Origin of the sequence: Bradyrhizobium jicamae, assembly GCF_018130215.1 — a bacterium.
GTDB classification, from domain to species: domain Bacteria; phylum Pseudomonadota; class Alphaproteobacteria; order Rhizobiales; family Xanthobacteraceae; genus Bradyrhizobium; species Bradyrhizobium jicamae_A.
In genome coordinates, this window is sequence record NZ_JAFCKQ010000062.1 from 1 (window position 1) to 41035 (window position 41035).

Annotated in this window: 34 protein-coding genes; 18 read left to right on the top strand and 16 right to left on the bottom strand. The window is 61.1% G+C overall.

Going from position 1 to position 41035, the window contains the following annotated elements; all coding sequences use genetic code 11:
* Positions 1-217: 217 nt before the first annotated feature.
* A complete protein-coding gene (locus tag JQ586_RS36355) occupies positions 218-1084 on the bottom strand; it encodes a FadR/GntR family transcriptional regulator (protein ID WP_212399458.1) in 867 nt (288 codons plus the stop codon).
* Positions 1085-1165: 81 nt separating this feature from the next.
* On the opposite strand from JQ586_RS36355, the gene JQ586_RS36360 reads away from it, so the two are divergent.
* Positions 1166-2305, top strand: coding sequence for an acyl-CoA dehydrogenase family protein (locus tag JQ586_RS36360; protein WP_212399459.1), 1140 nt, complete (start codon positions 1166-1168; stop codon positions 2303-2305).
* Complete coding sequence (locus JQ586_RS36365) at positions 2302-3552, top strand: ABC transporter substrate-binding protein (RefSeq protein WP_212399460.1); 1251 nt, start codon at positions 2302-2304, stop codon at positions 3550-3552. The genes JQ586_RS36360 and JQ586_RS36365 overlap by 4 nt, the downstream gene beginning before the upstream one ends.
* A gap of 93 nt (positions 3553-3645) precedes the next feature.
* Here JQ586_RS36365 and JQ586_RS36370 read toward each other — a convergent pair whose 3' ends face one another.
* Together JQ586_RS36370 and JQ586_RS36375 are read right to left on the bottom strand one after the other, a co-directional pair.
* Positions 3646-4539 (bottom strand): alpha/beta fold hydrolase, encoded by an 894-nt coding sequence (locus tag JQ586_RS36370; protein WP_212399461.1) that lies wholly within the window; start codon positions 4537-4539, stop codon positions 3646-3648.
* A 91-nt stretch (positions 4540-4630) separates the two neighbouring features.
* Positions 4631-5803: a phosphotransferase family protein gene (locus JQ586_RS36375; protein ID WP_212399462.1), complete on the bottom strand. Its 1173-nt coding sequence runs from the start codon at positions 5801-5803 to the stop codon at positions 4631-4633.
* A 253-nt stretch (positions 5804-6056) separates the two neighbouring features.
* Between JQ586_RS36375 and JQ586_RS36380 the strand changes: the two genes are divergently transcribed.
* On the top strand, positions 6057-7244 hold the full coding sequence (locus tag JQ586_RS36380; protein ID WP_212399463.1) for an ABC transporter substrate-binding protein: 1188 nt from the start codon (positions 6057-6059) through the stop codon (positions 7242-7244).
* 92 nt (positions 7245-7336) lie between these two features.
* Here JQ586_RS36380 and JQ586_RS36385 read toward each other — a convergent pair whose 3' ends face one another.
* Both JQ586_RS36385 and JQ586_RS36390 read right to left on the bottom strand, forming a co-directional pair.
* Positions 7337-8527 (bottom strand): CaiB/BaiF CoA-transferase family protein, encoded by a 1191-nt coding sequence (locus tag JQ586_RS36385; RefSeq protein WP_212399464.1) that lies wholly within the window; start codon positions 8525-8527, stop codon positions 7337-7339.
* A 25-nt stretch (positions 8528-8552) separates the two neighbouring features.
* Positions 8553-9851: an enoyl-CoA hydratase-related protein gene (locus tag JQ586_RS36390; protein ID WP_212399465.1), complete on the bottom strand. Its 1299-nt coding sequence runs from the start codon at positions 9849-9851 to the stop codon at positions 8553-8555.
* A 131-nt stretch (positions 9852-9982) separates the two neighbouring features.
* Between JQ586_RS36390 and JQ586_RS36395 the strand changes: the two genes are divergently transcribed.
* The 4 genes from JQ586_RS36395 to JQ586_RS36410 all read left to right on the top strand — a co-directional run bounded on the left by JQ586_RS36395 (position 9983) and on the right by JQ586_RS36410 (position 13977).
* The gene (locus JQ586_RS36395) at positions 9983-11164 is read left to right on the top strand and encodes an acyl-CoA dehydrogenase family protein (protein ID WP_212399466.1); all 1182 of its coding nucleotides are present in this window, start codon (positions 9983-9985) and stop codon (positions 11162-11164) included.
* Positions 11165-11238: 74 nt separating this feature from the next.
* A complete protein-coding gene (locus JQ586_RS36400) occupies positions 11239-11997 on the top strand; it encodes an SDR family oxidoreductase (RefSeq protein WP_212399467.1) in 759 nt (252 codons plus the stop codon).
* A gap of 18 nt (positions 11998-12015) precedes the next feature.
* Positions 12016-12810, top strand: coding sequence for an enoyl-CoA hydratase-related protein (locus tag JQ586_RS36405; RefSeq protein ID WP_212399468.1), 795 nt, complete (start codon positions 12016-12018; stop codon positions 12808-12810).
* Positions 12811-12813: 3 nt separating this feature from the next.
* Positions 12814-13977, top strand: coding sequence for an acyl-CoA dehydrogenase family protein (locus tag JQ586_RS36410; RefSeq protein WP_249148599.1), 1164 nt, complete (start codon positions 12814-12816; stop codon positions 13975-13977).
* Between the two features lie 97 nt (positions 13978-14074).
* On the opposite strand, the gene JQ586_RS36415 is transcribed toward JQ586_RS36410, so the two are convergent.
* Genes JQ586_RS36415 through JQ586_RS36425 form a run of 3 tightly spaced genes read right to left on the bottom strand, consistent with a single transcriptional unit; the run spans position 14075 to position 16581 of the window.
* Positions 14075-15259: an acyl-CoA dehydrogenase family protein gene (locus JQ586_RS36415; RefSeq protein WP_212399469.1), complete on the bottom strand. Its 1185-nt coding sequence runs from the start codon at positions 15257-15259 to the stop codon at positions 14075-14077.
* Positions 15260-16132: a CoA ester lyase gene (locus tag JQ586_RS36420; protein WP_212399470.1), complete on the bottom strand. Its 873-nt coding sequence runs from the start codon at positions 16130-16132 to the stop codon at positions 15260-15262.
* Complete coding sequence (locus tag JQ586_RS36425) at positions 16129-16581, bottom strand: MaoC family dehydratase (protein ID WP_212399489.1); 453 nt, start codon at positions 16579-16581, stop codon at positions 16129-16131. The genes JQ586_RS36420 and JQ586_RS36425 overlap by 4 nt, the downstream gene beginning before the upstream one ends.
* A gap of 12 nt (positions 16582-16593) precedes the next feature.
* Between JQ586_RS36425 and JQ586_RS36430 the strand changes: the two genes are divergently transcribed.
* Complete coding sequence (locus JQ586_RS36430; protein WP_212399471.1) at positions 16594-17712, top strand: NADP-dependent oxidoreductase; 1119 nt, start codon at positions 16594-16596, stop codon at positions 17710-17712.
* Positions 17713-17723: 11 nt separating this feature from the next.
* Here JQ586_RS36430 and JQ586_RS36435 read toward each other — a convergent pair whose 3' ends face one another.
* Entirely contained in the window at positions 17724-18599 is an 876-nt protein-coding gene (locus JQ586_RS36435) for an SDR family oxidoreductase (RefSeq protein WP_212399472.1), read from the bottom strand.
* 107 nt (positions 18600-18706) lie between these two features.
* Between JQ586_RS36435 and JQ586_RS36440 the strand changes: the two genes are divergently transcribed.
* Complete coding sequence (locus JQ586_RS36440; protein WP_212399473.1) at positions 18707-19510, top strand: enoyl-CoA hydratase/isomerase family protein; 804 nt, start codon at positions 18707-18709, stop codon at positions 19508-19510.
* Between the two features lies 1 nt (position 19511).
* Here the strand turns inward: JQ586_RS36440 and JQ586_RS36445 are convergent, their stop codons facing one another.
* The 3 genes from JQ586_RS36445 to JQ586_RS36450 all read right to left on the bottom strand — a co-directional run bounded on the left by JQ586_RS36445 (position 19512) and on the right by JQ586_RS36450 (position 22988).
* Positions 19512-21134: an AMP-binding protein gene (locus JQ586_RS36445; RefSeq protein WP_212399474.1), complete on the bottom strand. Its 1623-nt coding sequence runs from the start codon at positions 21132-21134 to the stop codon at positions 19512-19514.
* A 122-nt stretch (positions 21135-21256) separates the two neighbouring features.
* Complete coding sequence (locus JQ586_RS40885; protein WP_249148601.1) at positions 21257-22057, bottom strand: enoyl-CoA hydratase/isomerase family protein; 801 nt, start codon at positions 22055-22057, stop codon at positions 21257-21259.
* 49 nt (positions 22058-22106) lie between these two features.
* Positions 22107-22988 (bottom strand): SDR family oxidoreductase, encoded by an 882-nt coding sequence (locus tag JQ586_RS36450; protein ID WP_212399475.1) that lies wholly within the window; start codon positions 22986-22988, stop codon positions 22107-22109.
* Between the two features lie 219 nt (positions 22989-23207).
* On the opposite strand from JQ586_RS36450, the gene JQ586_RS36455 reads away from it, so the two are divergent.
* The 6 genes from JQ586_RS36455 to JQ586_RS36480 all read left to right on the top strand — a co-directional run bounded on the left by JQ586_RS36455 (position 23208) and on the right by JQ586_RS36480 (position 33699).
* On the top strand, positions 23208-23732 hold the full coding sequence (locus tag JQ586_RS36455) for a MarR family winged helix-turn-helix transcriptional regulator (protein WP_212399476.1): 525 nt from the start codon (positions 23208-23210) through the stop codon (positions 23730-23732).
* Between the two features lie 102 nt (positions 23733-23834).
* Positions 23835-24968, top strand: a complete 1134-nt coding sequence (locus JQ586_RS36460) for a hypothetical protein (protein ID WP_212399477.1) — start codon at positions 23835-23837, stop codon at positions 24966-24968.
* 495 nt (positions 24969-25463) lie between these two features.
* On the top strand, positions 25464-26780 hold the full coding sequence (locus JQ586_RS36465) for an ATP-grasp domain-containing protein (protein WP_312017064.1): 1317 nt from the start codon (positions 25464-25466) through the stop codon (positions 26778-26780).
* Positions 26777-28027 carry an NAD(P)-binding domain-containing protein gene (locus tag JQ586_RS36470; protein WP_212399478.1) on the top strand — a complete coding sequence of 417 codons (1251 nt, stop codon included), beginning with the start codon at positions 26777-26779 and terminating at the stop codon, positions 28025-28027. The genes JQ586_RS36465 and JQ586_RS36470 overlap by 4 nt, the downstream gene beginning before the upstream one ends.
* A gap of 1531 nt (positions 28028-29558) precedes the next feature.
* Complete coding sequence (locus tag JQ586_RS36475; protein ID WP_212399479.1) at positions 29559-29768, top strand: hypothetical protein; 210 nt, start codon at positions 29559-29561, stop codon at positions 29766-29768.
* A 247-nt stretch (positions 29769-30015) separates the two neighbouring features.
* The gene (locus JQ586_RS36480; RefSeq protein WP_212399480.1) at positions 30016-33699 is read left to right on the top strand and encodes a response regulator; all 3684 of its coding nucleotides are present in this window, start codon (positions 30016-30018) and stop codon (positions 33697-33699) included.
* 1241 nt (positions 33700-34940) lie between these two features.
* Here the strand turns inward: JQ586_RS36480 and JQ586_RS36485 are convergent.
* A complete protein-coding gene (locus tag JQ586_RS36485) occupies positions 34941-35603 on the bottom strand; it encodes a hypothetical protein (protein WP_212399481.1) in 663 nt (220 codons plus the stop codon).
* A 275-nt stretch (positions 35604-35878) separates the two neighbouring features.
* The gene (locus JQ586_RS36490; RefSeq protein WP_212399482.1) at positions 35879-36247 is read right to left on the bottom strand and encodes a helix-turn-helix domain-containing protein; all 369 of its coding nucleotides are present in this window, start codon (positions 36245-36247) and stop codon (positions 35879-35881) included.
* 717 nt (positions 36248-36964) lie between these two features.
* Between JQ586_RS36490 and JQ586_RS36495 the strand changes: the two genes are divergently transcribed.
* The 3 genes from JQ586_RS36495 to terL all read left to right on the top strand — a co-directional run bounded on the left by JQ586_RS36495 (position 36965) and on the right by terL (position 39920).
* Positions 36965-37789 carry a hypothetical protein gene (locus tag JQ586_RS36495; protein ID WP_212399483.1) on the top strand — a complete coding sequence of 275 codons (825 nt, stop codon included), beginning with the start codon at positions 36965-36967 and terminating at the stop codon, positions 37787-37789.
* Positions 37790-37930: 141 nt separating this feature from the next.
* A complete protein-coding gene (locus tag JQ586_RS36500) occupies positions 37931-38473 on the top strand; it encodes a DUF5681 domain-containing protein (protein WP_249148604.1) in 543 nt (180 codons plus the stop codon).
* Complete coding sequence (gene terL, locus JQ586_RS36505) at positions 38448-39920, top strand: phage terminase large subunit (protein ID WP_212399485.1); 1473 nt, start codon at positions 38448-38450, stop codon at positions 39918-39920. The genes JQ586_RS36500 and terL overlap by 26 nt, the downstream gene beginning before the upstream one ends.
* Before the next feature lie 225 nt (positions 39921-40145).
* Here the strand turns inward: terL and JQ586_RS36510 are convergent, their stop codons facing one another.
* Positions 40146-40529 (bottom strand): TadE/TadG family type IV pilus assembly protein, encoded by a 384-nt coding sequence (locus tag JQ586_RS36510; protein WP_212399486.1) that lies wholly within the window; start codon positions 40527-40529, stop codon positions 40146-40148.
* On the bottom strand, positions 40526-40975 hold the full coding sequence (locus tag JQ586_RS36515) for a TadE/TadG family type IV pilus assembly protein (protein ID WP_212399487.1): 450 nt from the start codon (positions 40973-40975) through the stop codon (positions 40526-40528). Before JQ586_RS36515 ends, JQ586_RS36510 begins: the two co-directional genes overlap by 4 nt.
* Between the last annotated feature and the right edge of the window lie 60 nt (positions 40976-41035).

Sequence of the window (41035 nt, forward strand, 5' to 3'; positions counted from 1 at the left end):
ACCACGACATTGACGGCGTGATCGTCGGCAAGGTCGTCCCAGATCGTGCGCAACTCGCGGATCAGCTTCTGATTGATTGCGTTGCGTGCCTGAGGACGATTCAGCGTCACGGTCGCAACCTTGTCGGCGACCTCGACCTTCAGACATTCATATTTGGCGTAATTGGACACGTTTGCCTCCACTTTTTTGCTGGTTCGGTTTTGACTGCGCGTCGCCGCTAGCGCCGCATCCCGGGCTGCACATCCGCCAATGCGACGTGAAGCGACATCGACCCCGGATCCTGCTCGAGCATTCGCTGGACGGATTCCAGATGTGACCGCAACAACCGGCTCGCCAATGCGGCGTCTCTCTCGCTCAGTGCCGACAGGAACTGCCGCCGTTTTTCCGCCAATCGCGCCATCGCCACGCCGCTCGACGCCACCTTGGCGTACACGAAGCGCATGTGGATCTCGGTGACGGAATCCACGATCATCGCGATCACCTTGTTCCCCGTCGCGGCCGCGAGCAGCTTGTAGAATTCGCGCGAGCACTCGACCCGATCGAGCAACCGTCCTTCCTTCGTGGCCAGCTCCGTCCGCTCGATATTGGCCTCGAGCGCATCCAGATCGGCCCGCCTCGCATGTGCGCAGGCCAACTGCACCACGAGGTCGAGCACGTGGACGCGCGCCTCGGACAATTCTCGCACCGAGATCGTTCCCAGGCTCAGCATGTCCCGCATGACCTCGTTCATGCGGCGCGTGTCGCCCTCCTGGATGAAGGCTCCGCCCTTGACGCCCTTTTGCAGCCGCAACACGCCTGCCATCTCGAGGCTGCGCAACGCCTCCCGCAGCACGTTGCGGCTTACGCCGAGTTGCTGCGCTAGGTCGCGTTCGGGAGGCAGCTTGTCACCCGGCTTGAGGATGCCGAGCGCCAATTGCTCGCGTATCCGCTCGCAAATCTCCTCGAACGTTCGCCTGGTGTGAATCGGCTTGAACGTCGGCGCTGCCGTTACGCCGACTGCGCGGTGCTCGGTAACCCGCTCGCGCCGGTTCGGCGAAGCGTTCCGGAGGCGCAAGGGCGCCCGAGGGCTTGACTTGGTGCTCATGAGGTGGATTATTAAATGGATCACCCATTCAATGGAAGTCCTTTTTTGGCTTCCGGCAAAGAAAACGACCAGGGAGCCTGCATGAGTTTCACCGAGGAGCAGGTCGCGTTCCGCGACAACGTGCGAAGAATGGCCACAAGGCACGTGGCGCCGATTGCAGCCGAGGTCGACGAGACGGACCGGTTTCCGCTCGAACTCGTGAAGCTGTTCGGCGAGATGGGTTTGATGCAGCTCTGGGTGCCGGAACAATATGGCGGCCCCAACGGCAACCTGACCATGGCCTGCATCGCGCGCGAGGAAATCTCGAGGATTTCGCCGGCCTGCGCGTCGATTGCCTGCCTCAACACCATGTTCATCATGCCCCTCCTCCATTTCGGGTCGGAGGAGCAGCGCAGGAAATACCTGCCTGTGATCGCCAAGGGCGGCGTCGTGACCGCGATCGCGATCTCCGAGCCGCAGGCCGGCTCCGACGTCACCGCCATCAACACCCGCGCCAAAAAGGACGGAAACAGCTACGTCCTGAACGGCCGCAAGCAATGGTGCAGCTACGGCGTCGTGGCGGACTATATCGTCGTGATGGCACGCACGAGCGACAGCGCGGGCGCGGATGGCATCAGCGCCTTCATCGTCGAGCCGAAGACGATGCCGGGAATCACGTTCGGGCGGCATGAGCGAAAGATGGGCTTCCGTGGCGCGCCCAACACGCCGATCTTCTTCGACAACGTCCGGGTACCGGCCGAAAACCTCGTCGGAGAGGAAGGCAAGGGCTTTCGGGCGTCGATGCGCACGCTCGATCTCAATCGCCCCACCATCGGTGCGCAATCAGTCGGGCTGGCCCAGGGCGCGCTCGATGCCTGCGTCGCCTATGCAAAGGAACGCAAGCAGTTCAAGAAATCGATCTCGGAGTTCCAGGGCGTCCAGTTCATGCTTGCCGACATGGCCATGCAGATCGAAGCCGCGCGCGCTCTCGTCTATGAGTGCGCGCGCGCGGGTGATGCCGGCGATTGGAAGCGCCTGAATGTGCTGGCCAGCATGGCCAAATGCGTCGGCAGCGACATGGCGATGAAGGTCACGACCGACGCGGTCCAGATCTTCGGCGGCTACGGCTACACCATGGACTACCCCGTCGAACGCATGATGCGCGACGCCAAGCTGACGCAGATCTTCGAGGGCACCAACCAGATCCAGCGCATGGTTATTGCCCGAGAGCTGCTGCGATGAAGATCACAGGACAAATAACGGGAGGAAGCACTTTGGTCGGGATCATCGTTCGAATTGCGGGCGCGCTCGCCCTGTCGGTCGCTTTTGCGGCAGCGCCGGCCTGGGCGCAGAAAGACTACAGTCCGGGAGCAAGCGACACCGAGATCAAGCTCGGGCAGTCGACGCCGCTCAGCGGACCGGCGTCGGCCTTCGGCGCCGGAGCCGGTCGCGCCGTTGTCGGCTTCTTCGACATGCTCAATGAGCAAGGCGGCATCAACGGGCGCAAGATCAACTTCACCCAGCTCGACAACGCCTACAGTGCGCCGAAGGCGGTAGAGCAATCGCGCAAGCTGATCGAGGATGTCGGCGTGCTTGCCGAGGTCGGCACCATCGGCACCGTTCCAAACGTCGCCATCCAGAAATATCTCAACTCCAAGCAGGTGCCCCAGCTCTTCATCACCGCAGGCGGGCGCCGCTTCAATGATCCGAAGACGTTTCCGTGGACCGTGCCGCTCTACCCCGACTTCGAGACCGAAGGCCGGGTGATCGCAAAATATATCCTGGCCAAGCGGCCGGATGCGAAGATCGGGATCCTGTTCCAGAACGACGATTTCGGACGCGACTACGTCAAGGGCCTGAAGGCCGGCCTCGGGCCGAAAGCCTCGCAGATCATCGCCGAGGCCTCCTACGAACTGACCGACCCGACGATCGATTCCCAGATCGTCCAGCTCAAGGCGGCAGGCGTCGACACGCTGATCGAGCAGTCCTCCGCAAAGGCTGCCGCGCAATCGATCCGCAAGGTCCACGAGCTCGACTGGAGCCCCCTCCACGTCATCGGCGGTTCGACCGCGTCGGTGGACACCGTCCTGAAGCCGGCGGGCCTCGAGGCCTCGAAGGGATTGGTCACCACCCAGTTCCTCAAGCAGCCAGGCGATCCCGCCTGGGCAAACGACGAGGAAATCAGGACCTACAAGGCCTTCCTGAAGAAGTACGCGCCGTCAGCCAATCCCGACGATTACTCGGTCCTCGTCGCCTATATGAATGTCAACGCGGTGGCGGCTCTGCTCAAGCAATGTGGGGACGAGCTAACGCGGGAAAATCTCGTCCATCAGGCAACCCTGCTTCACGGCACGCGGATGCCCCTGATGCTCCCCGGCATTTCGATCAGCACGGCGCCCGGCGACTACACGCCATTCAAGAGCCTTCGCATTGCCAAGTTTGACGGAACGAGCTGGGCCCTGTCTGGCGATCCCATCTCGGCGGAATAATGCGGTCGTCGTGGCGGATGCAGTGCATCCGTCACGACGAGGCTTCGCCCCGGCTGCGAACCCGACGCGTGCAAACGAGCTGGCAGTCCCGTCTCACCCGCCTGTAGGCCTGGAGGAGCCCGCGACGCGATCGATCCAGGCCTGCAGGACCGCGAATACCTCGGATCGGTTGGTCTCATTCAGGACTTCGTGGTGCGCGCCGCCAAAAATGTGAGAAGAAACATCCCGCAGACCGGCTTCACGATAGCGTTCGATGAGGGGATGGAACCACGCGAGATTCGAGTTCACGGGATCGCGGTCGCCGGCAAACAGAAAGACCGGGAGTTCCTTGCGGATACGGTCGAGCTCGAGCAAGCTGGCGAGCCTCGGGACGATCGAGAAGAGCGACGCATAGGACCCTTCGCTGACGTTAAAGCCGCAAAGAGGGTCTGAAATATAGGCGTCGACCTCCGACGCGTCGCGGCTCAGCCAGTCAAATGGAGTACGGGCCGGCTCGAAAGCGGCGTTGAGGTCCTGCAACTTCCAACGCCCGGTGGCGGCTGCCGCACCGAGCAAATCCAGCGCCGCCGAACCGGAGAGCGCAACACCGTCGAGCAGATTGCTGTTGTCGAGGATGTAGAGTTGAGCGGCGAAAGATCCCATGCTGTGTCCGAGCAAGATGAGCGGTGCGCCGGTTACCTCGGCGCGCGCGGCCCTGCTCACCTGGACCATGTCCTCAACGACAGCAGGGAAACCACCGGTACCGAATTCCCCGAGTTCGCCGGCATCCGCAGCAGATTGCCCGTGACCGCGATGATCGTTGGCATATACGACGAAGCCCTTCCTGGCCAAAGTGTCGGCGATTGCCCGATATCTGAGTGGATGCTCGCCCATGCCGTGAGCGATCTGAACGATTCCTCGTACCGGCAGATCTCCGTTCCATCGATACAGATTGATCGACTTGCCGTCGAATGTCGGTATTCGACGATTTGATTCGGTTACCGCCATTTTCCCTCACCTCGCTAGTCACAGGACACCGTGCTGTGGTTTCAGCTTAAAGGGCTTCGATGTGCACTCGGGGCCCGTGCCGGCCGGACGATCAGCTGCGGAGCGTGTCCAGATCGGCCATTGCCGTCGAGATGCGTTCCATCATTGCCAGCGTCGTCTCCTCAGGCTGCATGGCCGGCAACAGCGGTGAGTGGCACAAGGTGATCGTCCACATCAGGAGTGCGTGCACCATCTGCTGCCGGTAATGCAAAAAACTCCTGTCAAAGTCCGGCTTCGTCCCCGTCAATCCGGCGAACCGATCGAGATAGCGACGGAGCAGATCCTTCTCCCAGTTGCGGCGGTCATCCGGAGTCAGGGCCGCCGTTACAGCATAGGAAAAGTCCCGCGACCAGTGACCACGGGCAAGGCATTGCCAATCGCACAAGCCCATCTTGCCCGCGCCTGTGCGATACCAATTGCCGATATGCACGTCGGAATGGATTAAACCCTGTGGCTCGCTGTCGTGGACGACAAGGGCCTGCATGGCAGCGGGCCAGACCGCCTCACGCTGCGCCAGCACACTCCTGGGAATGATATGCCCTGCTGCGTCGAAAGCCTTCCGGGTATAGTGTTCGAGGCTCATCTTTTCCGCGCCGATGGTGAACCAGCGCGGATAGCTGGCGACCCAGGGATAACGTTCTGCAAGCTCTCCATTGTCGTAGAAGCGCGCGTGCAACGCAGCCAGAACATCGACCATGTCCTCCGCTGTCTCGCGCGACACATAAGTCTTGTAGTTACAAAACGTCGCCGACTTCGTCGCGACCATGTCTTCGAGCAGGAGGATCGCGGCGTAGGTCTGGCGATCCGACGCGGCGTGATAACCGATCGGCGCCTCGATCCCGAGCTGCGGCCGCAATTGCATGTAGAAGCGGCCTTCGACCCGCGCCGTGCCGTTGAAGCCGCCGATCATGCGCGTGACGACGCTGGGCAGTGACTTCGTGAACATCGATTGCGGGAGGCCCGCACGCTGTCCGGCCTCGTTGTAGCGAACGATCAACTGATGACGCTCATGAGTGCCCGCGCTCGCAGGCTTCACCACAACGCTGGTCACGACCGCGCCTGGAGTCCTTTGGCAGAGTACGGCGGTCAACCATTCCGGCGTAATGGCATCGGGCGAGCACGGGACATCTTCCGCGCGGCGGGCCTTCGGCCGCACCAGGCGCTCGAACGCCACGCGTCCGCCAATCCTGAGCGCAGCCAGCGCCGTTGCACCCGAGGCAGCCATGGACCCTCCCTCTCACCGCCCGATGATCGGCGGCGCAATTAGTACGCTTATGTACTATCTTTAGCACAATCCGGACCGTGTTCAAGGCATGGCGATGCCGCATCGCGTGACTGCGAGCCCGAGTTTTCGCGCCGCAACGCAGCACTCAGGAAGAAATTCGGTCATGACGTGCCCGCAGATATTTTCGTTTGATAATATATGGTATGCTCGTGTACTTCTTATAAGAGCATGACTTGAACGACAGGGAGAGACCATGAGGATTCCGGTACTGATCGGCGTTTCCGCTCTCATTCTCAGCGGTGCGACCGCCGCCGCCGAAAAGCAATATGGGCCAGGCGTCACCGACACCGAGATCAAGATCGGCCAGACCGTCCCCTATAGCGGACCGGCGTCCGCCTTCTCGAGCTACGGCCGCGTCATGGCCGGCTATTTCCAGATGCTGAACGAAGGCGGCGGGATCAATGGAAGAAAGGTCAACCTGATCTCGCTGGACAATGCGTTCAGTCCACCGAAAGCCATCGAACAAACCCGCAAGCTCGTTGACGATGACGGCGTGCTGGCCGAAGTCGGGACGGTCGGCACCGTGCCCAACGTCGCCGTGCAAAAATATCTCAACCAGAACAAGGTACCTCAGGTCTTCATCTCTGCGGGCGGACGCCGCTTCAATGATCCGCAGAATTTTCCCTGGACCGTCCCGTTCTATCCGCCCTTCGAGATGGAGGGAGCGACATTCGGCAAGTTCATTGTCCAGAAAATGCCCAACGCGAAGATCGCCGTGCTCTACCAGAACGACGACTACGGCAAGGACTACCTCACCGGCCTCAAGGCGGGCCTGGGCCCCGAGAACACAGCGAAGATCGTGGCGGAAGCAAGCTATGAGCTCAGCTCCCCCACGGTTGACTCCGAGGTGCTCAAGCTCAAGGCGTCAGGCGCCGACACGTTGATCTACTTCGCGACACCGAAATTTGCCGCTCAGGCGATCAAGAAGGCCAACGAGCTCAACTGGAAACCGGTCCAGTTCCTGGCCAGTCCGGTCAATTCGATCCAGGGCGTGTTGACGCCGGCGGGGCTCGAAAACGTCCAGGGCGCCTACACGACCCAGTTCGCCAAGCAGGCCAGCGATCCAGCCTGGGCCGATGACCCCGAGGTGAAGGATTACGTCGCCTTCATGAAGAAATGGGCGCCGAACGACAGCCCGAACGATTTCATCGCCTTGTCCGGCTACATCAACGCCCAGGCCATTGCGAAGGGCTTGCGGCGATGTGGCGACAACCTGACGCGCGAGAATCTGCTGGCTCAGGCGACGAGCTTCAACAAGGAGCGGGTCGGCATGCTGCTTCCGGGAATCGAGCTGACGAATTCGAAGGAGAACTATTCCCCCTATCGCCGCTTGCGGATGGCGATCTTCGAGAAGACGTCCTGGAAGCTGCTCGAAGAGTAGCGCTCAAATCGCACCCGTATTTGTCGAGCCTCGGCTCGGCAGGCCAGAACGACAGCTCGGTCCGACGTGGGGCCACCGGATCGTTCCGCCGATCAGCCAACGATCTCCTCGCGACGCAATTCGGCGATGCTCGCGGCAGACAGGCCCATTTCCATCAGGACATCGTCGGTATGTTCCCCCAGCATCGGCGGCGGCAAGCCCGGGTCGCGCTCTTCGCCGACAAACGTGACGGGGTGGCCGACACAATTCAGACGACCAGCCGAGAGATGATCGTACTGCATGATGAGCTGGTCCGCCCTGGTGTGCGGGTGATCGAGCAGCTGGGCGAGCGTATTGATCGGCGAGCAGGGAATGCCGACCTCGTTCAGCACTGCATTCCAGTGCGCGACGGTATTGGCTGCGATCACGGCTTGCACATGGCACAGCGTTTCGTCGCGGTGCCTAACCCGATCTGCATTGGTCCGAAACCTTGGGTCGTCCATGACCTCACCAAGGCCTGCGACGCCACAGAACTTGCGCCAGAGATTGTCATTCGCAACCCCGATCATGATCGGCCCATCCGCGGCTTCGAAGGCCTGGTAAGGGCATAACGATTCATGACTGGAGCCGCATTTGGCCGGTTGCGTTCCCCGCTCCCAGAAGGTCTGGAGGTTGTAGCCCAAGAGCCCGAGCGCGGTGTCGAACAGCGACACCTGGATCGCCGTGCCCTTGCCCGATCTCTCGCGCGCCAGCAGGCCGGCAAGTATGCCGCTGAAAGCGTGCACGCCGGTCATCTGATCGATCGGAGAGATCGGGCTGCGGATATAGCCGCCGCCTTCGTCCCCCGTCATCGACATGATGCCGCTGAAAGCCTGCAGGATCACGTCATAGCCCGGCGAATTCCTGAGAGGTCCGGTCCGGCCGAAGCCCGAGATGCTGCAATGGACCAAGCGGTCGTTGAGTGCGCAAAGGCTCGCAGCGTCGATGCCGAGCCGCTCGGCGACGCCCGTGCCGAAGCTCTCGATCGCGACATCGGCGGATTTCGCGAGCTCTTGCACCAGCCTGCGTCCCTTTTCGGACTTCAGGTTGATCGCGATGCTGCGCTTGTTGCGATTGGCGCTGAGAAACACCGTGCCGAGACCCGGCGCAGGAAACGGCGGCCATCCCCGTGTCTCATCCCCCTGCCCCACCGCTTCGACCTTGATGACCTCGGCGCCAAGATCACCGAGATATTGCGCGCAGAGCGGACCGGCGAGCACCTTCGAAAGATCGAGAACCTTGATACCGTCAAGAGGTTTTGCCACGACTTCTCTCCTATTGCTCCGTCGATCAGGTCAGTCCTGCGGCGAATAGGCCGCCGAGATAGGCGGGAAACCCTGCCTGCGTGACCAGGAGATAGTCCGCGGCCCGACGCTCCGGCTCGTCGAGTTGCGATCGCCAGACAGCGGCCGCGGCATCCGCATTCGCAAGCCGCGCCCGCAGCAGCTCCTTGCCCCAGCTCGTCGGCTCGTCATCAATCCAGTAGACTGCGCCCGCGACATGACCGTCGAACTCGGCTCGAGACGCGGCGTCGACGCGAAACCCTGCCCGGCAAAACGCATCGGAAAGTTCCTTGCCCCGCTCGGATTGGACGCCGAGCGCGTTCGAGACAGCGCCGACGGCTTCCGTGACCTTTGGATTCATTCCGTTCCTTTTCAGCCGCTCGTGGTCGAGCCGGCCGAGAAACAACGTTCTGATCATGTTGCGAGGCTCTCGCCTCTGGATCAGTTTCGCAAAGATCTGCATCTCGGTCCGGATTGCGGTATCGAAGTCCTGCGAAAATCCCTGCTCGACGCAATCAAGAATGGCTGATGGTGCCGGGTAATGCCCTAGTGTCTCGGCGAGCATCTTGCTTCGGCTCTCTGCAACGACGGCGGCGACGTGCGGTGCCTCGCCGGCTTGCCAATCCGGGCGATCCCAGGGCTGCACAGCCTGCGCACGCGACAACACCCAGCGCTCGGCGGCGTCAATCTCTTCGCCTGGCGGCACCAGTTCGTGTGCAAGACCGATTGTTGTCGCGGCCTGCCCCCCGATCCGCGCGCCCTCCAGCAGCACCGGCAGCGCGGCCTGGATTCCGATCAGGCGCGGCAGCCGCTGTGTTCCACCGCCGCCCGGCAACAATCCGACGAGCGATTCCGGTAGACCGAACGTCGCCTGCCGGTGATCCGCGAGGACCCTGTGATGCGCCGCAAGCGCAAACTCGCAACCACCCCCCAAGGCCAGGCCCGCGATCGCCACCGCGATCGGTTTGCCGGCCGTCTCGAGCCTGCGCAAGCCATGGCTCAGTCGAAAGAAATGCTCGAAGGCCAGGCGATCGCGGTCGACGGCCGGCGCCGCCATGATCATGTCGTAGGCCGTCTCCAGCTCGGCCAGGTCGGCCCCCGCGCAAAAGGCCGACGATTTGCCGGATCGGATCACGACGCCGGCCATATCGCTCGCCTTGAGCCAATCCGCAAACCGGCCAATTTCCTCGATCGCGGCGTTGGAAAACACGTTCACCGATCGGCCAGGCATGTCGAAGATGAGGTGCACGACGCCGTTTCCCGATACTTCGATCCGAAATTGCTTCAGCTCCGGTCCGATCGCCATGGTTCCCTCCCTCGCGCCCATAACAGTGCGCTTGTGTACTATTATCGCTTGCCTTGATATCGTCTCGAGTTGTATACGCAAATAGAATACGGTACACTAGCGAACTAAATCAGACGGGGCGCGTTTTGACAATGATCGAGCGCACGATCTTTCGCGAGGAACATCAGATTTTCCGGGAAACGGTCCGGCGCTTTGTCGAGCGCGAGATCGTGCCATTCCACGCCAAGTGGGAGGAGGACGGCATCGTCCCCCGGGAGCTGTGGCTGAAGGCCGGGTCCGCCGGCCTGCTGTGCTGCACCGTGCCCGAGGAGTATGGCGGCATGGGGCTGGATTACCTATTTGACGTCGTCGTCTTCGAGGAACTCTGGCGGTCGGGCGCCAGCGGACCAGGCTTTTTGATTCATACCGACCTGGTTGCGACCTATATCTTGTCCTTCGGCACCGAGGAGCAGAAGCGCAAATGGCTCCCCCGGATGGTTTCCGGCGAAGCGATCGGCTCGCTCGGCATGACCGAACCCCACGCCGGCAGCGACCTCAAGGCGATCCGGACGCGCGCCGTGCGCGACGGTGACGAGTTCGTCGTGAACGGCCAGAAGGTCTTTATCTCCAACGGTCAGCTCTGCGATTTCATCGTTCTGGCGACCAAGACCGACAGCCATGCCGGCGCCAAGGGCGTGACGCTGTTCATCGTCGAAAGCGATCGCCCCGGTTTCAAGCGTGGTCGAAATCTGGAAAAGCTCGGCATGAAGGCGCAAGACACTTCGGAGCTGTTCTTCGACAATGTCAGGATTCCCGCGGGCAATTTGCTGGGTAAGGAGGGCAAGGGATTTGCCCAGATGATGACCAAACTGTCCCAGGAACGGCTGGCGCAGGCGATCCGGTCTGCAACTGTCGCCGAGACCGTCATCGACTGGACGCTCCAGTATACCTCCGAGCGAAGCGCGTTCGGCCAAAAGCTTGCCAATTTTCAGAATACCCAGTTCAAGCTGGCTGATCTCAAGACCAAAGCGACCGTCGCCCGCGTCTTTACCGACAAGTGCATCGCACTCTTCATGGAAGGCAAGCTCGATCCAGTCGACGCGGCGATGGCCAAGATGTTTACCTCCGAGCTGCACTGCGAAACGGTCGACGAATGCCTGCAACTGTTCGGCGGCTGGGGCTACATGTGGGAATATCCGATCGCGCGGGCCTATGCGGATGCGCGGATCGTCAAGATCGCCGGCGGCTCGATCGAGATCATGAAGACGATCATTGCACGACAGATGTACTCGCAGCGCGGATTTGACATCCAGAAGAACGGCGCGGCCTCATAGACGTCCGTCCGCATTCGAGACATCGAGGGTCGGCGGAAAAGCCAAGGAACGACCAACGACAAGGGAGATCAGCGTTGAAGGGCCTATCGGGAAGAGTTGCCGTCGTGACCGGCGGCGGACAAGGCATTGGCCGCGGATTGACGCTCCGTCTGGCAGAAGAAGGCTGCAAGGTCGCCATCTTCGACATCAACCCGCAAGGCGGCGAAGAGACCGCCAGACTCGCGCCGCAGGCGGTGATCAAGACCTATGCGGTCGATGTCGGAGACGCCGCCTCCGTCGGCGAGGCCGTTGCCAGGGTCGAAGCCGAGCTCGGTCCGATCTGGCTCCTCGTCAACAACGCCGGCTGGGATCGCCCGATGCCATTCCTGAAGACCGACAGGGAACTCTGGGACAAGATCATCCGCATCAATCTCTACGGGCCGCTCAATACTCACAGGGCGATCGCGCCGTTGATGGCCGAGCGCGGCGGCGGCCGCATCGTCAACATCGCCTCCGACGCCGCACGCGTCGGTACCAGCGACGAGGCCGTCTACTCTGCCTGCAAGGGAGGGTTGATCTCGTTCACCAAATCGCTGGCGCGAGAGCTGGCCCGCAAGAACGTACTGCTCAACGCCGTCTGCCCCGGCCCGACCAACACACCGATGATGGCGGCGGTCCTTGGCGAAGGCGAGCACGCCGTGAAGTGGAAGGACGCGATGGTCAGGGGCATCCCGCTCAAGCGCATGGGCGAGCCGGATGACTACGGCGGGATCGTCGCAATGCTTGCCTCCGACGACGGAAAATTCATCACCGGACAAACCATTTCCGTCTCCGGCGGAATGAACATGATCTAACTCGCGCGAGGAAACGCCATGACCGATCCGAAACAGTTCACCGACGTCGTCTACGAAGTGCGCGACCGCGCCGCCTGGATCATCATCAACCGGCCCAAGGTCTACAATGCCTTCCGTGGACAGACGCTCGAGGAACTCATCCAGGCCTTCCAGCTCGCCGGCAACGATCGCAACGTCGCGAGCATCGTGCTGACCGGCGCTGGCGACAAGGCCTTCTGCACTGGCGGCGATCAATCCGCGCATGAGGGTCAGTATGACGGCCGCGGCGTGGTGGGCCTGCCGATCGACGAGATCCAGGGCCTGATCCGCGACGTCCCGAAACCAGTGATCGCCCGGGTCAACGGTTTTGCCATCGGCGGCGGCAATGTGCTCGCTACGCTGTGCGACCTGACCATTGCGGCCGATACCGCGCAATTCGGCCAGGTTGGCCCCAAGGTCGGGTCAGTTGACGCCGGGTGGGGCACGGCGTTCCTGGCACGTCACGTCGGTGACAAGAAGGCGCGCGAGATCTGGTTCCTCAACGAACGCTATACCGCCGAACAGGCGCGCGAGATGGGCCTCGTCAACAAGGTCGTCCCTGCCGCACAGCTCGATGCCGCGGTGAAGGACTGGACCGACAAGCTCGCGCTGCGCTCACCGACCGCCATCGCGCTCGCCAAGCGGTCGTTCAACGCCGATTCCGACAATATTCGCGGCATCAGCAATTTTGCACTCCATGCCGTCAAGCTGTTCTACGATACTCCGGAGTCCAAGGAAGGCGTCGCTGCATTCAATGAGAAACGTGATCCCGACTTCCACAAGTTCACGCGATGACACTTGAACGGCCCGACAGACATGCTGCCCAACCGACCCGTATTCGACGAAGAGCACGCGCTCCTGCGCGACAGCGTCCGCCGTTTTGCCGCTGCGAAAATCGCACCGCATTTCCAGGACTGGGAGAAGGCCGGAATAATCGATCGCGCGTTGTGGCCGGCGGCCGGCCAGGCCGGTCTGCTCTGCCCGCAGGTGCCGGAGCAGTACGGCGGCATCGGCGGAGACTTCCGGCATAACGCCGTCATCATCGAGGAGCTTGCTTATTCGGGCTTCGCGGGTCCAGCGACCGACTTCTCTGTCCACAATGATGTCTGCTGCGGTTATCTGCTGAGCTACGGCACGGAGGAGCAGAAGAAAAAATGGCTACCGCGTTTGGTCTCAGGCCAGACCGTCTGCGCGATCGCCATGACCGAGCCGGGGACCGGCAGCGATCTCCAGGGTATCCGCACCCGTGCGGTCCGCCAAGGCGACGAGTACGTCATCTCCGGCCAGAAGACCTTCATCTCGAACGGCCAGACGTGCGACCTCGTCATCGCGGTGACCCGCACCAATCCGGATGGCGGTTCACGCGGCATGAGCCTGATCCTCGTCGAGGCCGACCGCGCGGGCTTCCGTCACGGCCGCAACCTCGACAAGCTCGGCCATCTCTCATCCGACACGTCGGAATTGTTCTTCGATCAGGTCCGCGTTCCCGTCAGCAATCTGCTTGGCCCGGAAGGCGGCGCAATGGCGGCGCTGATGAGCGAGCTGCCGCAGGAGCGATTGACCATCGCGCTCCACTCGATTGCGTCAGCACAGAAGGCATTCGACATCACCAAGGCCTACGTCCAGGAGCGCAAGGCCTTCGGACAGCCGATCGGAACCTTTCAGAACACGCGGTTCAGGCTGGCTGATCTCAAGTCTGACCTCGCCGTCGGCTGGGCCTTTGTCGACCAGTGCCTGAGCCAGCATGTCCGCGGCGAGCTGACGACCTATGCCGCCTCGACGGCAAAGCTCTGGGTCACCGAGATGCACGGGCGGCTCGTCGATCAATGTCTGCAATTCTTCGGGGGCTACGGCTTCATGCGCGAATACGAGATCTGCCGCCTGTTTGCCGACGCGAGGGTGCTGCGCATCTATGGCGGCACATCGGAGATCATGCGAGAATTGATTTCGCGCAGCCTCTAGAGCGCCTTCGAGCGAAGTGCGCACCGGTTCGCGTGAAGAGAACGCGTCAAGACAACGCGTCAAGACAACAATCCACCGTCGCGGCTGACGATCTGGATCAGTAGCTCTTCGGCAGATCGAGCACTTTCTCGGCAATGAAGCTCAGGATCAATTGCTCGGTGATCGGCGCGAGCCGGGTGATCGAGACTTCGCGGAACAGCCGCTCGACGTGGTACTCCTTGGCATAGCCGAAACCGCCATGGGTCATGATGGCCTGCCAGGCAGCGTCGTGGCCGGCACGGGCGCCGAGCAGCTTGGCGCTGTTGGCTTCGGCGCCGCAGGGCTTTCCACTGTCGTAGAGCCAGGCTGCGCGCATGGCCATCAGCCACGCCGCCTCCAGATACATCCATTTTTCAGCCAGAGGATGCTGGATCGCCTGGTTCTGGCCGATCGGGCGGTCGAAGACGACGCGTTCCCTGGCGTAGCGCGTGGCCCGGCGCAGGGCGTCCTGTCCGATTCCGATGGCTTCCACCGCGATCAGGATCCGCTCCGGGTTGAGGCTGTGAAGGATGTACGAGAAGCCCTTCCCTTCCTCACCGATTCGATCCTCGTCGGGAATGAACAGACCGTCGATGAAGATGGCGTTGGAATCCACCGCCTTGCGGCCCATCTTCGGGATCCGGTGCACCTCGATCTTCGAGCGATCGAGGTCGGTGTAGAAGATGGTAATGCCGTCTGTCGGCCGCTTGCAGTCCTCGAACTTCGTGGTCCGCGTCAGCAGCATGATCTTGTTGGCGACCTGCGCCGTCGAGGTCCAGACCTTCTGCCCGTGGACGCGATAGCCGCCCGGCACCTTCGCAGCGAAGGTCTTGATGCGCGTGGTGTTCAGCCCGGCATCGGGCTCTGTGAAGCCGAAGCAGCATTGATCATCGCCCGACACCAGTCGCGGCACCCAGCGCCGCTTCTGGTCGTCGGTTCCCTTCACCACGATCGGATGCGGCCCGAACAGGTTGATATGCACCGCGGACGCGGAGGTCATGCCGCCGCCGTGGCTTGCAACCTCATGCATCATGATCGCGGCCTCGGCGACCCCCAGGCCTGCGCCGCCATATTCTTCCGGCATCGTGATGCCGAGCCAGCCGGCATCCGCCATTGCACGGTGGAACTCGCGGGGGAAGACACCATCCTCGTCCCGCTCCAGCCAATATTCATCGTCAAAGCGCGTCACGACTGCACGAACGCCTTCGCGGATCGCGGCGTGGTCTTCCGGAACGTCGACCTGGTTTGCGAACGATCTGTCCATTCAAACGACCTCCCCGACTGACGCCAAGGTCCTCCTTGCAGCCACCAGATGCGGAATGTCGTACATCTTCCCGTCGATCCCGACCGTGCCGACATCCGGCGTGGCAGCGAAGGTCGCCACGATCCGACGCGCATGCGCAAGATCGGCATCCGACGGCGTGAAGCAGGCGTTGATGGTGGCGACCTGATCCGGATGGATCGCAATCTTTCCGACAAAGCCGTCCCGGCGCGCGATCCGGCAGCTTTCGGCGAGGCCATCCTGGTCCCTGAAATCGGCGTAAAGCGTGTCCAGCGCCGCGGCGCCGGCGGCTCCGGCCGCGAACAGGCATTGCGCGCGCGCCACCTGATAGGGGAACGTCCAGGCGCCGTCCGGCTCCTTGTTGGTCAGCGCGCCCAACGCCGCGCCCAGGTCTTCTGCGCCCCAGGTCAGCGCCACCAGCCGCTTGTTCCCGCGGTTGTAGCCGTTAAGGCCGATCATGGCCGCTGGCGTCTCCGTTGCGACGACCAGGAGCTTGACGTGCCCCGGCGAAACGCCCGCGGCAACTTCCAGTGCGTCGACGTAGTGCGAGACGAGATCGACATCGTCGATCCCGTTGACCTTCGGGATCAGGATGCCGTCGAGACCCGGACGAACGATCGCTGCCAGATCTTCCAGCGTCAGCCCTGTGCCAAAAGGGTTGATCCGGACCAGGAACGCCCAGTTCCTCGGACCGCCGCCAAGCAGATTCTTCACGGCACCGCGAGCAAAGTCCTTCCGACCGGGCGCAACCGAGTCCTCGAGATCAAGGATCAGCGCGTCGGCCCCGATCCGGTCGGCCTTGGCGAACTTGCGTTCGCTGTCGGCCGGCACAAAGAGGAGCGATCGCAATCTCATGTTAGCCTCCGCATCATCAGCCCGTTCCTGCGACAGTAGACTACCTCCTCGTCACGCTGATTGAAGCCGCGATGCTCGAACGTCACGATGCCCTGCGTCGGACGCGATTTGCTTTCCCTGACAGCGAGAACCTTGGTCTCGGCCCGCAGCGTGTCGCCGGCAAAAACCGGGCGCGGGAATCGCGTGTCCTCCATGCCCAGATTGCCGACGGTGGTCCCCAGCGTCGTGTCCTGAACCGACAGCCCAATGATCAGTCCGAGCGTGAAGATCGAGTTCATCAACGGTTTTCCGAATTCGGTCCCTTTGGCATATTCGTGGTCGATATGGACCGCCGCCGGATTGTAAGTCAGCGACGAGAACAGGATGTTGTCCATGTCTGTTACGGTGCGCCTGATCTCGTGGATGAATGTCTGCCCAACCGAAAATTGCTCGAAGAAGAGCCCGGCCATTTTGTGCGCCTCTTGTTTGATTTCTGGCGGCCCGAGCCGCCACAACGTCCTTGTCTCCCAACCACTTTCTATCGTACCGTGCAATCGTACACAAGTGTACTATTTATGGAGATCGTCATGACCTTTCGTGAGAACCGGCAGGTCCGGCTCGTGGCCAGGCCGCGGGGGATCCCGCAAGCGGAGCACTTTTCGCTGGTGACGGAACCGGTCGCCGCGCCCGGCAAGGGCGAGATCCTGATCGCAAATCGGTACCTCTCGGTTGATCCGGCACAACGCGGATGGGCTAACGATGAAGGGAATTACAGCGCGCCCGTCCCGCTCGACACGCCCATGCGCGCGCTTGCGGTCGGCGAGATTCTCGAGAGCAACGTGCCGGAATTCAGGCCCGGCGAGCACGTCTACGGATGGTTTGGCTGGCAGCGCTATTGCGTCACGGCTCCGCAATCGGTCCTCCGCCGCGTCGCTGCATCGCCTCTCCCGCTGAGCGCCAATCTGAGCGTGCTCGGAATGAATGGCATCACGGCTTACCTTGCCTTTCACGGCCTGGGCGACCCGAAAGCGGGCGAGCATGTGCTGGTGTCGACGGCAGCCGGCAGCGTGGGAAGCTTTGTCGGCCAGCTCGCAAGGATCGCGGGCTGCCGCGCCGTCGGGTTGACAAGTTCTGCCGACAAGGTTGCGCTGGCGAAAGCCCGCTATGGCTATCAGGACATGATCAACTACCGGGAGGCCTCCGACCTTGCTGGAGCCATCCGCGCTGCGTGCCCGGACGGCAATGACATCTTCTTCGATAACACGGGCGGTCCGATCGCCGATGCCGCCATTCGAACGATGCGCTTGGGTGGCCGGGTGATTCAGTGCGGCACGGCGGCGAACACATCCTGGTCTCCGGTTCCGACCGGTCCGCGCCCCGAGCGCGAAATTCTCACTCGGCGCCTGCGCTGGTCCGGCTTCATCATCTTCGATCATCTCGCCGAGTTCGAAACGGCGGCAGCGCGCCTCGCCGAGCTCGCGCTCGCCGGCAAGATCGTCCATGACGAGGAGATCCTGCCGGGCCTGGAGCACGCCCCCGGCGCCATCGCCCAGCTCTACCGTGGCGAGAACCGCGGCAAGCTGATGATCGCAGTGGATTGAGCGACGGCCTGTTACGCGCTGGCCTTGCGCTTCATCACCTCCGGAACCTTGGCGCGATGGAAGCCTTCGTACGGCGTGCTGCGGCTGTGCGGCTCGAGCTTCCAGGTGGTGCGGGCATTCGGCGTTCCGCCATCGACACGCAGGCAGGAGCCGGTGATATAGGCCGCCGCCGGTGAAAGAAGATAGGTGATGGCGGCCGATATCTCTGCCTCGGTCCCGAAGCGTTGCAGCGGCACGCGCTCGGTGAAGTCATGGAGCTTCTTCTGCATCTCCGGAGTATACGTATCAAAGCCGCTCGATACGATGCCGCCGGGAGCGACCGCATTGACCCGGACGCCCGACGCCGACCATTCGCAGGCAGCCGTCTCCGTCAATGTCAGCATGCCGCCGCGGGCAGCGGCCGAGTGGCCAAATTCAGGCCAACCGTGCCAGATGTCGGCGATGATATTGACGATGGCACCGCCATTCGCCTCCATCCAGCGGTTATAGACCTCGCGCATGAAGATGAAGCCGCCAGTCAGATTGTTGCGCACCACGGCCTCGAACCCCCTGGTCGAGATGGCCTTCAGCGGCGCACGAAACTGGCCACCGGCATTGTTCACCAATCCATCGATACGGCCAAATCTTGCCAACACCGCATCAACGGCGCCAACAACCATCGTCTCGTCACGGATGTCGCAGACATGGCTCATTGCCTGACCGCCGTCCTCCTCGATCTCCCGCTGCACTTCGGCAAGCTTGTCGATGGTTCTGCCCAGGATCGCGACGTTCGCGCCGAGTGCGGCGAGTTCGTGAGCCGTGCAGCGCCCGATCCCGCTGCCGCCGCCGGTTACGATGACGGTCCGGCCCCTGAACAGATCCGGCCTGAACACGGTCTGATATGGCATCTCCTGGCTCCCTGAAGTCCTGGCGGCTGTCGCTGCAGGCATTGCGCTCAATTATCGTACACTATATTACTATTTCCATCAACCGCAACAACGGATGGAAGCGCACCATGACCGAACCAGGCACCATCTCGATCGAGACCCGCGGTGCGATCGATATCTTGACCCTGAACCGTCCCGCGCAACTCAACGCGGTCTCACCTGACATGATCGCAGAACTGACCGCGTATTTCACGGGGCTCAATGATCGGCCGGCAACGCGGGTCGTGATCCTGCGGGGCAACGGACCCGCATTCTCCGCGGGCGCCGAGTTGGGATCGGACGCATTCGCCACGCCCGGCAAGGGGCGGCCGCAGCGCCAACTCAAGATGCAGCAGCACTACTCCGGCGTGATCCGCCTGATGCGATCGTGTCCACAGCCGATTATCGGCCTCGTTCATGGCGCGGCTTGCGGTGCCGGCTTTTCCTTCCTGCTCGCCTGCGACGTCCGCTTCGCCGCACCGGATGCGCGCATGAATGCCGCCTATATTCGCATCGGCGTCGGTGGTTGCGATATGGGTTCGGGCTATCTCCTGCCGCGACTTGTCGGGCTATCCGTCACATCCGAACTGCTGCTGACGGGGCGCTTCCTCGAGGCGGAGCGCGCGAAAGCGATCGGATTGGTCAGCGATATCGCGCCTGCCGATGGACTGCTCGCAAAGGGCCTCCAATTTGCCGCTGAAATGCTGCGAGTATCTCCGCTTGGGTTGCGGATGACGAAACAGGCGCTCAACGTGCTAATCGACGCGCCGAGCCTCGACGCCGCGCTGATGATGGAGGATCGCCAGCAGGTCATTCTGCTGGAGACGCATGATCACGCTGAAGCCGTCGCCGCATTCCGCGAGCGGCGGGACCCGACCTATTCCGATCAGTGACCTACTTTGCGTCGGCAAGCGCGGCGGCAAGTTCGCGCAGTTTGAACTTCTGGATCTTGCCGCTGGCTGTGCGCGGCAGCTCCGCCACGACCTCGACGCGCTCGGGCCAGAACTGCTTTGCCATCTTCGCTTCACCGAGATACGCCTGCACCGCCGCCAGATCGATCGTGCACCCAGTTCGGGCAACGATAAAGGCGCAGCCCCGCTCGCCAAGCCGGGCGTCCGGAAATCCGACCACTGCGACGGCCGCGACGGCCGGATGCTTGTAGAGCAGGTTCTCGATCTCGACGACGGGCACGTTCTCCCCGCCCCTGATCAGGATATCCTTCACGCGACCCGAGATGCGGATGTAGCCATCCTTGTCCATATAGGCGAGATCACCGGAATCGAACCATCCATCCTTGTCGAAGGTCGGCAGTTCGGGCCGCTTGTAGTATCCCTTGAACATCTGCGCGCCGCGAACGAGCAATCGCCCGGACTGCCCCTCCTCGACCGGGCTCCCTGCGGGGTCGACGATCCTTATTTCCATCCCATCCAGCGCCCGTCCGTCCGTGCTCGCGGATTTCTCGGCCGCGCGGGCAGGCTCGGTCAACGTGCCCGACAGGACTTCGGTCATGCCCCAAAGCGAGCACACCGTGAGGCCGAGTTCGTCGGCCGCGCGCTGGATCAGGACCGACGGGATCGGCGCACCGCCGCACAGGAAGGAACGCAGGCTTTTCGGATACGGCGCGCCGGCCTTCACCGCGTCGCAGATGTCGCCGAGGAACGGCGTCGAGGCGGCGGTGTAGGTGACGCTTTCGTTGGCCATCAGGCCGACGCCATGCCTGGCCTCCCAGACGTCCTGAAGGATCATCGTGCCTCCGAGATAAACCGAGAGCAGCACGACGGCAGCGTAGCCCGTCATGTGGCCGACCGGCGAGGCCACCAGCAGAACATCTGCCGAATCGAGGCCAAACCTTCCCGTGAGCGCCTTACAACAGGCAATCAACGAGTTCGACGTGTGCATGACACCCTTCGGTTCACCCGTCGTGCCCGAAGTGAACATCAGAACAGCCATATCGTCTGGCTCAAGGCCGGCTGGAAGGTCGGCGGTTTCCGTCGACAGCAGCACGCGCTCAAAGCTGGTGCTGCCCTCTCCGTCGACGACGATCACGTGCCTGAGATGCGGGAGATCGGCGCGCATGCCTTGCGCCATCGCGGCGTAGTCGAAGCCGCGATAGGCCTTTGGGACAATGAATACCTTGGCCTGGCAGAAGTTCAGGATGTAGGTCAGCTCGCGCTCCCGCAGGATCGGCATCACGGGGTTCATCACCGCGCCAATCTTGCTGCATGCAAACGCCGTGACGACGAACTCCCACCAATTGGGCAGTTGGACGGTGACAACGTCGCCGCGGCCAACGCCGAGTCTGACGAGCGAACTCGCTGCACGGTCAGCGAGCTCCTCCAGGCCCCTGTAGGTGAAACGACGCGCCTCGTCGCGATCAGCCCGGTCGGCGACAATCGCGACCTTGTCCGGCGCCTTCGCGGCGGCCTCGCTCAAAAGCTGATCCACGGTCTTGTCCAGCCAATAGCCGGCTTCGCTAAAACTCACGTGGGACGGATCTCGTAGAGCGGCCACGGTCATTTGTCCCTCCTGCGGTGCTGCCCAAGTTCCGAGTTCTTCGGTTATATGGTTTATAAGTGTACCTTAATATAGAGTACGATTTGTGGCTGACGGTGGTCGCTGAGCGCGGCAGTTCTGCCCATTCAGGATCCGACAAACACGGGCTTCCGCTTCTCCACGAAGGCCTTGACGCCTTCACGCGCATCCGCTGTCCGCGAAATTGCGGCAAGTGTTTGCGCCTCCTCCTCGAGCTGGCTTTCAAACGACCGATCGGCCGTCTGGCAGAAGAGCCGCTTGATCGCGCCAAGCGCTTCTGTGGGGCCCGCGGCAAGCTCCTTCGCGAGCCGCGCAGCCTCGGACTGCACGGCTTCGTCCGGAACCACGAAATCCACGAGACCCAGCGACAAGGCCGTCGCGGCATCGAAGGTCTCGCCAAGCAGGAAAAAGCGCCTTGCACGAGCCACGCCGATCCGGCGCGTCACCGTGGTGGTTGACCCGCTGTCGGGGCTGAATCCGATCCTGGAAAATGCAGCCGAAATCCGTGCAGATTCCGCCATGACGACCAGGTCAGCGGCGGCTACCAGCGATACACTTCCACCGGCGACATTGCCGTGCACAGCCGCAATGACAGGCGCCCGCATCCGGACCATCCTGGCGATCGCCGCATGCAGATCAGCGGTCCATGTCTTGATTGTTCTTGGCAGCGCGTCGCCTTCCTTAACAAGTGACATCAGGTCGCCGCCGACGCTGAACAGACGGCCGCGCGCCGACAGCAGGACCGCACGCACATCAGCCCGCTCGCTGAGCTCAGCGACGCACAGGCTGAATTCGCGACAGAACTCGCCGTCGATCGGGTTACCGCGCTCGGGCCGGCCCAGGACGACATGCGCGAGACCATCGTCAATGGTACAGTCGAAGCTCTTGGTCGTTATGGCCAACCCCATATTCAACTCGTCCTTTTTTGGCTGAGTGCAGATCGCTCCGCGCCGGAGCTCAAATCGACCGCGCCTGCTTTTCCTTCTGCACCGAGGCCTGGATCGCCTCGCGTGCGCGCTGCCAGTCGGCCGACGACAGCTTCGAAAGCCCGGCGAACGTCGAGGGTGCCGCCAGATGATGCCCGCCATCGATACTGATCGTGTCTCCGGTGATGTAGCTGCTGCCATCCGACATCAGGAAGATCAGGAGATTGCGCAATTCGTCCATCTTGCCGAAGCGACGCAGCGGCACCTCGTCCGTCTGCGTCGCGCCGACGCCAGTCTCGGCCAGCGGATTGAGCTTGTCCCACGCGCCCTCGGTCGGGAACGGTCCTGGCGCAATCGCATTGACGCGAATGCCCTTCGGTCCCCATTCGACCGCGAGCGACATGGTCATGGCATGGACGGCCGCCTTCGCCATCGCCGACGGGACGACATAGGCAGACCCGGTCCATACCCATGTGACGAGATTGCTGATGATCACGCCCGGCAAGCCCGCAGCGATCCACCGCTTCCCGCAGCCGAGCGACGCGTAGAACGAGCCATCCATCACCGTCGACCGGACCGACTCGTAACCGCGCGGCGACAGGCTTTCGGTTGGAGCCAGAAAGTTGGCGGCGGCATTGTTGACCAGGCCGGTAAGCGGTCCCTCCGCCCAGATGCTGGCCAGCAACGCTTCGATGCTGTCGGGATCGCGCACATTGGCGAGCAGCGCGGACGCCTCTCCTCCCGATCGAGCGCGGATTTCCTGCGCAGCCTGATCCAGGATGTCCTTTCGCCGCCCGCAGATGTAGACGTGGGCGCCGTGGGATGCGAATCCGACCGACATCTCCTTGCCGAGCCCTGTTCCTCCGCCAGTAACGAGGATGCGCTTTCCCTTCAGGACGGCAGCGTCGAACATGCGCGACTTCCTTCCCTGATCTCTTTATGCGGTCGATCGCTTCTCGGTCCGCCGGAGGCGATCGTTCGATCAAGTAATACACTAGCGTACTTCTTTTGTAAATCGAGCAATGGCGGTCAGGTGCCGATTTCGCGCCGGTTTCGCGACCGACCCTTTAAAATACGCTGGTGTATGGTATTAATCGATCTCCGTCCCCCGACTCGCCTCAAGGGAAACTCAATGGTTGATCAGCCCGATTGGGATCTCCGGCTTGGCTATCTCATCCACGACGTGTCGCGGCTCAGGAGAATGATGTTCGACCGCGCCCTGGCGCCGCTCGGAATCACCCGCTCGCAGTGGTGGGTGCTGGCATTCATTTCGCGCAAGGACGGCCTCCCCCAGGTTCAACTCGCCAATGAGCTCGATGTTGGCAAGGTCGCCGTCGGAAATCTGATCGACCGGCTGGAGTCCTCGGGCTTCGTGATCCGCCAGGCCGATCCGGTCGATCGACGGGTCAAGCGTGTCTATGTCACCAAGCAGGCGCGAGGCTTCCTCGAGAAGCTCAGGAAGGAAACCGACAAGTTCAACGCCACGATCGTCAACGGGATCGAACGGAAGCAGCTGGAAGCCGCGTCGGACGCTCTTCTCGCCATGAAGCACAACCTGCTGGCCATGTCGGACGGCACTGCGACCGATGGCGGAGAGGACGAGGAAGAGGAGACGCAGCGCTCCAAGACCCGGAAAAAGCGGCGTGCCGTGGCTTGAGGCCACCGCCCGCATGTCCAAATCAATCCGGCTTCGTGTTCAGTCCGCCCGAGCTCCGAGCCCTTTGTGGCTGTGCGACAGGACGGACTGCGGGAGTGAAAGATGAGGCTTAGGCTTGAGGTCTTGAACGTGTTGGCCCATAGCCCTGACGGCCGGGCAACGCTTGACCAGATCGCGCGTGATGCCGGTGCATTTGCGCCGAGCCCGATCCAGACCGAACACCTGAAGCTCCTCCCTGAAATTGCTGACATCGATATTTTCGCGTCTGGTCTGGTCTTCCGGAACAATGGCTGGCTGCACATCACGGATGCCGGACGCTCCCTGCTGCAATCACTGGGGGGCGGCAGTTTCCCGACGGATTCCCCAACATTTCCGGGCGCGGCTTTCCCTGAACGGGACAGCCTTGACACCGAGGCAATGACCGATCCGGGAGTATCTGACCGGATCGGGAGCTCTGTGATCGGCGAGCGGCATTCGAGCGCAGAGGATCGTCCCGACGAGATCAGATCATCAGTTGCCGCAGATCAGAATTATTCCGTCTTCGTTGCTGCGCCAGATTTGCGATCGATACGACAGGATTCGGGTCGAAGGCCGTTCCGGCAAACACGCTTCTTTGCCGTACTCAAGGCCTGGACAACGACGGTCGCCGACGCGTGGAAACGTCATAGGGAGCAGAACAACGCAGGTCTGATACGCAAGCGAACTGCTGGACGGATGGGCGGCGCCGTATCGGCATTCCTCAGCTTTTTCGCATTCGTGGCGTGCGCGGCCGCAGTGATCGCTCTTGGACAGACCAAAGCACTCAAGACGGACATCGCCAGGCTCAATCGAGAAGTTGGATCGCTCAGCGAGCGATTGGAAAAACTCGAGCGCGCGGAGAAGGCCAGACAGGAAACGGCGCAACGGGAGGCCGGCCAAAACAAGCCAGCGGCAGATCCGGCGGCCGACACGGGCAAGGCCGGAATCGAAGCACGCACCGACCAGGCCGCACTGAACCTGTCGCGCGAGGAAATCCAGATCATCCGTGAATACGTCAAGCCCGCGCCCGCAAGCGGCGCACCGACACCGGCGATCAATGTCGGCGATCCCATCAGCGGGGGGACGATCCCCCTGCCCTCGTCCCTCACCGAAAAAGTGCCCAAACTGCTCGGAGCCAGATTTGCGACCCGCAACGGGTCGATCATTATCGTCAGGAAAGACAGCCGTCAGGTCGACGCTGTGTTGCCGGCTTATTAGCCGGCGAGCGCAATCCGGCGTGTTGGTCGGCGCCCGCTCGTCAGTCTCGCCTATCACCCATTCGCGCAAGACCCACTTTTAATATTAATTAAATTAGGGCGTCACAATTATTTTAGCGTTGCATAAGCTCCATCGACGTATCGGTTCACCGCTTCGGAGGGCCCGAGCATCCAGGTCGCGCATCGACCACCCCGGTCGACTTGAATGCAGGCGTTGGCCTCCGCGTCGTTCCGACCGAAGCCGGCCCCCTCAAGTTTCTGTGTGGAAACATATATTCCGGCAATCGGGATCGGTGAACAGTTCCTGCCACCCTCATGGAGCTGATTTCTGTGGCTATTTAGCGTTGAACGGTTACCATAATTGCCAACCCAAGTAGACGCTGCTAAAGCGCGATGCTAATCGAAACCGCCCGCACCTTTGATATTCCTTGCGGGCAGCCGCGCTTTTCCAGAAACCGCCTCTTGGGCGAACCAATTAAGTTTGAAGACTGGTGTCGTGAAAATCTCGAATAAGCGCACGTCTGTGCTCTTGGGGTCTGCGTCGTTTGGTGGAACAATCGCTGCTGTCCGCCATCTTGCGAGAAACAACTTCGACGTCGACGTCCTGACAAGCCAACGCCTCGACGCAGCGGCATGGTCGCGTCACACGGCCCGTGTCTATCCCGCGCCACCGGAAAGCGAAGGTCCATCGTTTATTGAGCGGCTCGTCGCCATTGGTGCGGACGATCCGGGCAAGATATTGTTACCGACGTCGGACGACACTGCGTGGATGTATGCGGAGAATTCCGAGCGTCTGTCTCGGCATTTCCGTATGTATCAACCGTCGATCGGAACCTTTCAGCGCATTCTTGACAAGAAACTTCTTGCCGATGCGGCAATCAATGCCGGCCTCACTGTGTTGCCGAGTTGGGATCCGCAAAATATCGATGAAGTCGCGAAATTAGCGCCGAGCTTGCCCTATCCTATCCTTATAAAGCCGCGCACTCATGTTTACCGCCTCAAGCGCCACAAGGGGATAGTGGCCTACTCCAGCAGTGAGCTGTTGAGCAAATATGAGCTGTTTATTGATCGCGAGGGAAGCCGGGCGGTCGACAGCACATCTTTAGCCAATGCCCACTTGCCCATCCTGCAACAGTTCGTCCGGGTGGGGAGCGAGGGTGTGCGTTCGGTGACAGGGTTCATCGACGCGACAGGAGAGCTGTTTGTTACCCGGATCGCAACCAAAGTGCTGCAGCGATCGCAGCCCATCGGGGTTGGGCTTTGCTTTGAATCACTGCCGCAGGCGCCGGAGCTTTCGGATGCAGTTCGCCGCCTTTGTCGCGAGCTGGAATATTTTGGAATTTTCGAGGTTGAGTTTGTTCTGTTCGATGGGCGTTGGGCCGTTATCGACTTCAATCCGCGCCTCTTCAATCAGATCGGGATGGACATCCGCCGCGGCATGCCGCTTCCGCTCCTTGCATGTCTTGATGCTGTTGGTGACATCACATCCCTGCGTGAAGCGCTGCGGAAGGCGCAGGAGCAAGATGATCAGCGCGTCGTCTTTTGCGATAGCTTCGTCCTGCGCGCGTTTCTAATTGCTCGGACGATCTCGAGCCGAACGTCGCATAAGGACCGCAGCTATTGGCGCTCCTGGCTCAAGCAGCATGCGGCCGATGCAGTCGATTACGCCGTCGACGGCAGCGATCCAGTTCCCGCGGTAATCCATGCGCTCTCGCAAACCTATCTCGGCATCAAAGCTTTGCCGCGGCTGTTGCGTTTGACGTCGCCAGACGCCGCTTGGACGCCAGAGCAAGCCATTCAGGAATTGTCGTGAGCCATATCGCCGTCGCGATCATCGGAGCCGGTCCGTATGGACTTTCGCTCGCCGCACATCTTTCGGCGCGCAGGGTAGAACACCGCATCTTCGGACATCCGATGCGATTCTGGTCTGATATCGCCGAGGCCGGTGGCCAGCGCTATCTCAAATCCTTCTGTTTCGGAACCAACCTCTCTACACCGGTGCCGGGCTATTCCTTCGCTGACTATAATGGGCCCCGTGGTCTCGAGACTTTCGAGCCGTGCTCGATCGCGAATTTCACGGAGTACGGGCGCTGGTTCCAGCAACACAATGTGCCTTGGGTCGAGCCCGTGGAAGTTGAACACGTCGATCGGCAGGGAGAGAGCTTTGCTATCTCTCTTTCTAATGGCGAGCGAATTGTCGCAGATCGGGTAGTCATTGCGACGGGGTTGTCAGGCTTTGCGTATGTGCCGGCCGTGCTGTCATCATTGCCAGCGGATCTTGCGGTCCATACATCCGCGGTTACCAGCTTCACCGCGTTCAAGGGGCGCGACGTCGCGGTGATCGGGGCAGGTCAATCAGCTCTCGAAGCGGCTGCCTTATTGCGCGAGGCAGGCGCACGGCCACAGCTTCTCGTACGGGAAAGCTCGATACGTTGGCATGACCGCTCCTCACTCGAACCTGGTCTTTGGGAGCGACTGCGCTGGCCCATCTCGGGGCTGGGACGCGGACTAAAAGCCAAGGCGCTTACTGAATTTCCGGGCGCTTTTCATCGAGTGCCCGCCAGATGGCGAACTCGGTTCGTTAAAAGCCACCTGCCAGCCGAGGGTGCATGGTGGCTGCGCGACAGAGTTGAAGGCCAGTTGCCGATCCATCTCGGAGTAACCGTCGTCGATGCGCGCGAGGTGTCCTCGCGCGGGGCACTGGAGCTCCGTCTTGCAAGTGATGCAGGGGAACGTCAGTTGGTTGTCGACCACGTCATCGCCGGTAGCGGATATGATATCGACGTTGGACGTCTGACGTTCGTCTCTCAGCATCTGCGAAGTGCGATCGAACGTCTCGGGCGGGCGCCAAAACTAAGTGCCAGCTTCGAGGCGTCGGTATCGGGACTGCACTTTATCGGTCCATTGTCAGCGATGAGCTTCGGCCCACTCTTTCGTTTCGTGACAGGTTCCGAATACAGCGCGCGAGTTGTTTCGACGCGTCTGTCGCCGCGATCTGGCTTTCTCGCTGCGCAGAAAAAGGCGCACCCACGCCAATCGCCCGCATCTCGCGCCCTGTGAACTTCTACCTGGCCGCCGCCGCGGCCTCCGTCTCAGGGGCTCGATAACCGTGCATACCACCTGACGGCCGAAAGTTCGCCTGAGCAAACGATTCACCTATGCGCGCCATCGGCAAACGCTCTCCGATCTTCGGATTACGCTCCGCCTCAGCGAGGTCAAGGAACTGTTCGATCCAACTAAAGTCGGTCGCATGATTGAGGAAAAAACAGCACCAGATTCACAATTGTAATTTCCGGGACTGAGGTACGGGCGGATCATCTCATTACTGGGCAGGGAAGTTTTCATTACGGACGTATCTTAGGGCCCAGAGAGCAACCCGATTAATGGCAACGGGCGGTTCGGCGATGCATAGGAAGAGACCGGCCCCAGCTAGCCCCTCTCGCTGGGGCCGTTCTTTGCGGGAACAAGGGGACCAGCGCGGCTAAGATCTCGCTCCGACACGAGTGGGAGAATCCGGCCTCATTGCTTCCCGGCGCCCAGGCCGCGTTATTTGGAACGCTCAAATCCAATCGAGCCTGCATGCCGTCAGGAACTGCCACTGCGATCTTCTACTTGCCCACCGCGAGGCTATTGAACTGTTCCTCGATCGTTCCGCAATGGCAACCAGACGGTGGTCCGCCCTAACGCCCTGCTGCCAAAGTCGAATTTCGAAACAGCCCAATTTGCTCCATCGGGACGCCGCCTTTTTGCCGCCCCTCGTTCGCCGTGCCCAACTCTGTTCATATATCTTACTAGGTAACATAGCCGTCATCTGTTCACAGTCTGTTTCCACCTCTGAACCGTTACTTGAAAGGCGAAAGCTGATCAGAAAGTGAACAGCCGAGCACGCGTCGCCTTGGGGAAAGTTGTAGGCGCGGTGCTCGGCTGTCAGGCCGCGCGGCGGTGCGGCCATTCCGCCTGCCTCGCTCAACCCGATGAGCGAGGCCGTCGGAGCTACTATTGCTAGATCCGCGCCGTCGAATGGAGCGCGTTTCTCCAAAGGCCAAATGCGACGAACCCGGCCAGCAACAAAGAGCCGCCTCCGACCGCGATCAAAAGAAGCGCGAACGTCATCTTGGAACATCCCACCGGAGAGATTCATGCGGTGCGGTATGCGCCGCAAGCTGGCAATCAAAAGCACTTCAGAAATTGATTTGCCCTGCCGGCCGCCGCCGGACAGCCCGAAAGGTGGCTGGCACTGCGCTCTGCCCACCCTTCGATTTCAGAGAGGTTATCAAGCCTACTTGGCTGAGCCTCGCATCGTACGGTTCGTCACACCGTTCAACTGTTAACAGGATAATCGATAAAACTTTATCGACAATCGAAAGGAGAAATTAAGGTTACCAACGTGCACGTCGTTCGGCCGCAGCGCCTCTTGCGACGACTGCGAAGCGCTGGCGGCTGCTACCGAACACTTCATCGGGTGGATGTCGGATCGATAATTCGCCGACGAGACCGATGACAACCGACCATCCGACAACTGAATATCTGCCCCGACGTGAACAGCAAAACCGTGGCATGACCATTGCGCGCCTGATTGTCCCCGCGACATATGCGCGAGATCCCGGTCCACGATTTTTACACAAGAGACGGCAAGCTGCGGGAAGACGGCAGACTCCTGCACGACATTTACTTCGTGCACGTAGAAACGCCGGCTGAATCGAACGGCCCTTGGGACTACTACAAGATCATCGCGACGATCGCGGGCGATCAGGCGTTTCGACAGGCGGGCGAGGACGGATGTCCTCTCGTTGAGCGATGACAGTGAACCTACCGGGTGACAGGAACGGGTCCGAGAGTGACCTTTCGCGACCGTTCGCGCGGCATGGGAAACGTCTGCCATCGTTCACCGACGCTCGTGATGCAGCGCAGATATCGTTGCGACTCCGCCTGCGGTCGGCGGAGTTCGCGCAATCGAGCCGCGAAGCAACTGCCGCCGGTGGCGCCAACTCAGGAACCATCCCCGACAATTAACGTTGACCCCGGTTTTTAAGGCAGCTGGAAGATACATGGTCGAGACCCAAGAAACCTCCTCTGCAGAGGCCTCCTGGATCGCCGGCGGGGGCGAGATGGGGTCGCTCATCCGGGCATTCGACTGGTCGAAGACAGCCATCGGCCCGATGAAGGACTGGTCTCCAACATTGCGAGTGATGATCCCCTTCCTGCTCGCGAACCGCTTTCCCCTGCTGCTGTGGTGGGGACCAGAATACGTCTCCATCTACAACGACGCTTATCGCCCTGTGCTCGGCACCAAGCACCCCTGGGCTCTCGGCAAGCCGGTGAGCGAGTGCTGGAGCGAGATTTGGCACATCCTGGAGCCACTTATCGACACGCCATTCAACGGAGGTCCCGCCACCTGGAACGAGGACATCGAACTCGAGATCAACCGGCACGGTTTTCTCGAGGAGACCCATTTCACCGTCGCCTACAGCGCCGTGCCAGACGAGGCCGCCCCGAATGGTACCGGCGGCGTGCTGGCGACGGTTGTGGAAATCACCGAAAAGGTCGTCGCTGAGCGACGCACCATCATCCTCCGGGATCTTGCCGCGCGCGCCGGCGACGCGCGCTCGACGGCCGAGGCCTGCGCCATGGTGACCGAGACGTTGGCTCTGCACCCGAGAGACGTCCCGTTCGCCTTGCTCTATCTCATCGGCTCTGACCGCAAGACCGCCTCGCTCGCCGGAGCCGCCGGCATTGATCCTGGCACGTTCGCCAGTCCCAACGTGGTCGCGTTGTCCGGCAACGACCCGGGCGGCGGCTGGCATTTCTCCGACAAAGCTCCCTTCACCGTGTTCGAGGACCTGCAGTCCCGTTTCCCGTCAGAGCCGGAACGGAGCTTCTCAAGTTTGACCCGTAAGGCGGTGGTGCTTCCCATCGCCGCGCTGAATTCATTGGAGACGAGCGGCTTTCTGGTCGTTGGGACGAATCCGCGCCTTGAGCTCGACGAGCGTCATACCGACTTCCTGCAACTGGTGAAAGCGCAGGTGAGAAGCGCCATCGCCAATGCGCGATCGTACGAAGAGGAGCGCAAGCGCGCCGAAGCGCTGGCCGAGATCGACCGGGCGAAGACGACGTTCTTTTCCAACGTCAGCCACGAATTTCGGACGCCGCTGACCCTCATGCTAGGTCATGTCGAGGATATGCTGTCGCGCGGCACGCTGCCTGCCGACGACCGTGAGCGTCTGGTCGTCGCTCATCGCAATTCCCTGCGGATGCTTAAGCTCGTCAACACTCTTCTTGAGTTCTCGCGGATCGAAGCCGGACGTGTGCGAGCCTCGTTCGAGCCGACCGATCTTGCCGCGGCCACGGCCGAACTCGCCAGCGTCTTTCGTTCGGCCACCGAAAAGGCAGGACTTAAACTCATTGTCGATACCCCTGCCCTGCCCGAGCCCGCCTACATTGATCGCCAGATGTGGGAGAAGATCGGCCTCAATCTCCTGTCGAACGCCTTCAAGTACACGCTGCAAGGCGAGATCGAGGTGAAGCTTCGCGCAGATGGCGACCATTTCGTCCTGATGGTACGCGATACAGGCATCGGTATTCCTGCCGGTGAGATGCCTCGTCTGTTCGAACGATTCCATCGGATCGAGGGCGCCGAGGGTCGTACCCGAGAGGGATCCGGCATCGGGCTTGCCCTCGTCCAGGAACTGGTCAGGCTGCACGGCGGCAACGTGTCGACTGAAAGCAAACTCGGCGGGGGAACGACGTTTCGGATTTCGATTCCGAGGGGAAGCGGACATTTGCCGACCGATCAAATCGGGCGCGCCGCGGGGCCCGCGACGACTCCCGTCGCGGCGGCGCCTTTCATCGCGGAAGCCTTGCGGTGGCTGCCCGACGGCAACTCCGACGTGCCCGAATTCGAACTTGAGTCCCCGGCGGCGTTGCGAAGCGAGGAACGCGCATGCGTGCTGGTCGTCGACGACAATGCCGATCTGCGCGATTATCTGCGCCGCCTGCTCGGTCCGCACTACCGCCTCGAAGTCGTCGCAGACGGCAACGCTGCGCTTGCAGCGGTCGCCTGCCAAAAGCCGGACCTGGTTCTCACCGATGTCATGTTGCCGGGGCTGGATGGCCTGCAGTTATTGAAGAAGCTGCGCAGCGACCCCCAGACCAGTACCACCCCCGTGATCATGCTGTCCGCGCGAGCCGGAGAGGAAAGCCGCATCGAGGGTCTGAGCACCGGGGCTGACGACTACCTGATCAAGCCGTTCAGCGCACGCGAATTACTGGCTCGCATCGAAGCCCACCTCAACATGGCTCGGTACCGCGCTCAGGCGGCGAAGGCGCTGCAAGCGAGCGAGGAGCGTTTCCGTGCCTTCGTCACCGCCAGTTCGGACAGCATCTACCGGATGGGCCCAGACTGGAGGGAAATGCGGTTCCTGGAGGGCAAGGATTTCATTGCTGATACAAACGGCCCGAGCGAAAGCTGGCTCTCCAGGTACATCCATGCCGAAGATCAGCCGACGGTAAGGGCGGTGATCCGGGACGCTATCGCGAGCAAAAAGGTCTTCGATCTCGAGCACCGGGTCATTCGCGTCGATGGCAGCCTCGGTTGGGCCCATTCGCGCGCAATACCGCTTCTTGGCGCGGATGGCGAGATCATCGAGTGGTTCGGGGCCGCGCGCGACGTGACCGAGCGGAAGCATGCTGAAGAGACCCAGAAATTGCTGATGAACGAGCTAAATCACCGTGTGAAGAACATGCTCACTACGGTCGATGCCATCGCGCAACAGACCTTGCGCAGATCGAAGGATCCCGCGTCGTTCGCCGACAGCTTCAGTGGGCGCCTGCAGTCGATGTCGCGCATGCACTCGCTTCTCACCAGCACGAACTGGGAGGGCGCGGATTTACGCGAGGTCATCCGCGATCAGATCCCGCCCGGCGCGCTCGACGACAATCGGGCCACGGCCTTGGGACCATCGGTGCAGCTTGAGCCTCAGATGGCATTGCACACCGCCCTGATGCTGCACGAGCTCGGCACGAATTCGGTTAAATACGGCGCCCTGTCCAGGGCGGATGGCAAGGTCTCGATCGAATGGAGCGTGAGCGGCGACGGGCTACAGCTCGACTGGCGGGAACGGGGCGGCCCCCCGATCAAGGTGCCAGTGAGGCGCGGTTTCGGCACGACCCTCATCGAACAGACGGTTAAGGGGGAAGGCGGCAGCGCGCGGCGATCGATCGAGGGGGACGGGATCCATTGGGAGCTCATTCTGCCCTTGGCGAATTCCGACGTTTCGAAACTACAACCGCGTCCACCGAAAGTTTCGTCCGGATCTGTGCCACCCCCCGCAGCCTCACCGCTCGCCAACCTCAAAGGCAAGACGTTCGCTATTATCGAGGATGAGCCGCTGATCGCCCTAAACATTATTGCAGCTCTGGACCAGGCGGGCGCGCGAGTTGCCGGACAGGCGGTGACGGTGAACGAGGCTCTGCGCCTGATCGCTGAGCACAATTTCGACTGTGCGCTGGTCGACGCGAACCTGCGCGGCCAACAAGTCGACGAGGTTGCGGCCGCTTTAACCCGCAAGAAGGTGCCGTTCGCGTTTGTAACGGGCTACGGCAGAGAAGCGCTGCCGTCGAGCTTCGCACGGGCGAAGGTTCTGAAGAAGCCCTTCACCGAACAGCAATTGCTTCAGCTGACGGCAGAGTTACTCGCGGCACCGCCCACGACTGTCGTGCGGCTTCGGGATTGATCGTCGAGAGTTCGGAACGCCAGACAGTGCCTGGCATCGTTGACGCCGAGATGCGCGATGTCAGTCTCTGCCCTTTGTGCCAATCCAAACCGCGGCTGCTTTGCTGGTACGCGTGAAGCATAGGTCGCGAGCGTTGCAGATTTACAACCCGCGCCGCCGTTGGCGCGTCACCCAGAGCCTCCCCGAAGCGGCAATGACCGCCGATTTCCTGGCCGGCTACCCTTTCACGCTTGCGGAAGCGCGTCCCTTATCGGCGATGCCTTCTCGCTGCTGGTTCTGAGTCGAACGATCGATCGTTCCGCCCACGTGACGGTGCCGTCAGCGCCCCGCAGAGAAGCAGTGATCGGGCGCCATCCCGCCGGCTCGACTGGTCAGCAACTAAACCGGACCTGAGGCGTTTCATAAATCGGGCGACTTTCTAAAGGCTGGAGAGTCTGATGCTCAGGAAAACCCTTGTTTCACTGATCGCTTGTATGGCCGTGGCGTTTGCGCCGACTGCCGCTTCGGCACGCGGAGGCTTCGGGGGCGGTGGCTTTCATGGTGGCGGTTTCCACGGCGGATTCGGTGGCGGCGGCTGGCGCGGCGGTGGTTGGCGCGGGGGCGGGTTTGGAGTGGCGGCTCTTGGACTTGGGATAGGTCTCGGCCTGGCGGGTGCCTACGGTTACCCATACGGATACGGCTACCCGGCGTACGGCTACGGCTATTCCGTCTACGGAGACGATTACGGCTACGGTTACCCGTATGGCTACGGCTACCCGTACCGCGCCAGTTATGGCTACTGTGTCGCAACAGCCAGCCAACATGCATATACTTGCTATTAGCAGCGAACCGGCGGGTTTCCCGACGTTGAAAGCTCCCTGCCCGGTCCGTGGATGATCCGCGCGAACTCAGCAGCTTGATGCAGTCGCCTGCCCCCGTGGCATTGATAGTTTGCACATAGGCCTGCACCGCGCTTTCATCGTCGCATGGGCACCAAAACCGTCCGGCACCTCGCCGAGCAGGCCAGTAATGCGCGCATGCTCGCTTTCTTGGGACCGGCCCAGCCATCCCCTGCCCATGGGTGAAGCCCGGAACGCCGGACCAGGCTTCGCCATCCGCATTGCCAACAAGCTCAAGAGGATCACGCGGACATCCCGGCCATCGCGACTTTGTTTGAGGGGCGCACGAGTGGCAGTGCGGGTCTCCAATTCGCAAGGCAGCGACGTCGCTCGGGGAAATCAAATCCGCCGTTCCCTGACGTCTCAGGTCACGCGGTTTGTGGGGTCGCGGAAATGCCCACCTCCGTCAGAGCCCCCAACATCACCTTCAGGTGTGCTGTGAAGTCGCAGCCGGACGCCCCAGGCCGCCACCTGCAGCAAGGCGGCCGCGATAGCCATCACGGTGAAGGGAAGATATTCGACGAGATGCGGAATTCCTCCCTGCAGCGGATTCTGCCAGAAGTCGTAGAGAAAAACATAGAGAATGTAGTTCATCCCGATTGTTCGCAACAATCGCCACCCGCCAGGGCCGAGCAGCGCGTGCAGACTGCCTAGCGAGAAAAATGCAAGCAGCACGGTAATGCTCGCAGCAGTCCCGAAGCGGATGAACAGACCGATTGACGGCGTCGCGCCTATCCAGCAAAGCCAACCAACCAGGGCGAGATGGACAAGGAGCGCGGCAGCGAAAGCAAGGCCAAGCTCGCGTCCACGCTGCTTCAGCGGCAGAAGCGCCGCACCAAAAAGGGTCGCCAACGGCCCGCCGGCATATGCCGGCCAGAACCAAATAAACGTGACGCGACCTGTGGCGATCAGCGCTGCTCTCGTGCCGTGAGCGTCGACACCGCGAGCCACGAGTATTGAGAGCGCCAAAAACAAGTTGGCCGCAAACGCCGCGCCCACCCACCATTTTGCAGGTCTGGATCGCATTGATCCTGCGTCCCCAACGGCGCCAGGCTCGGGACTATCTCCGGCGCTCAAGCAGTCTATTGCAAGTCTTGGAGGATGTGACTCTCAGAAGGAGTACCCAAGACGAGACCCTCAATTGCGCCGACCCGACGGCCATTCAGATTCAAACTATCAAAGGGCGAGTATATATCATCGTCACATCCATAGATTTCATGCGATCGTAGTTGAAATTGATCTGGCTCTAACGACGTCCGGCTGAACCCTATTAGAATGACATGGGGTATCGGTAACTAACGTTAGTTGCGCGTGCTAATCGACACGACGAAGCCCTTGGCCTCGATCGCCCGCACCAGTTCCTCGAGGCTCAGTTTGATCCCGGTTATGCTGATAGCGCGAATTTCGCCGTCGCGATTCTCGCCATTCAGAGCCTCGCCGTTCGACTGCCTGCCCGTCTCAAGATACGAGCGACTTACGCCCAGGACCTCAGCGATCAACTCGATCGTTGTGGTGCGCGGCACGGTTCCCTTGTTTTCCCAATGCCAGATGGCTGCAGGACTGACCTTGATGAGTTTGGCAAACTCCGCAACGTTCATGGAGCGTCGCGTCCTGAGGAGTTTCAGTCGTCCGGAAAAATCCGAGTCGTGTTTTGATTCTGCTTTAGCCACTGGTGTCGTCCTTGCTCGTCCGAACTCGCCCGAGATCGGGAATCGGGCGTGACACATCGGAAGCAGTTTAAATTGATGCGGCAACCACTCATGTTAAAAATATCACGTTGAAAGCCCTCACAAAGATAACGTTTAGTTGTCTGCAGTCGATCACTCGCCAGCACAGCTAATTGAGGCCCACCGGCTGGCGCAGGAACCGATCCTTGGTGGGGAAGCTTGTTTGGAAGCCCCAACGGGCACCGGATGAAATGACAGAAGCCGCTTCCGCAAAATGGGCGCCGGCCATAGGAAGACCAAGACTGCACATAAAGGGAGCTCGGTGATCTGCTCCGGTCTGTCTGACACTTACGCGCGGATCCGCCGATCAGTAATTGCCTTCATGCTTATTCCCGCCGTGAAGAACCAAAAGGCCGTCCGGAACGCCACCGGCGGACCGACGCATTGTGCGGTTCACGTTCTTTGATCACAGCCGACGTGACGCCGACGAAAAGCGGCCAAGATCAATCAACAAAACATTCAGCAGGGACATTCGATGCAATTGCAGGGATACCAGCGACGTCATAATCCGACATAAAATCATTCTATTTCAATAAGTTACGCGAAATTTCCCTATTACGGTCCTTGCAGGGAGAGACGAAGAAATTTGCAGGGAGATAAATTGACGAGCGTCCGACAATTTAAATTGACGAAGACACGTCAAAATTGTTACTTTCCTGAATGGCTTTGCTCGAAGATGATTTTGACGAGGCGCTCCAGCGTTACCGCAGAGGCGTCTTCACGGATGCTGACGTGACTGCCTGCGCCGGCTTATCGGGGCGATCGATCCGGCAGTTGCTCAAGGTAGGTGCCGTGCAAACAGTTTCTGGCGAACGCGGCGCCGGACATATTCGCAAGTTCGACTCAAAGACCTTGAAGCGGCTGGTGTTGGTTTCGGCCCTCAATCGTGCCGGATTAAGCCTCACGCTTGCCGGGCAGATGGCGTACCTGCTGCCCGACGACGACCATCTCTATGAACAGTGCGATCCGATCAATGTCCTGTTCGATACTACGCAACGTGTCGATCCTCGCAGCGGGCTTCCACCCCGCCTTGCGAAGCCACGGTTTGACTGGTTCGACCCGGACAAGCCTGGCACCACCGATCCCGAAAACGATCGGCGGCTTGCAATCTACGACGGCCGTTTTGTAGCGCTTCTGCAACCCGGACGTGAGCCGCTGATCTATGGTGATCTTCGCAAAGGCGGTACAGAATTCGTCAGCTGGTGGCCATTCCGATCGCACACCAGCGCGATCTTCCTGTCGACGGATGCCGATGTCGGCCCCAAGTGGGAGGATCCGCTGATACCAGCGAACCGGATCAATCCGCGGTTTCTCAACTACCGCGAAGAAAGGCATGACGGCGACGACGACCCCCTGATGCTGGCGGCCCGCGCGGCGGCCGAGCGTCCCGTCTTCACGACCAACATCAACTTGTCCCTCGCCCTCCGGCTTGCGCTGCGCTGCTATCTCGGGCTCGAACCGCGGTCAGCAATTGGCACGAACTGACGATGATGGCCGGCCAAAACGCAAGATCTCGACCAATTGTTGCGCGCAGCGGGTTCACGGCGAGCTGCGAAGTCCAAAAGATCAAAGCGAGACGACGGATTCCTTGGCCGCACACTCATCCAGCGAAATCAGAGGACCTCAATGACAGCAACGAGTCGAAAAAGGTCACCACGAAAGCGCGCGATATCACGGACCGCACCTGGCACGCGGCCCCTGGACGCCGAGTACCGGGTTGGGCCCGGCCGCCCGCCGCGCGAATTTCAATTCAAGCCGGGGCAAAGCGGCAATCCCGAGGGCGCACGCAAGAGGCCGCCCTCGATTGCACCCGACTTGAAAATCCTGCTGCAGCACGCGCTCAGCAAGAAAGTGACGCTGACTGTGGACGACAAGGTGCGCGTGCTCACCAAAGCGGCGGCAGGGATCATGCAGCTTGTTGACCAATTCGCACGCGGCGATCGCCATGCGCGGCGCGATCTGTTCGATCTCGCCGACAAGCTCGGCCTTGATCTTGGCGCCGGCAGCAAGGCTGCGCTCGAGGAACTCAGCGCCAGGGAGCTTAAGGCCGAAGACAGCGCCATCCTCGACGACTTCATCAGGCGACGGACCGTCAGGCCGAGCGACCCAATTATTCCTCCCACCCAGAATGAGGACGAAATCCATGACGAAACGCAAGACGATAGCTGACCCTCGCGTCCTTGATGCAATCATTCGGACGGATTTTGCCAGCTTTATCCAGTTCGCGCACCAGATCCTGTCGCCAGCCGTTGCCTTTCACGGCAACTGGCACATCGACGCAATCGCCTACCATCTTGAACAAGTCAGAAGCGGAAAGATCAAACGTCTCATCATCAATGTTCCACCGCGCATGATGAAGTCGACGATCTGCTCGGTCGCCCTGCCCGCCTTCTGGCTCGGCCATGAACCTGCCAAGCGCTTCATCTGCATCAGCTACAGTAACGAGCTTGCCATCAAGCTAGGCAACGATTGCAGGGAACTCATGAATTCGCCTGCATACCGGAAGCTGTTCCCGAACAGTAAACTGTCCCGCCAGAAAAACACTGAGACTGAATTCACGACGACGCAACGGGGTCAGCGTATGTCGGCCTCGATCGACGGAAGCCTGACCGGGCGCGGCGGCGACGTCATTATTGTCGACGACCCGATCAAGCCGACCGATGCCCTGCGGGATCGTGTACGCGAGCGCGTGAACAGCGTCTTTTTCAACACCATCGAGTCCCGGCTTGACGACAAGCGGACTGGCGCGATCATCGTTGTCATGCAGCGCCTTCACGATGATGATCTGGTCGGCCGATTGATACGGGAACAGGGGAAGGAATGGACCGTCCTCAGTCTGCCGGCGATTGCCGAGCAGGAAGAGAGGATCCAGATCGGCGATGATCGATATCATGTCCGCCAGGTCGGCGACCTGCTCCATGCCGAGCGTGAGCCACGCGAAATCCTCGAGCGCATCCGGTCGCAAACTCCGGATGTATTTGCCGCGCAACATCAACAGTCGCCAGTTCGGCGCGAGGGGGTGCTGATCAAGCGAGACTGGCCGAACCGCTACCACATTCTTCCGGAACGCGCATCTGACACGATCGTGGTGCAAAGCTGGGATACGGCCTCGAAGGACACCGCTCAGTCGGACTACTCCGTGTGCACGACATGGCACTATCGGGACAGATCATACTACCTCGTGGACGTCACCCGCCGCCGCATGGACTATCCGACCCTCAAGGCTGTAGCGCTCGCGCACGCAGAGCGCCACAAGCCGAACGTTATCCTGATCGAGGATGCCGGCGTCGGGACCGCACTGGCCATGGAATTGAAAAATGCCGGGCTGCACACTGTCGCCATCAAACCCGAGGGCGACAAGCGCGCACGGATGTCGATCCACTCGACCAAATTTGCAAATGGGCAGGTGTTGCTGCCGCAGGAGGCGTCATGGCTCGCCGATCTCGAAGACGAGCTGTTCGGTTTTCCAGGCAGTCGATATGACGATCAGGTGGACAGCATCAGCCAAGCCCTGGCCTATGAAATTGCGACCAACGAGTGGACCGACCAGGCGTTGAAAAATTTCGGCAGACTCTTCGGCACCGCCGAATTCTACATGCGTTATGCGGGACGGTGATCAGTTCGCGGGATCAAAACCCCTAAGACTCATGCTTGGTGGTTGAAAGACGCGACGCCAGGGCCGCCCCCATTTTCGTCGGTGAACTCGGCGCCGGATGCTGGTGGCCGCATGTAACCAACTCGCTGACCCAATGGGGACAGATTGGCTTTGTTTTGGAAAACGAGGGGGCTGCCATGCCCACATCCGCGCTACGTGCGCTGTTTTCGATTGGGGCGGTTGTGTTCAGGCCGGAAAACAGGCCGCGGCCGTCAGCGTGAATGGAGCCAGGTTGAGCACCTGGGGGAATTGGAACTGATAGTTCGCGCTGACCTGGCTGCCGCAGGCCGCGGTGCTGTAGGTGAACGTCGAGGATGGCAAGGTCAGCCCGAAGGCCTGCCGGGTCGCGTAGGTGGCTATCTGGTTCGGATTGGTGGTGGGGCAAAGCGTGGGGTTCACGCTGGCACATCGCGCCGTGACTTCCACCGCGTGCTGCATGCCGACCTGCGTCCACATCAACAGCCCGAACTCGATCACGCCGAACAGGAACGCGAAGAAGACCGGTGCGATCAGGCCGAACTCAAGTGCCGACGCACCGCTGGTGTCGGGCCAGAATGCCGCGCGCGTCACTGCAGCCTCGCGGTTGACTGGGTGTTGATGACATAGCTGTTCGGTATGATCTGATAGTTGATGATGGTCGAGTAGCTGCCTTGCGCGGAGACGACGGTATAGGTACCAGCCAATCCGCCTCCGGGACACGTTGCCCCGCAGCTCATTGTGCTGACGCCGGAGGCTGTCGCGCACCCGCAGAACTTGGTCGGAACGGGCGATGCGCTGATCGCATTGGAATTCGTCGCGGCCACCACCGCAGTTGAAATCGCATTGCTGTCGTACCCGTGCGCGATGGCATATTCGACCCCCGCCTGGGACGAGCCCTCGACCTGCATCTTGCGGTAGACCGCAAGACCGATGTCGGTCACCGAGACCACCAGCAGCGAGAGCAGCGGAACCATGATGCCGAATTCGATTGCCGCGACACCGCGTGTGTCCTTGCCGAATCTGCGACGGAGAAACATGCCGCGCCGTCGAGGACGGCACTCACCACCTGTCATGTCCGTTTTCATCTGACCACTCCG

Excerpts from the sequence above, each read along its gene's own strand:
- JQ586_RS36390 (WP_212399465.1), bottom strand. The coding sequence starts at position 9,851 with ATGGCGATCGGACCGGAGCTGAAGCAATTTCGGATCGAAGTATCGGGA.
- JQ586_RS36480 (WP_212399480.1), top strand. The coding sequence starts at position 30,016 with ATGGTCGAGACCCAAGAAACCTCCTCTGCAGAGGCCTCCTGGATCGCC.
- JQ586_RS36420 (WP_212399470.1), bottom strand. The coding sequence starts at position 16,132 with ATGAGATTGCGATCGCTCCTCTTTGTGCCGGCCGACAGCGAACGCAAG.
- JQ586_RS36380 (WP_212399463.1), top strand. The coding sequence starts at position 6,057 with ATGAGGATTCCGGTACTGATCGGCGTTTCCGCTCTCATTCTCAGCGGT.
- JQ586_RS36515 (WP_212399487.1), bottom strand. The coding sequence starts at position 40,975 with ATGTTTCTCCGTCGCAGATTCGGCAAGGACACACGCGGTGTCGCGGCA.
- JQ586_RS36405 (WP_212399468.1), top strand. The coding sequence starts at position 12,016 with ATGACCGATCCGAAACAGTTCACCGACGTCGTCTACGAAGTGCGCGAC.
- JQ586_RS36425 (WP_212399489.1), bottom strand. The coding sequence starts at position 16,581 with ATGGCCGGGCTCTTCTTCGAGCAATTTTCGGTTGGGCAGACATTCATC.
- JQ586_RS36460 (WP_212399477.1), top strand. The coding sequence starts at position 23,835 with ATGAGGCTTAGGCTTGAGGTCTTGAACGTGTTGGCCCATAGCCCTGAC.
- JQ586_RS36500 (WP_249148604.1), top strand. The coding sequence starts at position 37,931 with ATGACAGCAACGAGTCGAAAAAGGTCACCACGAAAGCGCGCGATATCA.
- JQ586_RS36355 (WP_212399458.1), bottom strand. The coding sequence starts at position 1,084 with ATGAGCACCAAGTCAAGCCCTCGGGCGCCCTTGCGCCTCCGGAACGCT.
- terL (WP_212399485.1), top strand. The coding sequence starts at position 38,448 with ATGACGAAACGCAAGACGATAGCTGACCCTCGCGTCCTTGATGCAATC.
- JQ586_RS36450 (WP_212399475.1), bottom strand. The coding sequence starts at position 22,988 with ATGTTCGACGCTGCCGTCCTGAAGGGAAAGCGCATCCTCGTTACTGGC.
- JQ586_RS36375 (WP_212399462.1), bottom strand. The coding sequence starts at position 5,803 with ATGGCTGCCTCGGGTGCAACGGCGCTGGCTGCGCTCAGGATTGGCGGA.
- JQ586_RS36365 (WP_212399460.1), top strand. The coding sequence starts at position 2,302 with ATGAAGATCACAGGACAAATAACGGGAGGAAGCACTTTGGTCGGGATC.
- JQ586_RS36445 (WP_212399474.1), bottom strand. The coding sequence starts at position 21,134 with ATGACCGTGGCCGCTCTACGAGATCCGTCCCACGTGAGTTTTAGCGAA.
- JQ586_RS36455 (WP_212399476.1), top strand. The coding sequence starts at position 23,208 with ATGGTTGATCAGCCCGATTGGGATCTCCGGCTTGGCTATCTCATCCAC.
- JQ586_RS36495 (WP_212399483.1), top strand. The coding sequence starts at position 36,965 with ATGGCTTTGCTCGAAGATGATTTTGACGAGGCGCTCCAGCGTTACCGC.
- JQ586_RS36440 (WP_212399473.1), top strand. The coding sequence starts at position 18,707 with ATGACCGAACCAGGCACCATCTCGATCGAGACCCGCGGTGCGATCGAT.
- JQ586_RS36475 (WP_212399479.1), top strand. The coding sequence starts at position 29,559 with ATGCGCGAGATCCCGGTCCACGATTTTTACACAAGAGACGGCAAGCTG.
- JQ586_RS36435 (WP_212399472.1), bottom strand. The coding sequence starts at position 18,599 with ATGCCATATCAGACCGTGTTCAGGCCGGATCTGTTCAGGGGCCGGACC.
- JQ586_RS36370 (WP_212399461.1), bottom strand. The coding sequence starts at position 4,539 with ATGGCGGTAACCGAATCAAATCGTCGAATACCGACATTCGACGGCAAG.
- JQ586_RS36395 (WP_212399466.1), top strand. The coding sequence starts at position 9,983 with ATGATCGAGCGCACGATCTTTCGCGAGGAACATCAGATTTTCCGGGAA.
- JQ586_RS40885 (WP_249148601.1), bottom strand. The coding sequence starts at position 22,057 with ATGGGGTTGGCCATAACGACCAAGAGCTTCGACTGTACCATTGACGAT.
- JQ586_RS36485 (WP_212399481.1), bottom strand. The coding sequence starts at position 35,603 with ATGCGATCCAGACCTGCAAAATGGTGGGTGGGCGCGGCGTTTGCGGCC.
- JQ586_RS36360 (WP_212399459.1), top strand. The coding sequence starts at position 1,166 with ATGAGTTTCACCGAGGAGCAGGTCGCGTTCCGCGACAACGTGCGAAGA.
- JQ586_RS36415 (WP_212399469.1), bottom strand. The coding sequence starts at position 15,259 with ATGGACAGATCGTTCGCAAACCAGGTCGACGTTCCGGAAGACCACGCC.